Annotated in this window: 49 protein-coding genes (1 of these 49 cut by a window edge); 35 read left to right on the top strand and 14 right to left on the bottom strand. The window is 62.5% G+C overall.

The features are described from left to right. Positions 1 to 554, bottom strand: partial view of a serine O-acetyltransferase gene (locus AC07XM_RS01840; protein WP_023049356.1) — the 5' portion only. 160 nt of this gene lie to the left of the window's left edge; only the first 554 of its 714 coding nucleotides appear in the window; it begins with the start codon at positions 552 to 554; the stop codon falls past the left edge of the window. Between the two features lie 172 nt (positions 555 to 726). On the opposite strand from AC07XM_RS01840, the gene AC07XM_RS01835 reads away from it, so the two are divergent. The 7 genes from AC07XM_RS01835 to pdeM all read left to right on the top strand — a co-directional run bounded on the left by AC07XM_RS01835 (position 727) and on the right by pdeM (position 11,817). After that, entirely contained in the window at positions 727 to 2,067 is a 1,341-nt protein-coding gene (locus AC07XM_RS01835) for an aminotransferase-like domain-containing protein (protein ID WP_016488757.1), read from the top strand. Between the two features lie 103 nt (positions 2,068 to 2,170). Further along, complete coding sequence (locus tag AC07XM_RS01830; RefSeq protein ID WP_102688896.1) at positions 2,171 to 4,612, top strand: penicillin acylase family protein; 2,442 nt, start codon at positions 2,171 to 2,173, stop codon at positions 4,610 to 4,612. Between the two features lie 107 nt (positions 4,613 to 4,719). Beyond that, positions 4,720 to 5,736 (top strand): ligase-associated DNA damage response exonuclease, encoded by a 1,017-nt coding sequence (locus AC07XM_RS01825; protein WP_016488759.1) that lies wholly within the window; start codon positions 4,720 to 4,722, stop codon positions 5,734 to 5,736. Further along, on the top strand, positions 5,733 to 7,391 hold the full coding sequence (locus tag AC07XM_RS01820) for an ATP-dependent DNA ligase (protein ID WP_016488760.1): 1,659 nt from the start codon (positions 5,733 to 5,735) through the stop codon (positions 7,389 to 7,391). The genes AC07XM_RS01825 and AC07XM_RS01820 overlap by 4 nt, the downstream gene beginning before the upstream one ends. Positions 7,392 to 7,525: 134 nt before the next feature. Continuing rightward, positions 7,526 to 8,641, top strand: a complete 1,116-nt coding sequence (locus AC07XM_RS01815; RefSeq protein WP_024717445.1) for a succinylglutamate desuccinylase/aspartoacylase family protein — start codon at positions 7,526 to 7,528, stop codon at positions 8,639 to 8,641. 66 nt (positions 8,642 to 8,707) lie between these two features. Then, entirely contained in the window at positions 8,708 to 11,170 is a 2,463-nt protein-coding gene (locus tag AC07XM_RS01810; RefSeq protein WP_102688897.1) for a ligase-associated DNA damage response DEXH box helicase, read from the top strand. Further along, positions 11,167 to 11,817 carry a ligase-associated DNA damage response endonuclease PdeM gene (gene pdeM / locus AC07XM_RS01805; RefSeq protein ID WP_023048370.1) on the top strand — a complete coding sequence of 217 codons (651 nt, stop codon included), beginning with the start codon at positions 11,167 to 11,169 and terminating at the stop codon, positions 11,815 to 11,817. Before AC07XM_RS01810 ends, pdeM begins: the two co-directional genes overlap by 4 nt. Positions 11,818 to 11,823: 6 nt before the next feature. On the opposite strand, the gene AC07XM_RS01800 is transcribed toward pdeM, so the two are convergent. Next, complete coding sequence (locus tag AC07XM_RS01800) at positions 11,824 to 12,051, bottom strand: hypothetical protein (protein WP_102688898.1); 228 nt, start codon at positions 12,049 to 12,051, stop codon at positions 11,824 to 11,826. Positions 12,052 to 12,145: 94 nt separating this feature from the next. Next, on the bottom strand, positions 12,146 to 12,712 hold the full coding sequence (gene dcd, locus AC07XM_RS01795; protein ID WP_003258001.1) for a dCTP deaminase: 567 nt from the start codon (positions 12,710 to 12,712) through the stop codon (positions 12,146 to 12,148). A 328-nt stretch (positions 12,713 to 13,040) separates the two neighbouring features. On the opposite strand from dcd, the gene AC07XM_RS01790 reads away from it, so the two are divergent. Then, positions 13,041 to 13,250 (top strand): cold-shock protein, encoded by a 210-nt coding sequence (locus AC07XM_RS01790; RefSeq protein WP_016488765.1) that lies wholly within the window; start codon positions 13,041 to 13,043, stop codon positions 13,248 to 13,250. A 185-nt stretch (positions 13,251 to 13,435) separates the two neighbouring features. Here AC07XM_RS01790 and apbC read toward each other — a convergent pair whose 3' ends face one another. Next, on the bottom strand, positions 13,436 to 14,530 hold the full coding sequence (gene apbC / locus AC07XM_RS01785; RefSeq protein WP_016488766.1) for an iron-sulfur cluster carrier protein ApbC: 1,095 nt from the start codon (positions 14,528 to 14,530) through the stop codon (positions 13,436 to 13,438). Between the two features lie 158 nt (positions 14,531 to 14,688). Here apbC and metG point away from each other — a divergent pair, with 158 nt between their 5' ends. The 7 genes from metG (at position 14,689) to AC07XM_RS01750 (ending at position 20,375) form a co-directional block, all read left to right on the top strand. Beyond that, the gene (gene metG / locus AC07XM_RS01780; RefSeq protein ID WP_060520022.1) at positions 14,689 to 16,728 is read left to right on the top strand and encodes a methionine--tRNA ligase; all 2,040 of its coding nucleotides are present in this window, start codon (positions 14,689 to 14,691) and stop codon (positions 16,726 to 16,728) included. An 88-nt stretch (positions 16,729 to 16,816) separates the two neighbouring features. Further along, a complete protein-coding gene (locus AC07XM_RS01775; RefSeq protein ID WP_060520019.1) occupies positions 16,817 to 17,365 on the top strand; it encodes an Rnf-Nqr domain containing protein in 549 nt (182 codons plus the stop codon). Then, positions 17,362 to 18,336: an RnfABCDGE type electron transport complex subunit D gene (locus AC07XM_RS01770; RefSeq protein ID WP_023048366.1), complete on the top strand. Its 975-nt coding sequence runs from the start codon at positions 17,362 to 17,364 to the stop codon at positions 18,334 to 18,336. Before AC07XM_RS01775 ends, AC07XM_RS01770 begins: the two co-directional genes overlap by 4 nt. Continuing rightward, entirely contained in the window at positions 18,333 to 18,935 is a 603-nt protein-coding gene (locus AC07XM_RS01765; protein ID WP_016488770.1) for an RnfABCDGE type electron transport complex subunit G, read from the top strand. Before AC07XM_RS01770 ends, AC07XM_RS01765 begins: the two co-directional genes overlap by 4 nt. Then, positions 18,928 to 19,452 carry an Rnf-Nqr domain containing protein gene (locus AC07XM_RS01760; protein ID WP_016488771.1) on the top strand — a complete coding sequence of 175 codons (525 nt, stop codon included), beginning with the start codon at positions 18,928 to 18,930 and terminating at the stop codon, positions 19,450 to 19,452. Before AC07XM_RS01765 ends, AC07XM_RS01760 begins: the two co-directional genes overlap by 8 nt. A gap of 4 nt (positions 19,453 to 19,456) precedes the next feature. Continuing rightward, positions 19,457 to 20,095 carry an endonuclease III gene (gene nth, locus AC07XM_RS01755; RefSeq protein ID WP_016488772.1) on the top strand — a complete coding sequence of 213 codons (639 nt, stop codon included), beginning with the start codon at positions 19,457 to 19,459 and terminating at the stop codon, positions 20,093 to 20,095. A gap of 103 nt (positions 20,096 to 20,198) precedes the next feature. Beyond that, positions 20,199 to 20,375, top strand: a complete 177-nt coding sequence (locus AC07XM_RS01750; RefSeq protein ID WP_016488773.1) for a PA3496 family putative envelope integrity protein — start codon at positions 20,199 to 20,201, stop codon at positions 20,373 to 20,375. Positions 20,376 to 20,430: 55 nt separating this feature from the next. Here the strand turns inward: AC07XM_RS01750 and AC07XM_RS01745 are convergent, their stop codons facing one another. Beyond that, positions 20,431 to 21,054, bottom strand: coding sequence for a response regulator transcription factor (locus AC07XM_RS01745; protein ID WP_016488774.1), 624 nt, complete (start codon positions 21,052 to 21,054; stop codon positions 20,431 to 20,433). Between the two features lie 369 nt (positions 21,055 to 21,423). Here AC07XM_RS01745 and AC07XM_RS01740 point away from each other — a divergent pair, with 369 nt between their 5' ends. Then, positions 21,424 to 21,906 (top strand): hypothetical protein, encoded by a 483-nt coding sequence (locus AC07XM_RS01740; protein ID WP_016488775.1) that lies wholly within the window; start codon positions 21,424 to 21,426, stop codon positions 21,904 to 21,906. 70 nt (positions 21,907 to 21,976) lie between these two features. On the opposite strand, the gene AC07XM_RS01735 is transcribed toward AC07XM_RS01740, so the two are convergent. Continuing rightward, positions 21,977 to 23,194 carry an argininosuccinate synthase gene (locus AC07XM_RS01735; RefSeq protein ID WP_016488776.1) on the bottom strand — a complete coding sequence of 406 codons (1,218 nt, stop codon included), beginning with the start codon at positions 23,192 to 23,194 and terminating at the stop codon, positions 21,977 to 21,979. A gap of 187 nt (positions 23,195 to 23,381) precedes the next feature. Continuing rightward, the gene (locus AC07XM_RS01730; RefSeq protein ID WP_102688899.1) at positions 23,382 to 24,335 is read right to left on the bottom strand and encodes a flagellar protein MotY; all 954 of its coding nucleotides are present in this window, start codon (positions 24,333 to 24,335) and stop codon (positions 23,382 to 23,384) included. Positions 24,336 to 24,465: 130 nt separating this feature from the next. Here AC07XM_RS01730 and pyrC point away from each other — a divergent pair, with 130 nt between their 5' ends. Then, positions 24,466 to 25,512 (top strand): dihydroorotase, encoded by a 1,047-nt coding sequence (gene pyrC / locus AC07XM_RS01725; RefSeq protein ID WP_016488778.1) that lies wholly within the window; start codon positions 24,466 to 24,468, stop codon positions 25,510 to 25,512. A gap of 23 nt (positions 25,513 to 25,535) precedes the next feature. After that, complete coding sequence (gene rnt, locus AC07XM_RS01720) at positions 25,536 to 26,183, top strand: ribonuclease T (RefSeq protein WP_217435874.1); 648 nt, start codon at positions 25,536 to 25,538, stop codon at positions 26,181 to 26,183. A 159-nt stretch (positions 26,184 to 26,342) separates the two neighbouring features. Here rnt and AC07XM_RS01715 read toward each other — a convergent pair whose 3' ends face one another. Continuing rightward, positions 26,343 to 26,945 carry a peroxiredoxin gene (locus AC07XM_RS01715; protein WP_012273884.1) on the bottom strand — a complete coding sequence of 201 codons (603 nt, stop codon included), beginning with the start codon at positions 26,943 to 26,945 and terminating at the stop codon, positions 26,343 to 26,345. A gap of 224 nt (positions 26,946 to 27,169) precedes the next feature. On the opposite strand from AC07XM_RS01715, the gene AC07XM_RS01710 reads away from it, so the two are divergent. Continuing rightward, entirely contained in the window at positions 27,170 to 27,388 is a 219-nt protein-coding gene (locus tag AC07XM_RS01710; protein WP_016488781.1) for a bacterioferritin-associated ferredoxin, read from the top strand. Positions 27,389 to 27,589: 201 nt separating this feature from the next. Next, positions 27,590 to 28,063, top strand: coding sequence for a bacterioferritin (gene bfr / locus AC07XM_RS01705; RefSeq protein ID WP_016488782.1), 474 nt, complete (start codon positions 27,590 to 27,592; stop codon positions 28,061 to 28,063). A 57-nt stretch (positions 28,064 to 28,120) separates the two neighbouring features. Here the strand turns inward: bfr and grxD are convergent, their stop codons facing one another. Together grxD and AC07XM_RS01695 are read right to left on the bottom strand one after the other, a co-directional pair. Then, positions 28,121 to 28,456 (bottom strand): Grx4 family monothiol glutaredoxin, encoded by a 336-nt coding sequence (grxD, locus tag AC07XM_RS01700; RefSeq protein WP_016488783.1) that lies wholly within the window; start codon positions 28,454 to 28,456, stop codon positions 28,121 to 28,123. 91 nt (positions 28,457 to 28,547) lie between these two features. After that, complete coding sequence (locus AC07XM_RS01695; RefSeq protein WP_060520013.1) at positions 28,548 to 30,656, bottom strand: molybdopterin-dependent oxidoreductase; 2,109 nt, start codon at positions 30,654 to 30,656, stop codon at positions 28,548 to 28,550. Between the two features lie 374 nt (positions 30,657 to 31,030). Here AC07XM_RS01695 and argF point away from each other — a divergent pair, with 374 nt between their 5' ends. Together argF and AC07XM_RS01685 are read left to right on the top strand one after the other, a co-directional pair. After that, positions 31,031 to 31,951, top strand: a complete 921-nt coding sequence (argF, locus tag AC07XM_RS01690; RefSeq protein ID WP_016488785.1) for an ornithine carbamoyltransferase — start codon at positions 31,031 to 31,033, stop codon at positions 31,949 to 31,951. Continuing rightward, positions 31,948 to 33,057 (top strand): ABC transporter ATP-binding protein, encoded by a 1,110-nt coding sequence (locus AC07XM_RS01685; protein ID WP_016488786.1) that lies wholly within the window; start codon positions 31,948 to 31,950, stop codon positions 33,055 to 33,057. Before argF ends, AC07XM_RS01685 begins: the two co-directional genes overlap by 4 nt. Before the next feature lie 34 nt (positions 33,058 to 33,091). Here the strand turns inward: AC07XM_RS01685 and ybaK are convergent, their stop codons facing one another. Then, a complete protein-coding gene (gene ybaK, locus AC07XM_RS01680) occupies positions 33,092 to 33,562 on the bottom strand; it encodes a Cys-tRNA(Pro) deacylase (protein WP_016488787.1) in 471 nt (156 codons plus the stop codon). A 303-nt stretch (positions 33,563 to 33,865) separates the two neighbouring features. Between ybaK and AC07XM_RS01675 the strand changes: the two genes are divergently transcribed. From AC07XM_RS01675 to glpD, 4 genes are all read left to right on the top strand, one after another. Beyond that, positions 33,866 to 34,717, top strand: coding sequence for an MIP/aquaporin family protein (locus AC07XM_RS01675; protein ID WP_016488788.1), 852 nt, complete (start codon positions 33,866 to 33,868; stop codon positions 34,715 to 34,717). 51 nt (positions 34,718 to 34,768) lie between these two features. Beyond that, positions 34,769 to 36,268: a glycerol kinase GlpK gene (gene glpK / locus AC07XM_RS01670; protein ID WP_016488789.1), complete on the top strand. Its 1,500-nt coding sequence runs from the start codon at positions 34,769 to 34,771 to the stop codon at positions 36,266 to 36,268. 101 nt (positions 36,269 to 36,369) lie between these two features. Continuing rightward, positions 36,370 to 37,125, top strand: a complete 756-nt coding sequence (glpR, locus tag AC07XM_RS01665) for a DNA-binding transcriptional repressor GlpR (RefSeq protein ID WP_016488790.1) — start codon at positions 36,370 to 36,372, stop codon at positions 37,123 to 37,125. 273 nt (positions 37,126 to 37,398) lie between these two features. Next, positions 37,399 to 38,928, top strand: a complete 1,530-nt coding sequence (gene glpD, locus AC07XM_RS01660) for a glycerol-3-phosphate dehydrogenase (protein WP_016488791.1) — start codon at positions 37,399 to 37,401, stop codon at positions 38,926 to 38,928. Between the two features lie 37 nt (positions 38,929 to 38,965). Here glpD and AC07XM_RS01655 read toward each other — a convergent pair whose 3' ends face one another. Beyond that, positions 38,966 to 43,093, bottom strand: a complete 4,128-nt coding sequence (locus tag AC07XM_RS01655) for an NEL-type E3 ubiquitin ligase domain-containing protein (RefSeq protein ID WP_102688900.1) — start codon at positions 43,091 to 43,093, stop codon at positions 38,966 to 38,968. A 340-nt stretch (positions 43,094 to 43,433) separates the two neighbouring features. Here AC07XM_RS01655 and AC07XM_RS01650 point away from each other — a divergent pair, with 340 nt between their 5' ends. From AC07XM_RS01650 to AC07XM_RS01620, 7 genes are all read left to right on the top strand, one after another. Beyond that, the gene (locus AC07XM_RS01650) at positions 43,434 to 44,351 is read left to right on the top strand and encodes a glutamate/aspartate ABC transporter substrate-binding protein (RefSeq protein ID WP_060520009.1); all 918 of its coding nucleotides are present in this window, start codon (positions 43,434 to 43,436) and stop codon (positions 44,349 to 44,351) included. A gap of 142 nt (positions 44,352 to 44,493) precedes the next feature. Next, positions 44,494 to 45,240: an amino acid ABC transporter permease gene (locus tag AC07XM_RS01645; protein WP_016488794.1), complete on the top strand. Its 747-nt coding sequence runs from the start codon at positions 44,494 to 44,496 to the stop codon at positions 45,238 to 45,240. Next, positions 45,241 to 45,912 (top strand): amino acid ABC transporter permease, encoded by a 672-nt coding sequence (locus AC07XM_RS01640; protein WP_016488795.1) that lies wholly within the window; start codon positions 45,241 to 45,243, stop codon positions 45,910 to 45,912. Continuing rightward, entirely contained in the window at positions 45,909 to 46,643 is a 735-nt protein-coding gene (locus AC07XM_RS01635; RefSeq protein WP_016488796.1) for an amino acid ABC transporter ATP-binding protein, read from the top strand. The genes AC07XM_RS01640 and AC07XM_RS01635 overlap by 4 nt, the downstream gene beginning before the upstream one ends. Before the next feature lie 69 nt (positions 46,644 to 46,712). Then, positions 46,713 to 48,617 (top strand): two-component sensor histidine kinase AauS, encoded by a 1,905-nt coding sequence (gene aauS, locus AC07XM_RS01630; protein ID WP_016488797.1) that lies wholly within the window; start codon positions 46,713 to 46,715, stop codon positions 48,615 to 48,617. Continuing rightward, positions 48,614 to 49,942 (top strand): two-component response regulator AauR, encoded by a 1,329-nt coding sequence (gene aauR / locus AC07XM_RS01625; RefSeq protein ID WP_016488798.1) that lies wholly within the window; start codon positions 48,614 to 48,616, stop codon positions 49,940 to 49,942. The genes aauS and aauR overlap by 4 nt, the downstream gene beginning before the upstream one ends. Before the next feature lie 25 nt (positions 49,943 to 49,967). Then, the gene (locus AC07XM_RS01620) at positions 49,968 to 50,303 is read left to right on the top strand and encodes a GlpM family protein (RefSeq protein ID WP_102688901.1); all 336 of its coding nucleotides are present in this window, start codon (positions 49,968 to 49,970) and stop codon (positions 50,301 to 50,303) included. 29 nt (positions 50,304 to 50,332) lie between these two features. Here AC07XM_RS01620 and AC07XM_RS01615 read toward each other — a convergent pair whose 3' ends face one another. After that, entirely contained in the window at positions 50,333 to 51,328 is a 996-nt protein-coding gene (locus tag AC07XM_RS01615; protein ID WP_016488800.1) for an alpha/beta fold hydrolase, read from the bottom strand. Positions 51,329 to 51,524: 196 nt separating this feature from the next. Between AC07XM_RS01615 and metR the strand changes: the two genes are divergently transcribed. Continuing rightward, positions 51,525 to 52,442 (top strand): transcriptional regulator MetR, encoded by a 918-nt coding sequence (gene metR, locus AC07XM_RS01610; RefSeq protein ID WP_102688902.1) that lies wholly within the window; start codon positions 51,525 to 51,527, stop codon positions 52,440 to 52,442. Here metR and AC07XM_RS01605 read toward each other — a convergent pair. After that, positions 52,426 to 52,839: an NUDIX hydrolase gene (locus AC07XM_RS01605; protein ID WP_023047129.1), complete on the bottom strand. Its 414-nt coding sequence runs from the start codon at positions 52,837 to 52,839 to the stop codon at positions 52,426 to 52,428. The genes metR and AC07XM_RS01605 overlap by 17 nt on opposite strands. A gap of 130 nt (positions 52,840 to 52,969) precedes the next feature. Here AC07XM_RS01605 and AC07XM_RS01600 point away from each other — a divergent pair, with 130 nt between their 5' ends. Then, complete coding sequence (locus tag AC07XM_RS01600) at positions 52,970 to 57,250, top strand: DEAD/DEAH box helicase (RefSeq protein WP_102688903.1); 4,281 nt, start codon at positions 52,970 to 52,972, stop codon at positions 57,248 to 57,250. Positions 57,251 to 57,443: the final 193 nt, after the last annotated feature.

Raw genomic sequence — 57,443 nt, 5'->3', positions numbered from 1 at the left:
AGGGTTGGATGGCGAGGGCTCGAAGGGTTGTCGCTGATGCCGCGAGCGCCCAGCGTGACGCCGCCCAGCACGTAGCAATCGTCACCAATGGTCGAGGTTTCACCAATGACGGTGCCCATGCCGTGATCGATGATGAAACGCGCACCGATACGGCTGCGGAAATGGATTTCCGCACCCGAGAGCATTTTCCCGCGCCTGGAGATCATCGCGGCCAGGCATTGGCCACCAGCGCCGTAGGTAGAAGCAGTATTGTTATATATCCAATGGGCAAGCCGATAATGCAGAACTGCAGAATAAGAGGTATAGGTCCTTGCAATGAACACCAGGTCACGGCCAGCAGCCGGGTCTTTCTGGGCAAAGGCCTGTAAATCGGCATGCGCCTGTTCTGAAACACTTTCAATCACTGATGTTTGAACAAGTGCCTCGAACTCATCGATTGAGCAGCACTCCAATAACGCCGAGGTCACAAGGTTTTTCACAACTTTGAATGAGGCCAGTTCGTCAGGCACAGGAAGCCTGGCAATGACGGCTGATTGCATGTCCATAATCTGCATGGGCTTGATATCCAGTTATCTGGTCTGCACAGACGTTAAAAGTGCCGCCGTTGCTGGCAGCCGAAAGTTCCGACAAGGGGATAGTGGCATGTACTGGCCATTAGCAAACGAACAGTCGACAAGCATTTCCGTTAACTGTTAGGCTTTTTTTTCTAACGGTTTCGGACCTGCCATGAACCCCTGCAGCCTTCATCACCTGTTAAAACAACGCCTGGATGCAGGCGAATGGTTGCCCGGGCAACGCATGCCCTCCATTCGCAAGCTGACAGCAGCGGTCGACTTCAGTTACCACGACGTGGTATCGGCCTATGCCCAGCTGGTCAGCGAAGGTGTATTGACGGCCTCGCCCGGCCGCGGTTACTTCGTCGCAAACCGCACCCGGCAAACCAGCGTGATCCACGAGCCCGAGTGCATGGCCGGAGACCCGCTGTTCCGTCTGCTGCAAGGCGGCCAGCACTACACCAAACTGGGCAGCGGTTGGTTGCCCCCCGCATGGCGGGACACCGAACTGCTGGCCAAGGCGATTCGGCGCACGGCGCGGCTGGAGCAAAGTTCGCTGGCAGAATATGGCGATATCCAGGGTTACCTGCCCATGCGCAAACAGCTGTGTGTGCACATGAAACGGCTGACCCGTGTCGAAGCCCGCCCCAACCAGTTGCTGACGACGCTAGGCGCTACCCAAGGCCTGGACCTGGTCGCCCGCTTGCTGATCAAGCCAGGCGACCACGTTTTCGTCGATGAGCCGGGCAACGGCAACCTGATCAAGCTGATCCAGCTGGCGGGCGGGCACGTTGTCGGCATTCGGCGGACCCAGGACGGGCCGGACGTGGAGGAAATGAGAAGCCACCTGGCCAGGCACAAGGTCAAGGCGTTTTTCTGCAACAGCACCTTCCACAACCCCACCGGCAGCAACATCAGCCCGCACAACGCCTTCAGCGTGCTGCGCCTGGCAGTGGAGCACGAGTTCTACGTGGTCGAGGATGATGTATATGGCGACTTCAGCCCTGCCGTGCGCCAGACATTCGCCGAACTGGACAACCTTGACCGGGTCATCTACATCGGCAGTTTTTCCAAATGCCTGTCCGCCTCGTTACGCGTGGGCTTCATCGCCTGCTCGCAAGACCTGATAGAACCCCTCACCCGCCTGAAACTGCTGACCTGCGTAGCCGTGCCTGCGTTTTGCGAGCGATTCGTCAACACCATATTGTCGGATGGCACCTATGCCCGGCATATGAAGGATGTGCAGCAGCGCCTGATACGGCAACAAGTTCAGACCCAACGCTTGTTGCTTGAGCGCGGTTGGCAGTTCGAGATCGCGCCGCAAGGGGGCATGTTCCTCTGGGTCTATCACCCGGACCTGCCAGACCTGCAACCTCTGGTGCGCAAACTGGAGCAGAACAAGATCCTGCTGATGCCCGGCTCTGCGTTCGCGGTCACCCGTGACTATCGGCGCTATGCGCGCATCAACTGCACGCATTTTTCCGACACGCTGGCAGACCACTTCAACGTTTGAGCCTGCGCAGGTAAATAAACCGACATAGGACCTTGCATGGCGCCTGCGCGCTTACTACCTTAGCGCCTTTCGAAACCCGCCTCGCCTTGCAGGAGCCCTTGTCATGGCCGCCCCCGCCTTTCCTCCCTTACGCCTGCGGTTTGCAACCGCCGCAACGCTGCTCGGTATGCTCGGGCTGGCCGGCTGCCAGACGGGCGGCCACCAGGACAGCGTGCCACCGACCAGCGGCGTGCAGCCACTCAAGGGCCTGGCGCAAAACGTCTCGGTGCGCCGCAACGCCATGGGCACGCCGCTGATCGAAAGCAGCAGCTTCCATGATGCGCTGTTCAGTCTGGGCTATGTGCACGCCGGCGACCGCATCGAACAGATGGTTGCCATGCGCCTGCTCGCCCAGGGTCGCCTGGCCGAACTGGCCGGCAGCGACGCGCTGGACATCGACCGCCTGATGCGCGCTGCCAACCTCAAGCAGAGCGCCGCCCAGCAATACGCCGACGCATCGCCACGGCTCAAGCGCTTCTTCGAAGTGTATGCACGCGGGGTCAACGCCTACCTGTTCCGCTACCGCGACAAGTTGCCGGCCGGTCTGGCCAACAGTGGCTATCGCCCCGAATACTGGAAGCCTGAGGACTCGGCGCTGATCTTCTGCCTGTACGCGTTCAGCCAGTCGGTGAACCTGCAGGAAGAACTGAGCGCCCTGACCCTGGCAGAGAAGGCCGGCAGTGACAAACTGGCCTGGCTGCTGCCCGGCGCCCCGGATGAGCCACTGGCTCAAGGCGAAGTGGACAAGCTCAAGGGCCTGAACCTGGCCAGCCAGCTGCCGGGCCTTCACGCACTGGCGGCCGCCAGCCAGAAACTGGCCGACCTTGGCCTGCTCGGCAGCCCGGGCTCGGCCAACCTGGCGCTGGGGCCGCAGCGCAGCCGCAGTGGCAAGAGCCTGCTGGCCAGCGACAGCCGTGCCGCCTGGGCCCTGAGCCCGGTGCAAATCCACACTGGCAAGTACCAGGTCGCCGGCCTGTCGTTACCCGGCCTGCCAATCGTGCTGGCCGGCTACAACGGCAAGCTGGCCTGGAGCAGCAGCGCCGTGATGGCCGACAACCAGGACTTGTACCTGGAGCAACTGCGACGTCAGGGCAACCAGCTGAGTTACCTGGCCGATGGCAACTGGCTGCCGGCCCGCGCCCGTAGCGAAACCTTCTTTGTCCGTGGCCAGCGCCCGCTGCGCGAGGTGATGTACGACACCCGCCACGGCACCCTGCTGGCCCAACCCGACAACGCCGGCCTGGGCCTGGCGCTGAACCTGCCGCAGTTCAAGGGCGACCGCAGCCTGGATGCGCTGTTTGACCTGACCCGGGCCAAGAACGTGGAGCGCGCCTTCGACAGTACCCGTGAAGTGACTGCTGCTGCCCTCAATTTCGTCTTCGCCGAACCTGAACACATCGGCTGGCAGGTCAGCGGCCGCTACCCCAATCGCCGTGAAGGCCAGGGCCTGCTGCCCTCGCCCGGCTGGGACGGGCGCTATGACTGGGACGGCTATGCCGACCCGATGCTGCACCCCTACGACCAGGACCCACCTGCCGGCTGGATCGGCCACGCCAACCAGCGCAGCCTGCCGCGAGGCTATGGCATGCAGCTGTCCAGCACCTGGTATTACCCGGAACGCGCTGAGCGCCTGGCCCAGCTGGCCGGCAATGGCCGCCACGACAGCCGCAGCCTGATGGCAATGCAGAACGACCAGGTGACCCTGCTGGCCGGCAAGCTCAAGCAGATGTTCGATGCCCCCGGCATGGCCCAGCCACTGAAGCAGGCGATCGATGCGCTGCCCGCCGCCCAGCGCGACAAGGCCAAAGGTGCGCTGGCCCGGCTCAAGGCGTTCGACGGCCGTCTAAGCACGGTGTCGGCTGATGCAGCGCTGTATGAGCTGTTCCTTCAGGAAGTGGCACGACAGACGTTCCTCGACGACCTTGGCCCGGAGTCCGGCCCGGCCTGGCAGGCCTTCGTCAACAATGCACGGTTGTCCTTCTCGGCGCAGGCCGATCACTTGCTCGGTCGCGATGACAGCCCGTTCTGGGATGACCGCAGCACCCCGCAGAAAGAAGACAAGCCCACCATCCTCGCCCGCAGCCTGGCTGGCGCGGTGGATGCCGGCACCGCACAACTGGGCGCAGACCGCCGCGCCTGGCAGTGGGGCAAGCTGCACCAATACCGCTGGCCGGCACCGGCCTATCATGGTTTGGGCGATGCCACCAGCCGTTCGCCGCTGGCGGCAGGCGGCGACCTCACTACCCTGGCACTCACGCCGTACGCCTGGGGCAGCGACTTCGACACCCGCCTGCCGGCCTCGGCGCGGATGATCGTCGACTTCGGCCAGGCCGAACCTTTGCAGGTGCTGACCAGCAGCGGGCAGTCGGGCAACCCGGCCAGCGCACATTACAGTGACGGGCTGGATGCGTGGTTCAAAGGGCGCTTCATGAACCTGCCGCTACAGCCGCAGAATTTTGGCAGGGCATATGGCAACCCGCGGCTCACGTTGGTGCCCGGCAAATAAACGCCATCGCCTTTTTCGGGGCTGCTTGGCAGCCCCAACCATTCTCGGTCGAACTTCCTCTCTCCAGCATGGCTCCTAACTGGTAACTCCAAACCGGCGCCCATGCCATGGACCTCGTCATCGCCCGCCCCGAAGGCCTCTACTGCCCGCCCGGTGATTTCTACATAGACCCTTGGCGGCCCGTGGACCGCGCTGTGATCACCCATGGCCACGGTGACCATGCACGCACCGGCAATGGCCATTATCTGACCGCCAGCCCCGGCGCCGGCATCCTGCGTAGCCGCCTGGGCCAAGACATCAACTTGCAGACCCTGCCTTACGGCGAGCGCCTGGTACACCATGGCGTGACCCTGAGCCTGCACCCGGCCGGCCATGTGCTGGGCTCGGCGCAGGTGCGCCTGGAGCATCAGGGCCAAGTCTGGGTCGCCTCAGGTGACTATAAGGTTGAGCCCGATGCCACCTGTACACCCTTCGAACCGGTGCCGTGCCACACCTTCATCACCGAATCCACTTTTGGCCTGCCAATCTACCGCTGGCCCAGCCAGGCCGACATCTTCGCCGGCATCAATGCCTGGTGGCGGGCCAACAGCGAACAGGGCAAGGCCAGCGTGCTGTTTTGCTACGCCTTCGGCAAGGCCCAGCGGATTCTGCATGGGCTGGACCCCAGCCTCGGCCCGATCCTCGTTCATGGCGCCGTCGAACCCCTCAACCGGGTATACCGGGACGCCGGCGTACACCTGCCGGAAACGCGCTATGCCGGCGATATACCGCGCAACGACCCTTTGCTGCGCCAGGCGCTGGTCCTGGCGCCCCCCTCGGCCAGCGGCAGCAGCTGGATGCGCCGCTTCGGCGACTACAGCGATGCGTTCGCCAGTGGCTGGATGCTGCTGCGCGGCACCCGCCGGCGCCGCGGCGTAGACCGGGGCTTCGTGCTCTCGGACCATGCCGATTGGCCCGGCCTGCTGTGGGCCATCGGCCAGACGGGCGCCGAACGGGTGATGGTCACCCACGGCTCGGTCAACGTGCTGGTGCGCTACCTCAACGAGCAAGGCCTTGATGCCCGCGCCTTCGCCACCGAATACGGCGACGAGGACGACGTTATCACTACCGAACCCACACTATGAAAGCCTTCGCCACGTTGTACCTGCGCCTGGATGCGACCACTTCCAGCAACGCCAAGCTAGAGGCGCTGCGCGAGTATTTCGCCAGTGCTCCCGCCGCAGATGCGGCCTGGGCCGTGTACTTTCTGGCCGGCGGACGCCCACGCCAGCTGGTGCCCACTCGCCTGTTGCGCGAACAGGCAATGGCCAGGGCCGGGTTACCGGACTGGCTCTTCGAAGAAAGTTATCAGGCAGTGGGTGACCTGGCCGAAACCATTTCGCTGTTGTTGCCCATCCATGCCGAGGGCAGCGATGAAGGCCTTGCCACCTGGGTGGAGCAGTACTTGCTGCCCCTGCGCGGGCTACCACCAGAGCAGGCTCAACAGCGCCTGCAGCCGCTGTGGGCGCAGCTGGACCGCCCCAGCCTGATGCTGTGCCTGAAACTGATCACTGGCAGTTTTCGCGTAGGCGTGTCCAAGCTGCTGGTCACCCGTGCCCTGGCGCAACTGGCCGGGCTGGACGCCAAACGCGTCGCCCAGCGGATGGTCGGCTACACCGATATCAGTCACCGCCCCACGCCCGCCAGCTATGAAAAGCTGATTGCCGCCGAGTCGGCCGATGAACACAGCCAGCGCGGCGGCCTGCCCTACCCGTTCTTCCTGGCGCACCCGCTGCAAGCGCCAACCGAACAGTTCGACGCACTGCTCGGGCCACCTAGCGCCTGGCAAATCGAGTGGAAATGGGACGGTATCCGCGCCCAGGTGGTCAAACGAGAAGGCCAGCTGTGGGTCTGGTCGCGTGGTGAGGAGCTGGTCACCGATCGCTTCCCCGAGCTGCACAGCCTGGCGCAGACGTTACCCGATGGCGTCGTGCTGGATGGTGAAATCCTGGTATGGAAGCCAGGCGATACCCCCGCTGAACTGGCGGTACAGCCCTTTGCTTTGCTACAGCAGCGCATCGGCCGCAAGACACTGGGCAAGAAATTGCTGAGCGATGCACCGGTGGTACTGCAAGCCTACGACCTGCTGGAGTGGCAAGGCGAGGACTGGCGCAACCGGCCGCAGCACGAACGCCGCCGGCAGCTGGAACAGTTGGTACAAGACCACCCACTGGCCCCGGTGCTGCTTTCGCCCCTGCTCGAAGGCCCCGACTGGGCTGACCTCGCCCGCCAGCGCGAGCAATCACGCAGCCTGGGTGTCGAGGGCCTGATGCTCAAGCAGCGTGAAGCCCTGTACGGCGTGGGGCGCACCAAGGACATGGGCACCTGGTGGAAGTGGAAGATCGACCCGTTCAGCGTCGATGCCGTGCTGATCTACGCCCAGCGCGGCCACGGTCGGCGGGCCAGCCTGTACAGCGACTATACCTTTGCCGTATGGGATGCACCGGCCGGCACACCGGGCCGCGCACTGGTGCCCTTTGCCAAGGCCTACTCCGGCCTCAGTGACGAAGAAATGCGCAAGGTCGACGCCATTATTCGCAAGACCACGGTGGAAACCTTCGGCCCGGTGCGCAGCGTGACGCCGACGCTGGTGTTCGAACTGGGCTTTGAAGGCATCGCTTTATCGAAGCGCCACAAAAGCGGCATCGCCGTGCGCTTTCCACGCATGCTGCGTTGGCGGCTGGACAAGCCGGTGGAAGAGGCGGATGACCTGGCAACCTTGCAGGCATTGCTGGCCTGAGGCAATTCTGGCCCGCGAAGAAGCCAGCGCGATCAACGGAGCGAAAGCGATGCAGGCGCAAGGCCAAAAATTATGCTTCTATCTTTGAGCCGACCCGTGTCGCAGACCGTATTCGCCACGCATCCAGGACCGCCATGCACCATTCAACCCACGACCTGCTCTCACCCGTTCCGGGCATCACCCGCCAACTGCACAGCTTTCACTTCGGCCCCCGTGGTGGCGGCAAGGTCTATATCCAGGCCTCGCTGCACGCCGACGAGCTGCCAGGCATGCTGGTGGCCTGGCACCTCAAACACCGCTTGATGGCACTTGAACAACAGGGCCGCCTGCAGCGTGAAATCGTCCTGGTACCGGTGGCCAACCCGGTCGGCCTGGAACAAGTGCTGCTGGATGCGCCACTGGGGCGCTTCGAACTGCAAAGCGGCGAAAACTTCAACCGCAACTTCGTCGACCTGTCGGACACCATTGGCGACCAGATCGAAACACACCTGACTCAGGACCCGGTGCATAACGTTGCGCTGATTCGCGAATACCTGCGCCGAGGGCTGGAGGCACACCCGGCCCGCACGCCCCTGCAGGCCCAGCGCCTGATCCTGCAGCGCCTGGCCTGCGACGCCGACATGGTGCTGGACCTGCATTGCGATTTCGAGGCGGTCGAGCACCTGTACACCACGCCCGACGCCTGGCAGCAGATCGAGCCGCTGGCCCGCTACCTGGGCGCCCAGGCCAGCCTGCTGGCCACCGACTCAGGCGGGCAGTCGTTCGACGAATGCTTCAGCCTGGTCTGGTGGCAGTTGCAGCAACGCTTCGGCAAGCGCTTCCCTATCCCGCTGGGCTGCTGCTCGGTGACTGTCGAACTGCGTGGCCAGGCCGATGTCAGCCATGACCTGGCCAGCCAGGATTGCCAGGCGATAATCGACTTCCTGACCCACGCGGGTGTTATCGAGGGCACCAGCCCCGCCTTGCCGGCCTTGCTCAACCCCGCCACTGCGCTGGCTGCTGTCGAGCCGGTGTCGACGCCACTGGGCGGTTTGCTGGTGTATCACGCCAAACCAGGGCAGCACCTGGAAGCCGGTCAGTTGATCGCAGAAATCATCGACCCGCTCAGCGACCGGGTGACCGCCGTACGCAACAGCCAGCCAGGCCTGTTGTACGCCCGCAGCGTGCGGCGCATGGCAACCGCGGGCATGGTCATCGCCCATGTGGCCGGCGAGCAGGTATGCCGCAGCGGCTATCTGCTGGGCAACTGATTCGGTAAAACCATTGCCACTGGCGGCTGGTCTGTAGAAGCACAACCTTGGACGGACCACTGCCTCATGCCCACCGCCACTGACCTTGCCAATGCCTGGTTCGCCAAACGCGGCTGGAAGCCGTTCGCTTTCCAGCGACGTGTCTGGGCAGCCGTGGAACGTGGCGAGTCTGGCCTGTTACATGCCAGTACCGGCGCAGGCAAGACCTACGCGGTATGGCTCGCCGCGCTACGTGCGTTCAAGGCCCTGCCACAGGGCCGCCAACCTGTACCTCTGCAGGTGGTATGGGTGACACCCATGCGAGCCCTGGCCGCCGACACTGCCCGTGCCTTGCAAGCGCCCGTTGATGAGCTCGAGCTGCCCTGGAGCATAGGGGTGCGCAGCGGCGACACTGGCAGCGCCGAACGCGCCCGGCAAGCACGGCGCCTGCCCAGTGTACTGGTGACCACCCCCGAAAGCCTCACCTTGCTATTGACCCGGGCACAGGCCCGCGAAGACTTCGCCACGCTGCGCCTGGTGGTGGTGGATGAATGGCACGAACTGCTGGGCAACAAGCGCGGGGTACAACTGCAACTGGCCCTCGCCCGCCTGCGCCGGTGGCACCCCGGGCTGCCCACCTGGGGTCTCTCTGCCACGCTGGGCAACCTGCAACACGCGTTGGAGGTACTCCTGCCACAAGGTGGCCTGCTGGTGCAGGGCCGCCAGGACAAGGCGCTGCAGGTTGATACCCTGCTGCCGGCGGCGATTGACCGCTTCCCCTGGGCCGGGCACATGGGCCTCAAGATGCTCGAGCAGGTCAGCCATGAGATCGACGCCAGTGCCAGTTGCCTGGTATTTACCAACACCCGTGCCCAGGCCGAACTGTGGTACCAGGCCCTGCTTGACGCCCGCCCCGATTGGGCCGGGCTGATTGCCCTGCACCATGCCTCGCTCGCCCGGGACACCCGTGACTGGGTCGAGCGCAGCCTCAAGCAGGGCAGCCTGAAGGCAGTGGTCTGTACGTCCAGCCTGGACCTTGGCGTGGACTTTTTACCGGTGGAGCGGGTGCTGCAGATCGGCTCGGCCAAGGGTATTGCCCGCCTGATGCAGCGGGTCGGTCGCTCCGGTCATGCACCGGGGCGTCGCTCGCGAATAACCCTGGTGCCTACTCACAGCCTGGAACTGGTGGAAGCAGCAGCAGCCCGCCAGGCACTGGCAGCCGGGCACATTGAAGCGCGCTTCTCGCCACGCCTGTGCATGGACGTCCTGGTGCAGCACCTGGTCAGCATGGCCTTGGGCAGTGGTTTTCGCGCAGAACAATTGCTGTCCGAAGTGCGCAGCACCTGGGCGTTCGCCGAGTTGCGCGACAACCAGTGGCAATGGGCATTGGACTTCGTCTGCCACGGCGGAGGCTCACTCAGCGCCTACCCTGATTACCAGCGTGTTGAACGCCAGGAGGACGGCACCTATCGCGTGGCCAGTGAACGCCTGGCGCGCCGTCACCGCATGGGCATCGGCACCATTGTCAGTGATGCCCACCTGCAGTTGAAATACTGGAGCAAGGGCGGCGGGGGCAAAACGCTGGGCAGTGTCGAAGAAGCGTTCATCGCCCGCCTGCGCCCGGGCGATACGCTGGTATTTGGCGGGCGAGTGCTGGAACTGGTACGGGTGGAAAACATGACGGCCTATGTGCGTCGCAGTACTGCGCGCAAGGCTGCGGTGGCGCGCTGGAATGGCGGGCGCATGCCGCTCTCCAGCGAACTGGCCGACGCGCTGGTTGAACAACTCGATGCCGCAGCCCATGAGCGCTTCGAGGGCCCAGAGATGCGCGCGGTGCGCCCGCTGCTGGCGCTACAGGCTCAATGGTCGGCGTTGCCCACGACAGGCACGCTGCTGGCCGAGACGTTCAAATCCCGCCAGGGTTGGCACCTGTTCCTTTACCCGTTTGCCGGGCGCATGGCCAATCTGGGCCTGGCCAACCTGATTGCGTGGCGGGTCAGCCGCGTGCAGCCGCTGTCGGTATCGATTGCCGTCAACGATTATGGGTTCGAGCTGCTCAGCCCTGGCACCGTGGACTGGGCAGCGTACTTGCCGCAGGCGCTTGCTACCGAACACCTGCTGGAGGATGTATTGGCCAGCCTGAATGCGGGAGAAATGGCGTTGCGGCGTTTTCGTGAGATCGCCCAGATCGCCGGGCTGGTTTTTGGCGGGTACCCGGCAGCACAGAAAAGTACCCGGCAGATCCAGGCATCCAGTGGGCTGTTCTACGAGGTTTTCCGCAAGCATGACGCTGACAACCTGCTACTGGGCCAGGCGCGGGACGAGGTGCTGAGAGAGGAGCTGGAAATTGACCGGCTGCATCAGCAATTGCTGAAAATGGGCAGCCTGCGCTTGGACCTGCGTATGTTGAAGCGGCCGGGACCGTTGGCATTTGCGTTGCTCGTGGAAGGCATGCGCGAGACGCTGAGCACCGAAAAACTGGCGGACCGGATTGCGCGAATGGTGGCTGAGCTGGAAAGCGCTGCGTCAATGGGCCCGACTGAACCATGAATCATCAGCCCATCACCCACTGTGGCCAAACGCTCTGGCTGCTCCCCGACAAAGCCATCTACTGGCCTGCCCGCCGCGCTCTGCTGGTAGCAGACGTGCACATCGGCAAGGCCGCCAGCTACCGCGCCCTCCATCAGCCGGTACCACGCGGCACCACACAGGCCACACTCGCGCGGCTTGATAGCCTGCTGGGGGCTTATGACTGTGAGCTGCTGATCATTCTGGGCGATTTTCTGCATGCCCGAACGGCACGCGCCCCGGCGACACTGGCCAAGGTGCATGATTGGCGGGAACGGCATGCAAATCTGCAAATAGTCCTGATACGCGGCAACCATGATCGCAACGCAGGCGATCCCCCCGCTTCGCTGCGCATTGAAGTGCAAGATGAACCTTGGCTACTGGAACCGTTCGCGCTACAGCACGAACCTCAACCACACCCCACCCATCCGGTGCTGGCAGGCCATGTTCACCCGGTCTTCGTCCTGCGCGGCAAGGCTCGCCAACGACTGCGCCTGCCTTGCTTCCTGATCGATGCCCGCGTGAGCCTGCTGCCGGCATTTGGTGAATTCACCGGTGGCTGGGAAATTACGCCAGCCGACGCCAGCAAGATCTACCTGTCTGGCGCGGGGCGCGTCTGGCCGGTGTAAATGCGCTCAGGCGACAGGCGCCGGAGGCGGCTCGTCAGGCAAGGTGGGTTCACCTGGCTCCATAGGAGGTGTATCGCCTGGCTGCGGGGGCTGTGGCGTATCGGGACCAGGCTGGTGCGGCACGCCCCCCGCCTGCATCGGCAGCGGGTGCGCCAGCAGTGACCAGGGCAACAACCCGACGTGGTTGGGCTGCAGGCCTGCCAGCTTGGCACTGATTGCGGGATGGAGTTTCATTGGCTGCTCCTGACGTAAGCCGATGCGCATCATGCGCATCGGCATTACAGCGTTGGAGTGCCAAAGCCACGGGTAATTCCCCGCGTTTGTCGGTTCAGGTACGTGGCAGGGTAACGCCGCGCTGGCCTTGGTATTTGCCGCCACGGTCCTTGTAGGACACTTCACACTCTTCGTCCGACTGCAGGAACAGCATCTGTGCCACGCCTTCGTTGGCGTAGATTTTCGCCGGCAGCGTGGTGGTGTTGGAGAACTCCAGCGTCACGTGGCCCTCCCACTCGGGCTCGAGCGGGGTGACGTTGACGATGATGCCGCAACGGGCGTAGGTGCTCTTGCCCAGGCAGATGGTCAGCACGTCACGCGGAATGCGGAAATACTCGACAGTGCGGGCCAGGGCGAAGGAGTTCGGCGGGATGATGCACACGTCGCTCTTGATATCGACAAAGCTGCCGGCGTCGAAGTTTTTGGGGTCGACGGTGGCCGAGTTGATATTGGTGAAAACCTTGAATTCGTCGGCGCAGCGCACGTCGTAGCCGTAGCTGGAAACACCGAAGGAAATGACCCGGCTGTCCTGTTCGCCGCGCACCTGGCGCTCGACGAACGGTTCGATCATGCCGTGTTCCTGCGCCATGCGGCGAATCCACTTGTCCGATTTGATGCTCATGGCGGGGGTGTCCTGAAGAGTTGCGTGGTAAAAATCGTGAGGCGCATCTTACCGGTCCCGGCGCGCAGGTTAAAGTTCTATGCCGCATCCCGCGCCGGGCGGAGGCTGCAGCCGCCGTCGATCCGAATTTGCCTAAAGCTTCTCCAGACCATTGGCAGGTTGCGGAAAGTGGGGTAAGGTGACGCCACTGTGCTGCACGTGACACCGAGAATCTCTAGTTTGATGCACGATCCTGATCGGCCCATCGCTGAATTTTCTGCTCTCTTTGCGCTCAGTCCCGGGCAGGGTTTTTCCTGACCGTTATTAAATTGTCCAAGGAGACAGAAAAATGTCCAATCGCCAATCCGGTACCGTTAAGTGGTTCAACGATGAGAAAGGCTACGGCTTCATCACCCCTCAGTCGGGTGACGACCTGTTCGTGCACTTCAAAGCCATCCAAGCTGACGGCTTCAAAACCCTGAAAGAAGGCCAGGCTGTTACTTTCGTCGCTACCCGCGGCCAGAAAGGCATGCAGGCTGAAGAAGTTCAGATCGCCTAAGTCGATCTCGCTTCCTAGCTTTCAAAAAAACCCGCCTTCTGGCGGGTTTTTTTATGCCTGTGCAGGAGCGGCCTTGTGTCGCGAAAGGGGTGCGAAGCACCCCCAAGATAGGTGATCCAACCACATATTGCCGGGGCCGCTTTGCGGCCCTTTCGCGGCACAAGGCCGCTCCCACAGGAAATGCGTCAGTCTTCGCTGATGGTAATGCTCGGCATCGCCGGTGCGGCTGCTTCCTGCAGTACGATGCGTGCACCCACCTGGCGGGCCAGTTCCTGATAGACCATGGCAATCTGGCTTTCCGGCTCGGCAATCGCCGTGGGCTTACCGCTGTCGGCCTGCTCGCGGATCAGCATCGACAACGGCAGCGAGGCCAGCAGGTCGACGCCATACTGGCTCGCCAGCTTCTCACCACCGCCTTCGCCGAACAGATGCTCGGCATGACCACAGTTTGAACAGATATGCACGGCCATGTTCTCGACCACGCCGAGCACCGGGATGTTGACCTTGCGGAACATCTCCACGCCCTTCTTGGCATCCAGCAACGCCAGGTCCTGCGGAGTGGTGACGATCACAGAGCCGGCCACCGGCACTTTCTGCGCCAGCGTCAGCTGGATATCGCCGGTACCCGGCGGCATGTCGATCACCAGGTAATCCAGGTCGTCCCAGGCGGTTTGGGTCACCAGTTGCAGCAGCGCACCGGAGACCATCGGGCCTCGCCAGACCATCGGCGTGTTGTCGTCGGTGAGGAACGCCATGGACATGACTTCCACACCATGGGCCTTGATCGGCACAAACCACTTCTGGTCACGGATCTGTGGGCGGGTGCCTTCAGCAATACCGAACATCACGCCCTGGCTTGGGCCGTAGATGTCGGCATCGAGAATACCCACCCGCGCGCCTTCGCGGGCCAAGGCCAAGGCCAGGTTGGCCGCGGTGGTCGACTTGCCCACCCCACCCTTGCCCGAGGCCACGGCGACGATGTTCTTGACGTTGGCCATGGCCGGTACCTGGGCCTGGGCCTTGTGCGCGGCCACCTGGCAATCGATCGACACCTGGGCGCTGCTGACGCCCTCGAGGTTGCCGATGGCGGTCTGCAGCACCTGGGCCCAGCCGTTCTTGAACAGCCCGGCGGCATACCCCAACTGCAACTGCACGCTGACCTGACCGCCCTGGATATCGATGGCGCGCACGCAACCGGCGCTGACCGGGTCCTGGTTCAGATAGGGGTCGGTGTACTGGCGAAGCACGCCTTCAACGGCGGCACGGGTGACGGCACTCATGGAGACTCCCATTGGCAAACTTGATGTAGAACAGGCGCCTATCCTAACCCGTCAATCGTCAGCAGATGCGCATGCGGGGTGAAATATCTTCGCCAGCCCTTTATAGTGGCCGATCATCCTTATTTTTACCCCGTCGCCAGATAAGTAGCCGAGCCACCATGTCCGAGCCACGTCAGATTCTCGTCACCAGCGCCTTGCCCTATGCCAATGGATCCATCCATCTTGGCCATATGCTCGAGTACATCCAGACAGACATGTGGGTACGCTTCCAGAAAATGCGCGGCAACCAGTGCATCTACGTGTGCGCCGACGACGCCCATGGCTCGGCCATCATGCTGCGCGCCGAAAAAGAAGGCATCACCCCGGAACAGCTGATCGCCAACGTCCAGGCCGAGCACAGCGGCGACTTCGCCGACTTTTTGGTGGAGTTCGACAACTTCCACTCCACCCACAGCGAAGAAAACCGCGAACTGTCGAGCCTGATCTACACGCGCCTGCGTGAAGCCGGGCACATCGCCACCCGTTCGGTAACCCAGTACTTCGACCCGGAAAAGGGCATGTTCCTGGCCGACCGCTTCATCAAGGGCACCTGCCCCAAGTGCGCGGCCGAAGACCAGTACGGCGACAACTGTGAAAAATGCGGCGCGACCTACGCGCCCACCGAGCTGAAGAACCCCAAGTCGGCGATTTCCGGGGCCACCCCGGTACTGCGTGATTCACAGCACTTCTTCTTCAAGCTGCCAGACTTCCAGGCGATGCTGCAGCAGTGGACCCGCAGCGGCACCCTGCAGGACGCCGTGGCCAACAAACTCGCCGAATGGCTGGACTCCGGCCTGCAGGAGTGGGATATCTCCCGTGACGCGCCGTACTTCGGCTTCGAAATCCCGGGCGAACCAGGCAAGTACTTCTACGTATGGCTGGACGCGCCAATCGGCTACATGGCCAGCTTCAAGAACCTGTGCGCACGCCGCCCCGAGCTGGACTTCGACGCCTTCTGGAAAGAAGACTCCAAGGCCGAGCTGTACCATTTCATCGGCAAGGACATCGTCAACTTCCACGCCCTGTTCTGGCCTGCCATGCTCGAAGGCGCCGGTTTCCGCAAGCCGACTGCGGTCAACGTGCACGGCTACCTGACCGTAAACGGCGCCAAGATGTCCAAGTCCCGCGGCACCTTCATCAAGGCCCGCACCTACCTTGACCACCTGCAGCCGGAATACCTGCGTTACTACTACGCGGCCAAGCTGGGCCGTGGCGTCGACGACCTGGACCTGAACCTGGAAGACTTCGTGCAGAAGGTCAACTCCGACCTGGTGGGCAAGGTGGTCAACATCGCCAGCCGCTGCGCCGGGTTCATCCACAAAGGCAATGAAGGCGTGATGGTGGCCGGCGATGCCGCACCGGAGCTGACCGAGGCCTTCCTGGCCGCTGCCCCGTCGATTGCCGAAGCCTACGAAGGCCGCGATTTTGGCCGCGCCATGCGCGAGATCATGGCGCTGGCCGACCGCGCCAACGCCTGGATCGCCGACAAAGCACCGTGGTCGCTGGCCAAGCAGGAAGGCAAGCAGGATGAAGTACAGGCCATCTGCGCCCAGGGCATCAACCTGTTCCGTCAGTTGGTGATCTTCCTCAAGCCCGTGCTGCCCGTGCTGGCCGCCGACGCCGAGGCCTTCCTCAACGTTGCCCCGCTGGCCTGGAACGACCACCAGTCGCGCCTGGAAAACCACCAGCTGAACCCGTTCAAGGCACTGATGAGCCGCATCGAACCGGCCAAGGTCGAAGCCATGGTCGCAGCCAGCAAGGAGGACCTGCTGGCCGCCGAAGCCAAGGCCCCGGCGGGTAACGGCGAGCTGAGCAAGGACCCACTGTCGGCAGAAATCGAATTCGACACCTTCGCTGCCGTTGACCTGCGCGTGGCACTGATCGTCAAGGCCGAAGCGGTGGCAGGTGCCGACAAGCTGCTGCAACTGACCCTGGACATCGGTGACGAGCGCCGTAACGTGTTCTCCGGTATCAAGTCGGCTTACCCTGACCCGTCCAAGCTGGAAGGCCGCCTGACCATGATGGTAGCCAACCTCAAGCCACGGAAGATGCGCTTTGGCGTGTCCGAAGGCATGGTCATGGCGGCCGGCCCTGGCGGTGAAGAAATCTACCTGCTGAGCCCGGACAGCGGCGCCAAGCCAGGCCAGCGCATCAAGTAACAGCCCTGCCCCGGCCTTTGTGCCGGGGCAGTTCCCTCTGCGCCTTGATTGCCGGACAATCACCATGATTCCCGGCTATCGTCATCTCATGAGCGACTACATCCTGGTCCTGATCAGCGCCGCGCTGGTCAATCACCTGTGCCTGCTGCAACCATCAGTCTCCAGGCTGCACCTGCATGTGCATGGCCTGGCCTGCGCGCTATGCATTGCGCTGGGCGTGATCGGTGCTCAGTTGCTGGTGCGAGGGGTGCTTGCTCCATTGCACATCCACGACCTTGCCCTTTTCGTATTGTTGCCCTGGCTGGCGCTGCTCGCCTGGGGCGTGCCATGGCTGCTGGCCAAATGGCGCCCGAACTGGCCCGTAACGGGGTTGCCAGCACTGCTCTTGAGTAACAGCGCAGCGCTGGGGCTGGCGCTGCGGCTGGCCAGCGACGACAGCACCTGGCCAGCCACACTGCTGCTAGGCCTGCTGGGCGGTGGCGGCTTCTGGCTGGCGCTGGCCTTGCTCGCCGACCTGCGCCAGCGCAGTGCCCATGCCGATATCCCCGGCGTACTGCGCGGCCTGCCCATCGAATTGATCGGTGCCGGGGTAATGGCCATGGCGTTTTCCGGTTTCAATGGGTTGTTTGCGCAATGAATACCAGCCCTGACCCGCGACTACGCACCAGCATGGGCCTGGTCTTGCTGGCCTGCGTACCTGGCCTGCTGACGCTGCTGTGGCTCCATGGCTGGGGTTTTCTGGTGAACCTGTTGCTCTGCACCAGCGCCGCCTTGCTGTGCGAAACCCTGCTGCTGGCAATGCGCGGGCAAGCACTGAAGCCGGCGTTAGACGACTGCAGCGCTCTGGTGACCGCTGTGTTGCTGGCGTGCGCACTTCCTACCCTGGCGCCATGGTGGTTGCCGGTGGTCGCCACAAGCGTTGCCATCGGTATCGGCAAACAGGCCTTTGGCGGTGTCGGCCGCAACCTGTTCAACCCGGCCATGGTCGGTTATGCCTTTGTACTGCTGAGCTTCCCGTTGCACATGAACCATTGGCCGGGGCCTGCACCGGGCCTGATGGAAAGCCTGCAGCAGGCATTTGCGGGTAGCGAGCACATTGATGCCTGGGCCAGCCCTACGCTGCTCGATGGCCTGCGCCACAACCGCAGCCTCACCATTGATGAGCTATTCGCCAGTCACCCAGGTTTTGGCAGTATTGGCGGGAGGGAAAGCGAATGGGCCAACCTGGCGTTCCTGCTCGGCGGCCTGTTCCTGCTGCAGCGCAAGGTGATCAGCTGGCATGCGCCCGCGGGCTTGCTGGCAGGGCTGTTCGTGTTCAGTTTGTTGGGCTGGAACGGTTCGGGGTCGGATTCCAATGGCTCACCTTTGCTGCACCTGTTCTCCGGGTCGACCATGCTGGCGGCGTTCTTCATTGCCACCGAGCCCGTCTCCGGCCCAAAAAATGAGTGGGCCAAGCTGGGCTTCGGCTTAGGAGCAGGGCTGCTGATCTACCTGATTCGCACTTGGGGCAGCTACCCGGATGGCACAGCTTTCGCCATCCTGCTGATGAACCTCATGGCACCGAGCCTTGAGCGCCTGGCCCTGCTGCATCAGCAGGCCACCCGATGAGCCGCCTGGCGCGGGATGCAGGCCTGCTGCTGCTAACCGTGGCACTGGCTGTGTCTGTCACACTGGCATGGCGACAATGGACCAGTACTGCCGTCGCCAGCGCCGAGAAGCAACTGCAAAGCCGCCAGCGGCTGGCGGTGCTGCCTGAAGGCAGTTACGACAACCAGCCACTGGACACCCCCCTGGCCATGCCCGCCGCACAGCGGCCAAACAGTCGTATCCTGGCAGCTTACCGCGCAACGCGAGCAGGCGAGCCAACCGCCATCATCCTGATCACCCAAGCCCAAGGGTATGCCGGGCCGATCGTGCTGAGCATTGCCATCGGCACAGACGGCCGCCTGATCGGTAGCCAAGTGGTCGAGCAGCAGGAAACCCCAGGGTTGGGCGCACGCCTGGGAGACCCGCAGGTGCACTGGTTGGGGCAGTTTGCCAACCGTCAGCTGGGCGACCACTGGGCGCTGAAGCGGGACCACGGTGACTTTGACCAACTGGCCGGCGCAACCGTGACTTCACGGGCAGTGATCACAGCGTTGCAGGAAGGCCTGAGCTATTTCGATGAGCAGCGCAACTTGCTGCTGGAGGCCCCCACGCATGAATAGCGTCTACTGGCTGGCCGCAAGCCTTGTGCCCGTGCTTGGCGCCACCGGCACACTGCGAGAGGGCGCCGCCATTGGCGTGTGCGCGATACTGATGAGCACGCTGCACCAATTACTGCTGGCACCCTTGCGCCAGCGGCTGGCCACCTGGGCGTACATGCTGGCAAGCCTGCTGCTGTTGGCCGCCCTGGCCAGTTGCCTGCAACTGGCCCTGCGTGCGTGGCTACTGCCACTGGCCATTGCCCTGGGCCACTATCCTGCGCTGCTTTGCCTGCAATGCCTGGTTTACGACCACCTGCTACCCAGCCAGGGGCGCTGGCGCCTGCTGGTCAGGCACCTTGGTGCCATGCTTGCCATCTGCCTGCTGCTCGGTGCCAGCCGCCAAGGGTTGGCCCAGTTGGCCGGCCTGCACCTGGCCAGCCTGGCCCCCGGCGCACTGCTACTGCTCGGACTGCTGCTGGCCTTGTACAATCGCCTGCGTCCGGGCCCCGCCCACCCACGTCGTCAAGGAAAGCGCTGATTTCATGAATGCCGCCAAACGCCTGGAGATCTTTCGCAGGCTGCACGAAGACAACCCCGACCCGAAGACCGAACTGGCCTACACCACGCCGTTCGAACTGCTGGTCGCCGTGACGCTGTCCGCGCAATCCACCGACGTCGGCGTCAACAAGGCCACCGCCCGCCTGTTCCCTGTCGCCAACACCCCGGAGGCCATCTATGCCCTGGGCGTTGAGGGCCTGAGCGAATACATCAAGACCATCGGGCTTTACAACAGCAAGGCCAAGAACGTCATCGAAGCCTGCCGCATGCTGATAGAGCAGCACGGCAGCCAGGTGCCGCAGACCCGCGAAGCCCTGGAGGCACTGCCCGGCGTTGGCCGCAAGACCGCCAACGTGGTGCTCAATACTGCATTCCGCCAACCAACCATGGCCGTGGATACCCATATCTTCCGGGTCAGCAACCGCACAGGCATTGCGCCAGGCAAGACGGTGCTGGAGGTAGAGAAGAAACTGGTCAAGTTCGTGCCAAAGGATTACCTGCTCGATGCCCATCACTGGTTGATCCTGCACGGGCGCTATGTCTGCCAGGCACGCAAGCCAAGGTGTGGCAGTTGCCGGATCGAGGACTTGTGCGAATACAAGCATAAGACCAGCGACGATTGAGCCGATAGCTTGAAACCACTCGAGCGATTGAAAAAATCTTTTTTACCGGCGTCTGCTTTATGGTTATAAGGACGGCCAATGGCCCCTTGGCTTGGAGCGACTCATGAGCACCGATAAAGACGAACTGTCGATCGAAGATGATTTTGTTGCCACAGAAGATGAAGCGGAACCCCAGGTGGAGATCGCCAAGACCAACCTGAGCAAACGCCGCACCATCGACAACATGCTGGAAGAACGGCGCCTGCAAAAGCAGCTGGCCGATTTCGACTACGACCTGTAGTGCGGCTGCGGAGCACTGGCAAAGCCTCCTGAATGGAGGCTTTGCGGGCCGGCAGTCAGTTGAGCCCTTGCCGCTGCGCCAGCTCGATCAGGTCAACCAGTGACCGCGCATTGAGCTTTAGCAACAGGCGGGACTTGTAGGTGCTGACCGTCTTGTTGCTGAGGAACATGCTGTCGGCAATTTCCTTGTTCGAGCGCCCCCGCGCCAGCTGTTGCAACACCGTCATCTCGCGCGCCGAGAGACGGTTTACCATATCCGTCTCGCTCCCCCCTCCCCTGCCACGCGACGCATGGAGGGCCTGATTGGGGAAGTAGCTGTAACCCGACAACACGGCCTTGATAGCGCTCAGGAGCTCGGTGAGTTCCTGCTGCTTGCAGACGTAACCCGATGCCCCCGCCTGCATGCAGCGCATCGAGAAGTTGCCGGGAGCCTGCGACGTCAGCACCAGCACCTTGCTGCCTGGGCTGAAAGTGGCCATGCGCGCAATAACCTCCAGGCCATCCAGCCTGGGGATTCCAATGTCGAGCACCACGATATCCGGCAAGTGTTGCCGAGTGAGTTGCAGTGCAGCCACCCCATTGTCGGTCTCCGCCACGACGTCGTACCCATGCCGCTCCATCAGCATGCGCACGGCCAGGCGTATGACCGGATGATCATCCACGATAAGCACTTTATTCATGCGATATCCATTGATTCATTATTTTTGCTTTGGCACGCCACGATAACCGACAGGGCGCCCGATGGCGCGGCGAATTCTCGGCGAAACTCATGAGCAGATGAAACCTACATAAGTTAGAGAAATTTCCTACAAATAACGGCGATAGTTGTAACAACTAAAATCTTTATTCCCAAACTGACGGTAGCATTGGGCTGCAGGTGCGCACCAGTTGAAAACTGACGCTCAATTGAAGAAAGAGCCAATTCGAAAAAGGTGAAAAGTCGGAGCTATCAGGCTAATTGGCGATTATTCCTCGCCCGGAAATCAATCCGGTATTTAGTTGAGCGCAACGGTAGGTAAAGATGGCTAAAACTGCTGGAGACGGCCCAAATGACCCAAGCACAACCTGTCGCCCCGCTGACGATCATTGCCATCTTCGCGGGGATAATCGAAGCCTCTGCCCTTGCCACACTTCCGTTTCTTAGCGAGTCTAGCCAGAAGCTCTACACCTGGTTTCTGGTGGGTTTCCCATTCTTTCTGACTGCGCTGTTCTTCCTGACGCTCAATTTCAACTACAAGTCGTTCTACAGTCCATCATCCGACAGGGCGGCGAACGGCACCACGCTGGCTGAAAATAGCGTGGCCACGCCTGCAATGGCCGACGGTGCCCGCGAAGCAGTTCAAGGGGAGCCTGTCACATTCATGTTTTCCGGCCCCGACGCCAATCGCATGATGGAGCAGCAACTGCTTTCTGCACTTGCCCAACCTCCCCTACCGGCGCGAACCTGGCGCTTTTGCAACCTGGACAGACGTCAATGTGCGCAGCTGTCCATCAGTGCACTTGATGGCCACGTCGTGAACGACGAGCACTGAATGCCCAAACTTTTCTGAGGACATAAAAAAACCCGGCCTAAGCCGGGGTTTTCAAGACACGCGCCAGCAATCAGAGCAGCGAACGGCCCTTGTTGGCAGCAATGCGCATGCGCAAAGCGTTCAGCTTGATAAAGCCGGCAGCGTCCGCCTGGTTGTACGCGCCGCCATCTTCTTCGAAGGTGGCGATGTTGGCATCGAACAGCGAGTCGTCCGACTTGCGGCCGACCACGGTGACGTTGCCCTTGTACAGCTTCAGGCGCACTACGCCATTCACGTTGACCTGGGAGGCGTCGATCATCTGCTGCAGCATCAGACGCTCCGGGCTCCACCAGTAACCGGTGTAGATCAGGCTGGCGTACTTCGGCATCAGCTCATCTTTCAGGTGAGCGACTTCGCGGTCCAGGGTGATCGACTCGATGGCACGGTGGGCCTTGAGCATGATGGTACCGCCAGGGGTCTCGTAGCAGCCACGCGACTTCATGCCGACGTAACGGTTCTCGACGATGTCCAGGCGGCCGATGCCGTTGGCACCACCGATACGGTTCAGATCGGCCAGAACGGTGGCTGGGCTCTTGTCGACGCCGTCGATGGCAACGATGTCACCGTTACGGTAGGTCAGCTCGATGTAGGTGGCCTGGTCCGGGGCATTCTCAGGCGAGACGCTCCAGCGCCACATGTCTTCTTCGTGCTCGGTCCAGGTATCTTCCAGGACACCGCCTTCGTAGGAGATGTGCAGCAGGTTGGCGTCCATCGAGTACGGCGACTTCTTCTTGCCGTGGCGCTCGATCGGAATGCCATGCTTTTCGGCGTAGTCCATCAGTTTTTCGCGGGACAGCAGGTCCCACTCACGCCACGGGGCGATAACCTTGACGCCTGGTTTCAGGGCGTATGCACCCAGTTCGAAACGAACCTGGTCGTTGCCTTTGCCAGTAGCGCCATGGGAAATGGCGTCAGCGCCGGTTTCGTTGGCGATTTCGATCAGGCGCTTGGCGATCAGCGGGCGGGCAATGGAAGTACCCAGCAGGTACTCACCTTCGTAGACGGTGTTGGCGCGGAACATCGGGAACACGAAATCACGCACGAACTCTTCGCGCAGATCGTCGATGTAAATCTCTTTAACACCCATTGCCTGGGCCTTGGCACGGGCCGGCTCGACCTCTTCGCCCTGACCCAGGTCAGCGGTGAAGGTCACCACTTCGCAGTTATAGGTATCCTGCAGCCACTTGAGAATCACCGAAGTATCAAGGCCGCCGGAATACGCCAGTACGACCTTTTTTACGTCCGCCATGCCATCACTCCACGGGGTTGTACGGAAAGGGGTCGATTCTAACGGCCTTACGGAAAAATTTACAGTGGGGCGACAGCTTCTGACGACAAAGCGACAAGAACTGTCGGAAGGGCGACGGGGGTATGCATGACCATCTCACAGGCGCTGGAAATGTCGTGGCAAACACCTGAAGGCCCCCCCCCCGATCTCAGGGTGCCTTCGCCCCCGGCGCGGCAGCAGCCGGGTTGGCTGGTGCTGGGGCGGCAGGCGCCGCTGGCTCAGCCGGTTTTTCCACAGGTTTCTCAACCACCGAAATCCGATCCAGCTCGATGTTTACCCGGCGATTGCGTGCCCGGTTGGCCGCACTGTTGTTCTTCACCAACGGGTACTGCTCGCCATGGAAGCGCACCGTGATCTGTTCTTCAGTCAATCCATGGGCCTTGAAGTAATCAGCCACAGCCAGCGCACGACGGCGCGACAGGTCTCGGTTGGTCAGGCGGTTGCCACTGTTGTCGGAGTGGCCGTCGAGCTCGATGTGGTTCACCGTCGGGTCAGCTTTGATGTAATCCAGGATCACATCCAGCCGTGCACGCGCCGACGCGTCCAGCTCGGTGCCGCCCCCGGGGAAACCCACCTGGGTCTGGCGCACCTGATCATAATTCATAGGCAGCAGCTTGCCGGCACAGACCAGATAGTCGCTGTAGGCCTTGGCGAAGCTGACCGGCAGAACGCGTACCTCCATTGGCCTTCCGGCCTCACCGGTGTAGTTGCGCACCACTGTGCTACGCCCGTCGAGCAAGCCGTTGATCAGGCGGCTGGCCTGGCCTTGGGAAGAACTGAACAGCACACCGGTGCGGGCCATCCGCACGTTGCCCAGGTTGATATCACCCCGCCCAGGCTGCCACGGCGCCGCCGCCGCCAGCAGGCTGGCTGTACCTGCACCCAGTACATTGTTGTCCGAACGTAGCTGAAAAACGGGCTGTTCACCTGCCCGACGCACGAACTCACCGCTACCAAAACCTTCTATCGGCTGGATCAGACGGCACTCGAACGGGTCGCCCTCGACCTTCCAGGCAATATTTTCCATGCGCGTCTGAAAAGTCAGTGCGCCGGCCGGCAGGCTGGCGAACAGGGTCAACAGGGTGAGGTAACGCTGGCGCACGGGCGGCTCCACAAATTCTGACGGCTTACCTGCAGGCTATCGGACGCCGGCCGGAAAACTTGATAGCCGTGCTCGCCCCAGGCTTTTCCGGTAGCATTGGGGCTTGAGTTCGACCCGCCTGGAATCCCCAATGTCCGATCGCCTGACCCTCCTGCGCCCCGACGACTGGCACATCCATCTGCGCGATGGTGCCGTCCTGCCCCACACCGTTGGCGACGTGGCGCGCACTTTTGCCCGTGCCATCATCATGCCAAACCTGGTTCCTCCGGTGCGTAATGCCGACGAGGCCAGTGCCTACCGTGAGCGCATCCTGGCCGCCCGCCCTGCCGGCAGCCGCTTCGAGCCGCTGATGGTGCTGTACCTCACCGACCGCACCAGCCCCGAGGATGTCCGCGCGGCCAAGGCCAGCGGCATCGTGTACGCCGCCAAACTGTACCCGGCCGGCGCCACTACCAACTCCGACTCGGGCGTGACCAGCATCGACAACATCTTCCCGGCCATCGAGGCGCTGGCGGAAGTCGGCATGCCACTGTTGGTGCATGGCGAAGTAACCCGCAGCGAGATCGACGTGTTCGACCGCGAGAAGCGCTTCATTGACGAGCACATGCGTCGTCTGGTCGAGCGCTTCCCGACGCTGAAAGTGGTGTTCGAACACATCACCACCGGCGATGCCGCTCAGTTCGTCACCGAGGCCCCGGCCAACGTCGGCGCGACCATCACTGCACAGCACCTGCTGTACAACCGCAACCACATGCTGGTTGGCGGCATTCGCCCGCACTTCTACTGCCTGCCGATCCTCAAGCGCAACACCCATCAGGTGGCGCTGCTGGACGCGGCCACCAGCGGCAACCCGAAGTTCTTCCTGGGCACCGACTCGGCACCGCACGCCCGTCACGCCAAGGAAGCCGCCTGCGGGTGCGCCGGTTGCTACACCGCATACGCGGCCATCGAAATGTACGCCGAAGCGTTCGAACAGCGTAACGCGCTGGACAAGCTCGAAGGCTTTGCCAGCTTGCACGGTCCTGCCTTCTACGGCCTGCCAGCGAACACCGACACCATTACCCTGGTGCGTGAAGAATGGACCGCCCCGGACAGCCTGCCGTTTGGCGAGCAGACCGTGATCCCGCTGCGCGCCGGTGAAAAACTACGTTGGCGCCTGCTGGAGGAAAACGCGTGAGCGAAGACCTCTACGAAGACGACATGGACACCCAGGGCAGCAGCGGTTCGCGCCACCCGATGGCCGAGCGCTTCCGCGGCTACCTGCCGGTGGTGGTGGATGTGGAGACTGGTGGTTTCAACAGCGCCACCGATGCGCTGCTGGAAATTGCCGCCGTCACGATCGGCATGGACGAGAAAGGCTTCCTGTTCCCCGAGCACACCTACTTCCACCGAGTGGAACCGTTCGAGGGCGCCAATATCGAAGCCGCCGCGCTGGAGTTCACCGGCATCAAGCTGGACCACCCGCTGCGCATGGCTGTTAGCGAGGAAAGCGCGCTGACCGATATCTTCCGCGGTGTACGCAAGGCACTCAAGGCCAATGGCTGCAAGCGGGCGATCCTGGTCGGCCACAACAGCAGCTTCGACCTGGGCTTCCTCAATGCGGCGGTGGCGCGCAACGACCTGAAGCGCAATCCGTTCCACCCGTTTTCGAGCTTCGACACCGCTACCCTCGCGGGCTTGGCGTATGGCCAGACCGTGCTGGCGCGTGCCTGCCAGAGCGCGGACATCGACTTCGACGGGCGTGAGGCGCACTCGGCGCGTTATGACACCGAGAAGACGGCCGAGCTGTTCTGCGGCATCGTCAACCGCTGGAAAGAGATGGGCGGCTGGCGCGACTTCAACGATTGAGCTGCAAAAGCATTCGCGGGCATGCCCGCTCCCACAGGTTCACCTTTGCCGTCAGGCATGCAGAGAATCGGAGGGAGCGGGCGCGCCCGCGAAGAGGCCGGCACAGAACGGCATAAAAAAACCGGCCAACGAGGGCCGGTTTTTTTATGCGAGCGGCAATTACAGCTTGCCGGCGTTCTCGCTCAGGTAGGCAGCAACGCCTTCTGGCGAAGCGTTCATGCCTTTGTCGCCTTTTTTCCAGTTGGCAGGGCAGACTTCGCCGTGCTCTTCGTGGAACTGCAGGGCGTCGACCAAGCGCAGCAGCTCGTCCATGTTACGGCCCAGTGGCAGGTCGTTGATGATCTGCGAGCGTACAACACCGTTGGTGTCGATCAGGAAGGCGCCACGGAAGGCCACGCCGCCTTCGGACTCTACGTCGTAGGCTTTGCAGATTTCGTGGGTCATGTCGGCAGCCAGGGTGTACTTCACCTGACCGATGCCGCCGTTGTTGACCGGGGTGTTACGCCAGGCGTTGTGAGTGAAGTGCGAGTCGATCGACACGCCGATCACTTCGACATTGCGCGCCTGGAAGTCAGGGATGCGGTTGTCCAGGGCGATCAGCTCGGACGGGCAGACGAAGGTGAAGTCCAGCGGGTAGAAGAACACCAGGCCGTACTTGCCCTTGATGGCCGAAGCCAGGTTGAAGCTGTCGACGATCTCGCCATTGCCCAGCACGGCTGGAACGGTGAAATCGGGGGCTTTCTTACCAACGAGTACGCTCATTGTAATCTCCTGATGAGGGTGAAAAACCGTTTGCCGGGCCAGACGGGCTTGCCCGACATCCAACAAAGGCCGACCATCATACACGGCTTCTGATGACAGGCCGAATCCATCAGGCAGACAACCACCGGTCGCTCAAGCACGGCCTTTTTAGAAAGCACTTTGACAAGCATTCTCATTCACATTAAGCTCCCATCCATCGACTCAACCCGCGATGGTCAGCCCTTATGTATGTGTGTCTTTGTGTCGGCGTCACCGACGGACAGATCCGCGATGCGATCTATGAAGGATGCTGCAGTTACAAGGAAGTGCGAGCCGCGACCAATGTCGCAAGCCAGTGTGGCAAATGCGCCTGCCTGGCCAAGGAAGTGGTCCGCGAGACCCTGACCGAGCTGCAGGTCAGCCAGGCAGCCCTGCCCTACCCCGTGGAATTTACCGCAGCCTGAAAGCCCCTGATTCCAAGAACCGGACCCTGTGTCCGGTTTTTTTATGCCTTAAATTCAATAAGTTAGCGCTCCAACGCGGTTCACAAACATTCTTATTCCTATTAATTTTCACTTATTATTCAATAACTTAGGTTTGACACTCTTAAGTATCGGGCTCAAACTTCACTGTATTGGCACACTTCTACAGGGCAGGAACCCGAAATGAAAGGCGACGTAAGCGTCATCCAGCATCTCAACAAGATCCTCGGAAACGAGCTGGTCGCGATCAACCAGTACTTCCTGCACGCACGCATGTATGAAGATTGGGGCCTGAACAAACTCGGCAAGCACGAGTACAAGGAGTCCATCGATGAGATGAAGCACGCTGACAAATTGATCAAGCGTATTCTCTTCCTCGAAGGCATCCCCAACGTTCAGGACCTGGGCAAGCTGCTGATCGGCGAGCACACCAAGGAAATGCTCGAGTGCGACCTGAAGCTCGAAAAGAAAGGCCTGGCCGACCTGAAGGCAGCCATTGCCCATTGCGAAACCGCTGGCGACTTCGGCTCGCGTGACATGCTCGAAGATATCCTCGAATCCGAGGAAGAGCATATCGACTGGCTGGAAACCCAACTGGGTCTGATCGACAAGATCGGCATCGAAAATTATCTGCAGTCGCAGATGGGCGAAGAGTAAATATTCGCCCCATAAAAAAACCCGCGATCAGCGGGTTTTTTTATGCTTGCCGGAAAATCAGGCTTCGGAAGCCTTGGCTTTGGCAGCAGCGTCCTTGATCAGGGTCTGCAGCTCGCCGTTCTGGAACATTTCCAGCATGATATCGCTACCGCCAACCAGCTCGCCGGCTACCCACAGCTGCGGGAAGGTCGGCCAGTTGGCATATTTGGGCAGGTTGGCACGGATTTCCGGGTTCTGCAGGATGTCGACGTAGGCGAACTTCTCGCCACAACCCATCACAGCTTGCGATGCCTTGGCCGAGAACCCGCACTGCGGGGCATTCGGCGAGCCTTTCATGTAAAGCAGAATGGTGTTGTTGGCAATCTGCTCTTTGATCGTTTCGATGATATCCATGTAGCACCTCGGCTTAACTTTGCGACGCTGTTGTCGGCACGGTGGCGCATTGTAACGGAAAGCCGAGCAGCGTGCTCGGCCTTACTGTTCCTTACGCGGCCTCCACCTGCACAGGTACGCCATTGAGCGCAGCGTTGCCGGACACCGGGTCGCGAAAGCGCTCGTCGGTCAGGTCGTTGGCACTCACGCCGGCTTGCGCCTGGGCGATCTGCAGGTGCACACCCTGACGAGCATGACCGTAGCCATGGGGCAGGCTGACCACACCGGGCATCATGTCCTCGCAGGCTTGCACCTCGACTTCGAGATCACCCGTACGCGAGCGGATACGCACCCGCTGGCCGTCCTGTAGTTGCCGTTGCTGCAAGTCTTGCGGGTGCATCAACAGCTGATGCCGTGGTTTGCCTTTCACCAGACGGTGGAAATTGTGCATCCACGAGTTGTTGCTACGCACATGGCGGCGGCCGATCAACAGCAGTTCACCCGGTACAGGAGGTGCCAGTTGCGTCAGCCGGCGCAGGTCGTCCAGCAACACCTGGGGTGCGGCTTCGACAGCCTGACTGGCAGTCGCCAGGCGTGCAGCAAGGTTGCTGCGTAAAGGGCCCAGGTCCAGGCCGTGCGGATGATCGTCCAGTGTTGCGAGGGAAAGGCGCCAAGGTGTTGCTTGGCCATAGCGCCCCTTGCGCAAGGCCAGATCGATCATCTGCGCAGGCGCCAAGGTCGGCTTCAATTCAAGCCCGGCACGCCTGGCAAACGCCTGGGCCAGGCCGACGAAGATCTCCCAGTCGTGCAACGCCCCGTCCGGCTTGGCCAGAATCGCCCGGTTGAAGCGGGTGACGTTGCGCACGGCCAGCAAATTGAAGGTGCTGTCATAGTGGTCGTTTTCCAGCGACGACGTGGACGGCAGGATCAGGTCGGCATGGCGCGTGGTTTCGTTGATGTAGAGGTCGATGCTGAGCATGAACTCCAGGCCTTGCAGTGCCGCATCCAGCTGACGGCCGTTAGGCGTGGACAGCACCGGGTTGCCAGCCACTGTCACCAAGGCGCGAACCTGCCCTTCGCCCGGTGTAAGCAGCTCTTCGGCCAGGGCCGCCACAGGCAGCTCGCCGCCGTACTCGGGCAAGCCCGACACCCGGCTCTGCCAGGCGTTGAAATGGCCGCCGGAGGTGGCAGCTACCAGGTCGACAGCGGGCTCGGTGCACAAAGCGCCGCCTTCACGGTCGAGGTTGCCGGTTACCAGGTTGATCAGTTGCACCAGCCAGTGGCAGAGGGTGCCGAAGGCTTGGGTCGAAACGCCCATGCGGCCATAGCAAACGGCTTTTTCTGCCGCGGCGAAGTCCCGTGCCAGCTGGCGAATCTGCGTGGCGGCAATACCGCAGTGCGTGCTCATGGCTTCGGCGCTGAACGGTGCAAGCGCTTCGCGCACCTGCTGCAGGCCGTTGATCGGCAAGTGCGAACCTTGCGCCAGGCCTTCCTCGAACAGGGTGTTGAGCAGGCCGCACAACAAGGCCGCATCTCCGCCCGGGCGGATAAACAGGTGGGTATCGGCCATGGCCGCCGTTTCGCTGCGCCGAGGGTCCACCACCACCAGGCGCCCGCCCCGGCCAAGCAGGGCCTTGAGGCGCTTTTCCACATCGGGCACGGTCATGATGCTGCCGTTGGAGGCCAGCGGGTTGCCGCCAAGAATCAGCATGAAGTCGGCGTGGTCGATATCCGGAATCGGCAGCAGCAGGCCATGGCCATACATCAGGTGGCTGACCAGGTGTTGTGGCAGCTGGTCCACCGAGGTGGCCGAGAAACGGTTGCGTGTCTTGAGCAGGCCGAGGAAGTAGTTGCTGTGGGTCATCAAACCGTAGTTGTGCACGCTTGGGTTGCCCTGGTAGACCGCCACGGCATTGCGCCCGTGAGCCTGCTGGACCGCCCACAACTTTTCGGCGGCCAGGGCAAAGGCCTCGTCCCAGCCGATGGCCTGCCAACGCTCCCCTACCCGCTTGTGGGGCTGGCGCAGGCGGTCAGGGTCGTTCTGGATGTCCTGCAAGGCGACGGCCTTGGGGCAGACGTGGCCACGGCTGAACGGGTCCTGGGGGTCGCCCTTGATCGAGCTGATTAGCGCCTGCCCGTCAGCTTCATGGCTGACTTCGATGTTCAACCCGCAGATTGCTTCGCACAGGTGACAGGCACGGTGATGCAGGGTCTTGGTCATGGCCGCCTCTGCCTTGTTGTTGTCGAACAGTGACTATGCGCCCGGTCCCAGCCCCCCGCCAGCGCCCTTCGCCGCGTGAATCCACCGACATCAGGCACACGATTTGCGACAGCCATTTGCCAAATTGCCAGCAAGCCCTGTACAACCTCGTGTAGCAAATAAAAAACAGCACAGGCCGCCGGGTGAAGACACCCTTTGCAACACCCTTTGCAATCAGGCCGCTGTTCCCCCTTGGCCTCAGGCGACATTTACTTATAGTATTGCGCCTTTCCCTATTTTCGTCCGCCCCGTGCGGCTTACGCCGCAGGTCAATCCCGTTGTCAAAAAAAACCATACGGTCGACCTGCATACCGTTGCAGATAAGGTAGTCAATCATGAGCGCTAGGCACTTTCTCTCCCTGCTGGACTTCACCACCGACGAATTGCTCGGGGTGATCCGCCGCGGCATCGAGCTGAAGGACCTGCGCAAACGAGGCGTGCTGTTCGAGCCCCTGAAGAACCGCGTGCTGGGCATGATCTTCGAGAAATCCTCGACCCGTACCCGCGTGTCGTTCGAGGCTGGCATGATCCAGCTGGGCGGCCAGGCCATCTTCCTGTCGCCACGCGACACCCAGCTGGGCCGTGGCGAGCCGATCGGTGACAGCGCCATCGTGCTGTCGAGCATGGTCGATGTGGTGATGATTCGTACCCACGCCCACAGCACCCTGACCGAGTTCGCCGCCAAATCGCGCGTACCGGTGATCAACGGCCTGTCCGACGAGTCGCACCCGTGCCAACTGCTGGCCGACATGCAGACCTTCCTCGAGCACCGCGGCTCGATCCAGGGCAAGACCGTGACCTGGATCGGCGATGGCTTCAACATGTGCAACTCCTACATCGAGGCCGCCAGGCAGTTCGATTTCCAGCTGCGCATCGCCTGCCCAGAAGGCTACGAGCCGGATCAGCGCTTCATGGCGCTGGGCGGTGACCGCGTACAGATCATCCGTGATGCCAAGGAAGCCGTGCGTGGCGCACACCTTGTGGTTACCGATGTCTGGACTTCCATGGGGCAGGAGGAGGAAACTGCACGGCGCCTGGCGCATTTCGCGCCTTACCAGGTCACCCGCGAACTGCTCGACCTGGCGGCACCCGATGTCCTCTTCATGCACTGCCTGCCCGCCCACCGTGGCGAGGAAATCAGCCAGGACCTGCTCGACGACCCACGTTCGGTCGCCTGGGACGAGGCTGAAAACCGCCTGCATGCACAGAAGGCGCTTCTCGAATTTCTTGTAGAACCGGCTTACCACCACGCATGAGTCAACCCCTACTGCTCAACCTGCGCAACCTCGCCTGCGGCTACGGCGACCAGCGCATCGTCCAGAACCTCAACCTGCACCTGAACGCAGGCGACATCGGTTGCCTGCTGGGTTCATCCGGTTGCGGGAAAACCACCACGCTACGTGCCATTGCAGGTTTCGAACCGGTGCATGAAGGCGAGATCCAGTTGGCCGGCGAGGTCATTTCCCGCGCTGGCTTCACACTGGCCCCGGAAAAGCGCCGCATCGGCATGGTGTTCCAGGACTACGCGCTGTTCCCGCACCTGACCGTGGCGCAGAACATTGCCTTTGGCATCGCCAAGCACCCACGCCAGGCCGCCGTCATCGAAGAGATGCTCGAACTGGTCAAGCTGGGGGGCCTGGGCGGGCGTTACCCGCATGAGCTGTCTGGTGGCCAGCAGCAACGGGTCGCCCTGGCCCGCGCGCTGGCGCCTGAACCGCAGTTGCTGCTGCTCGACGAGCCGTTCTCCAACCTTGACGTGGAGTTGCGTCGGCGCCTGAGCCATGAGGTTCGCGATATCCTCAAAAGCCGTGGCACCAGCGCCATCCTGGTTACCCATGACCAGGAAGAAGCCTTTGCCGTCAGCGATCAGGTCGGTGTGTTCAAGGAGGGGCGCCTGGAGCAGTGGGACACGCCCTACAACCTTTACCACGAACCACAGACGCCGTTCGTGGCCAGCTTCATTGGCCAGGGCTACTTCATCCGTGGCCAGATGAGCAGCCACGAGGCCGTCAATACCGAGCTGGGTGAACTGCGCGGCAACCGTGCCTACATCATGGCGCCCGGCAGTTCGGTGGACGTGCTGCTGCGCCCCGACGATATCGTGCATGCACCCGGCAGCGCGCTGCAGGCGAACATCATCGGCAAGAGCTTCCTGGGGGCATCGACCCTGTACCGCCTGCAATTGCCGACCGGCAGCCAGCTGGAAGCAATCTTCCCTAGCCATAACGACCATGAGGTCGGTGAGGATGTGGGGATTGAGGTGCAAGCTGATCACCTGGTGCTGTTCCCGGTGCCTGGCAGCGTTGCGGCGCAGTTGCCGCAGCAGGAGAATGGCGTGCGTCGGTACAGTTCCGCGACCTGATTGCAGATTCCTGGGCCGCTTTGCGGCCCAGATCTCAGCCTCTGCCGATCCCGGCAAACTTGCCCTGGGTATGCTCGGCCAGCACCGCCGCCGCCAACTCCACTTCCAACCCGCGCCTACCGGCGCTGACATGGATAGTTGCAAAATTTTGCGCCGAGTCATCAATAAAGGTGCGCAGGCGCTTCTTCTGCCCCAACGGGCTGATCCCACCTACCAGATAACCCGTAGCCCGCTGCGCCGCCGCCGGGTCTGCCATCTCGCATTTCTTTACCCCGGCAGCGTGGGCCAGGGCTTTGAGGTCCAGGGTACCCACCACAGGCACCACCGCTACCAGTAACTCCCCCTTCTCGCTGCTCGCCAACAAGGTCTTGAACACTTGCTGCGGGTCCAGGCCAAGCTTTTCCGCTGCCTCCAGACCGTAAGAAGCCGACTTGGGGTCATGCTCGTAACTGTGCACACGGTGTTCGGCGCGATGCTTCTTCAACAGGTCTAGGGCGGGGGTCATGCAAAGGCTCCGGTCTGGGACGGCTCGGCGGCTACTTTAGGACAAATCCCACATCCCAGCCAGCGCACCACAATCGCGCGCCTCTAGTACGGGCATCCGCGACTGATTTTACGGGCCATTTCGTGACTGGTCGTTCACTTTCGACCTTTGACATCAGCGTTTCTTGTCTATATTTTTTCGCATCTGAACAAATGGCGCACTTTTAAGGTGCGTTTCCTGTATCTGCCCGGGGTCAATGGGGATCGACACCGGGCTTTGCTGTCGAGCGCCACGCGCCTCACAACAAAAAAAACGAGGTCATACATGACGACTGCTCTACGCCAACCCACGCTGTCCAGCCAGTGCCTGGCCGAGTTTCTCGGCACTGCCCTGCTCATCTTCTTCGGCACCGGCTGTGTTGCCGCGCTCAAGGTCGCCGGCGCCAGTTTCGGCCTTTGGGAGATCAGCATCATCTGGGGCGTCGGCGTAAGCATGGCGATCTATCTCACGGCCGGCATTTCCGGCGCGCACCTGAACCCGGCGGTGAGCATCGCCCTCACCCTGTTCGCCGGTTTCGACAAGCGCAAGCTGCCCTTCTACATGCTGGCCCAGGTATGCGGCGCGTTCTGTGGCGCGGCGCTGGTCTACACCCTGTACAGCAATCTGTTCTTCGATTTCGAACAGGCCCATGCGATGTTGCGCGGTAGCGAAGCCAGCCTGGAGCTGGCCTCGGTGTTCTCCACCTACCCGCACCCGTCGCTGTCCACCGGCCAGGCGTTCCTGGTTGAAGTAGTCATCACTGCTATCCTGATGGCCGTCATCATGGCCCTGACTGACGACAACAACGGCCTGCCACGTGGCGCCATGGCTCCGCTGCTGATCGGCCTGCTGATCGCGGTGATCGGCAGCGCCATGGGCCCGCTGACCGGTTTTGCCATGAACCCTGCCCGCGATTTCGGGCCAAAACTCATGACTTTCCTGGCCGGTTGGGGTGAAATCGCCTTCACTGGCGGTCGGGACATACCGTATTTCCTGGTTCCGGTGTTCGCACCGATCCTTGGCGCCTGCCTGGGTGCCGCGACCTATCGCGGCCTGATTGCCCGCAACTTGCCAATGGCACCTGCCGCGAACCCTGAGACAAATGACAATCGCCAGGGCGATACTCAAGCCAATTGATGCCGGCAACACGCACAGCCCTGACCTCCTATTCTTGCAAGGCCTACGACCATGACAGACACCCAGGACAAGAACTACATCATCGCCCTGGACCAGGGCACCACCAGTTCGCGTGCCATCATTTTCGACCGCGACGCCAATGTGGTGGGCACCTCCCAGCGCGAGTTCGCCCAGCACTATCCGCAGGCGGGCTGGGTCGAGCACGACCCGATGGAAATCTTCGCCACGCAGAGCGCGACCATGGTCGAGGCCTTGGCACAGGCAGGCATCAGTCATGCCCAGGTCGCCGCAATCGGCATCACCAACCAACGCGAAACCACCGTGGTATGGGACAAGGAAACCGGCCGCCCGGTTTACAACGCCATCGTCTGGCAGTGCCGCCGCAGCACCGAGATCTGCGCCCAGCTCAAGCGTGACGGCCATGAAGACTACATTCGCGAAACCACCGGCCTGGTCACCGACCCATACTTCTCCGGCACCAAGCTGAAGTGGATCCTTGACAATGTCGAGGGCGCCCGCGAACGCGCCGAGCGTGGCGAACTGTTGTTCGGCACCATCGATACCTGGCTTATCTGGAAGTTCTCGGGCGGCAAGGTGCACGTCACCGACTACACCAATGCCTCGCGCACCTTGATGTTCAACATCCATAGCCTGCAGTGGGACGACAAGCTGCTGGAAATCCTCGGCATCCCGCGGCAGATGCTGCCCGAGGTTCGTTCTTCTTCCGAAGTGTATGGCCATACCAAAAGCGGGATTGCCATTGCCGGCATTGCGGGTGACCAGCAGTCGGCACTGTTCGGCCAGATGTGCGTGGAGCCGGGCCAGGCCAAGAACACCTACGGCACTGGCTGCTTCCTGCTGATGAACACCGGCGAACAGGCGGTCAAATCGTCCCACGGCCTGCTCACCACCATCGCCTGCGGCCCGCGCGGCGAGGTGGCCTATGCGCTGGAAGGCGCGGTGTTCAACGGTGGTTCCACCGTGCAGTGGCTGCGTGATGAGCTGAAGATCGTCAACGACGCCCTGGATACCGAGTACTTCGCCAGCAAGGTCAAGGACAGCAACGGCGTCTACCTGGTGCCGGCCTTCACTGGCCTGGGTGCACCGTACTGGGACCCCTATGCCCGTGGTGCGCTGTTCGGCCTGACCCGCGGCGTGAAGGTGGACCACATCATCCGCGCTGCACTGGAGTCGATCGCCTACCAGACCCGCGATGTGCTCGATGCCATGCAACAGGACTGCGGCCAGCGCCTGTCCGAGCTGCGTGTGGACGGTGGCGCGGTGGCCAACAACTTCCTCATGCAGTTCCAGGCCGATATTCTCGGAACGTGCGTAGAACGCCCGCAAATGCGCGAAACCACGGCCTTGGGCGCTGCCTACCTGGCCGGCCTGGCCTGCGGCTTCTGGAGCGGCCTGGACGAACTGCGCGACAAGGCGATCATCGAGCGCGAGTTCAGCCCGCAGCTGGATGAAACGCAGAAAGAGAAGCTGTACGCCGGCTGGAAGAAGGCCGTCGAACGCACCCGTGACTGGGAAGATCACGAGGCGTAAAGCACATGGGGGCCGCCATGCGGCCCCCATCGTCTACTGGCCGTCATCCCCTTCCTACGGCATCATTGCAGAATTTGTCCGGCTGCCCCAAAGGACCGCCCATGAATCTGCCACCCCGCCAACAACAAATCCTCGAACTGGTGCGCGAGCGCGGTTACGTCAGTATCGAAGAAATGGCGCAGCTGTTCGTCGTGACACCCCAGACCATCCGTCGTGATATCAACCAGCTTGCCGAACTCAACCTGCTTCGCCGTTACCACGGTGGCGCGGCGTATGACTCCAGTATCGAGAACACGGCCTACGCCATGCGTGCCGACCAGATGCGCGATGAAAAGCAGCGTATTGCCGACGCCGTGGCCCGGCAGATTCCTGACCATGCCTCGGTGTTCATCAACATCGGCACCACCACCGAATCCATCGCCCGCGCACTGCTCAACCACAATCACCTGAAGGTCATCACCAACAACTTGCACGTGGCGGCGATCCTGGCTGCCAAAGACGATTTCGAAGTGCTGGTGGCGGGTGGCACGGTGCGCCGCGACGGCGGTGTGGTCGGCCAGGCCAGTGTCGACTTCATCAACCAGTTCAAGGTGGATTTCGCCCTGGTGGGTATCAGCGGCATCGACGAGGACGGCAGCCTGCTCGACTTCGACTACCAGGAAGTGCGGGTATCCCAGGCGATCATCGCCAATGCCCGGCAAGTGATCCTTGCCGCAGACTCCAGCAAATTCGGACGCAACGCCATGGTGCGTCTGGGCTCGATCAGCTTGGTCGACTGCCTGGTGACTGACCAGGCGCCTACCCCTACCCTCACTCAGTTGCTGAACCAGTACAAGATCCGCCTCGAGGTGGTTTGAGGGCTGACGGGTGCTTGTCGCAACATTTTTGGTGCCTGCGAGATCGTGCGCCGCGCGGCCGGCGCTCGATCTCACAGGCGTCACAACTATTCCGGCATGCACCCGCCAACCTCAAACCATACAGCCGAAATTTTCGAAAATGTTCACTTTATTGTCATCCAATCAGTTTTTTCTATAAAGACTGACTGGCGACGGGCTTTCTGTTGCGCTAGTATTTTCGGAAACGAACATCAATGTTCATATTCGATGTGAACAGCCTCAGGAGGCTTGCCCGTGTCCCAGCCCGTTTCGTCCCAGCCACCACTCGCTGACTGCTATGACCTCGCCGTGATCGGCGGTGGCATCAATGGCGTGGGCATCGCTGCCGACGCCGCCGGGCGCGGCTTGAAGGTGTTCCTTTGCGAAAAGGACGATCTGGCGCAGCACACCTCGTCGGCCAGCAGCAAGCTGATTCACGGTGGCTTGCGCTACTTGGAGCACTACGAGTTCCGCCTTGTGCGCGAAGCCTTGGCTGAACGCGAAGTGCTGCTGGCCAAGGCACCGCACATCGTCAAACCGATGCGTTTCGTTCTGCCACATCGCCCACACCTGCGCCCGGCCTGGATGATTCGCGCCGGCCTGTTCCTGTATGACCACCTGGGCAAACGCAAGCGCCTGGGGGCCTCGCGCAGCCTGCGCTTTGGCCCGGGTTACCCGCTCAAGCCGGCGATCACCCGCGGCTTCGAATACGCCGACTGTGCAGTGGACGACGCGCGGCTGGTGGTGCTCAATGCCATGGCCGCCCGTGAGCATGGCGCGCACATCCATACCCGCACCCGCTGCCTGCGCGCAGAGCGCGTAGACGGCGTATGGCAGGTCGAATTGCAGCATGCCGATGGCACCCTGCAGAGCATTCGTGCTCGCGCCCTGGTCAACGCCGCCGGCCCATGGGTCGCCAGTTTCATCAAGGACGACCTCAAGCTCGATGCGCCGTACGGCATCCGCCTGATTCAGGGCAGCCACATCATCGTGCCGCGCCTGTACGAAGGGGAACATGCCTTCATCCTGCAGAACGAAGACCAGCGCATTGTCTTCTGTATCCCTTACCTGGACCGGTTCACCCTGATAGGCACCACGGACCGCGAGTACAGCGGCGACCCTGCCAAGGTGGCGATCACCGAACAGGAAACCGACTACCTGTTGAAAGTGGTCAACGCGCACTTCAATCATCAACTCAGCCACGGTGATATCCTGCACACCTACTCCGGCGTGCGCCCGCTGTGCAACGATGAATCCGACAACCCGTCTGCCGTCACACGTGACTACACCCTCGCGCTTAGCGCAGCGTCTGGCGAGGCGCCATTGCTGTCGGTGTTTGGCGGCAAGCTGACCACCTATCGCAAGCTGGCGGAATCGGCCATGAGCGAACTCAAGCCGTTCTTCAGCCAGATGGGCAAAAGCTGGACTGCCGACGCACCATTGCCCGGCGGTGAAGACATGAGCACGCCCCAGGCATTGGTCGAAGCGCTGCTGGCACGGCATCAATGGCTGGCAGTGGACATCGCCAAACGCTGGGCGGTGACTTATGGCAGCCGCACCTGGCAACTGCTGGACGGCGCACAGGGCCCGGAAGACCTGGGCCAGGCCATGGGGGGTGGCTTGTTCACCCGCGAAGTCGACTACCTGCGTGCGACCGAGTGGGCCGTCACCGCCCAGGACATCCTGTGGCGGCGCAGCAAACTTGGCCTGTTCACCAGCCCCAGCGAGCAGCGGGCACTGGCCGATTACCTGGCTCAAGGCGACGCCCGCAGCAACGCCGCCTGAACCGCCCGGGCGACCGCCAGCCGGTCGCCCCCTCCCCTTAGGCTTCCCGCTGGTACGCCTCACGGGCCAATTCCAGGTACAGTTCGCGCTCTTGGGCATTGAGCGACTCCATCAACGCAGCGGCGCGCTCCAGATAGCGCTGCTCGCCCGCTTCTGCGACCTCGCGCTCGGCCTGCTCCAACTGTTCATGAAAGGGAGCAGCCAGCGCTTCGAAGCGCTCCAGGTAACGGGTACGCACATGCTCTTGCCAGAAATCGCGCTCCGCCAGTGCGCGGCTGAGCACCTCGATGTTCTCTCCCGCCAGCACTTCAGCGCCCGCACGCCGTACCTGGGTTGCCGTCACACGGCTGTGTTCGGGGTAATTCATGTGCCCAGGTTGCGCTGGCAGCCCAAGCCGCTCAGCCAGGTTGACGCGGTAGGCGAGGTAAACCTCGATATCATCCACGGCAGCGTAAGGGTCACGGCGCAGCTCCTGAATATGCCGGGCGGCGATGCTGTCCACCTGATCCAGGCGATACAGGGAACGCCCCAGGGGCAGCAATGCCTGTTCGGCCTGGATGGCAGAACCGTTACCGGGCGAACTTAGGGCAATGTGGGCCCTGACTTCCAGCTGACTGAGAATCAGCAGCAGCCGGTCCTCACAGGTCCGGCGCCCTTGGGTCTGCCAGAACACGGCTTCGCGTACGTCGGTGTTGTCGGTACACAGCTCCAGAATCCGCCATACCCTTGCTCGGTAATAGCGCGGGTGTTCGATGAAGTCGTCAGAGCCGGCGAAATCTGCCAGAAAACGAAACAGGTCTGCCGACTGCGGCTCCTCGGCCAGCTGGGTCCAGATCTGCATGCGCCGGGTGCGTACCGCCTCGCTTGCACTTCCCAGCCATTCCTCAAACGTGCCGACATCGGCAATGGCATGATGATAGGAGCTGCTGCGGTTGACCGGCGAATCGCTGAGGCTACTGGCAATCGACGCCTCGCTCGCTTCGTCCAGAGGGTTGTCATGCAGCGACAGGCGTTGCAGACGGGCGCCCAGTGTACGCAGATGCCCGGTGACCTGGCGGATCTGGTTTTCCCGCATGTCCACCAGGCCACGCCACGGCATCGCAGCTTCATCGGGCAAGGTTTGCAGCCCGGTTGCGCGCAGCGATACCTCACGCAAGTGGCGCAAGCTTGAAAGGTCAGGCACCTGACCCAACGGGTTGTAGTTCAGGTCGAGCACCTGGAGTGACGTGAGGCTGGCCAGCCTTTGGCTGCCTGGGGTATCGACGATGATCTGGTTACCCGCCAGATGCAGGCTGCGCAGGCCGGTAAACTGCTCCAGGCCAACCGGCAAACGGGTCAACTGGTTGTTGCGCAAGTCGAGTTCGCGAAGGTGAGTGAACCTGCGCAGAAAATCCTCTTCGATCTGCTCAAGGGCCATATTGCGCAACGTCAGGCGCCGAACATGGCCAAAGTCGATGTCCGCCGGCAAGCTCGGCAGGCTGCCCACTTCTTCGCCGTCGATATGCAGTGAAAAATCGTCACCGGCGAGGCCAGCGGTCTTGCGCCGCCAGGTCCGCCGTATCTGGTTGGCCACACGTTGCCTGCGCAGCCCGTCCATGAAGCTCACGCGCTGGCGTTGCCAGGTGTCCAGCGCCTCGCGCAAACTGTGCAGCTGCCGCTGAAGCTGGCTGAGGTGGTCCCACAGGCCAACCCCGCGGTCCGCAAGATTGCGCAGATAAGCGTCCAGCTGTGCGTCAGTCAAGGTCGGGAAAATGTCATGGATGCCGCTACGGATTGCCCGCCGGCTGCTTTCGCCCCCTCCACTGAGTGCATAACCGACGCGGCTGTCGATTCGCAGCGGCGGACGATAGCGTTCTGCAATAGGCGTCAGCCCCATCAACTTCGCCGTTCTTTCCCGATCCGCACTGGCCAGACGCGCAATCCGGTCGCCGAGTTCATGCGCCGTGAGCTGGCTTGCGCCAAGCATGGCCTGCTGCCCCGCGTCCAGCGTGTGGATCAGGCATGGCAGAAAGCCCTGGCCCAGTACCGGGGCGCGGGCATCGGCCAATTGATAACCCTGTTCGGTGTGGATGATGGTTCTGATATCAGTTGCGTTGACGTCCCCGCTGGCGGTTACCAGACGCCCCCCCGCCTCACCCAGGCGCAACTCGATACGCATCGAAGCCGGCCAAGGGGCCCGATGAGCAATCCATCCCAGTATCACACGCTGGGTATCGGCATTTACCGCTCCTTCGTGCTCGAATCCCATCAACGCACGGTCCACCCGGCTCTCGCGCAAGAACCAGCGGGCACGCTCGGCCAAGACCAGCGGCACCCGGCCACTGTCCAGCAATGCCTTGATCTGTGCCCCACTGGCCAAGGCAAGGATCTCTTCGGCGCCACGCACCGACAAGCCGGGGAAGACCTTGATCAGCGAAGCCCCCGCAACCGATGCCTTATCTTGCCCGGCGGCCAGCTCTCGTTCGAATGCGCGCCCCTGCAGATGAGGCTCCGACGCATGGAGCTCGTAGCGTTCATGGGCATCGCGCAGGCGCGCAGGGCCGGGCTCACCTTGCAGGTGCAAATGGCGCAACTGCTCGTGATCCAGGCCGGTGATACGCAGGAGCGTTTCAGCCTGTTGGTCAGGGATTTGCGCCAGGGCGCCGTCAAACCTGCGCATCAGCGCACCACCACCCTCCAGGTAATGAGCAGAAGGCGGCCAGTGCGCCAGCCTGGCCCGGCCCTCGCCCTCGTGTAGGGGCCTCAACGCATCGACAAAGGGCACACGTTCGAGCACACGGCTTACGCCCACATGCACAGCGCCCACCACGGCGCCGGCCGCCAGGTTCTGCGCCACGCCCATGAGGTGATCGAGCGCCCCCTGACGGTCGCCGAGGCGCCAGTCCTCATAGCCTTTGTACACCTCGCTGACCACATCCACCGCTGCCACGGCGAACATCACCTCGCCCAGTACCGGAATGAACAGTGCCGCCAGATTCAGTGTATCGAGCCCTGCACTCTTGAGGACCTCCAGGCGCTCATGGCGCTCGATAGCGGCCTCGTCAGCGGTCGGCACCGCCAGGATTCTTGCATCATCGAGCATCTTGTCTACCTGCAAGCCACGCAGGTAGGCAAAAAGCGGTGTCTCGATGGCGAAATGCCGTCCATCCAGAACCGCGGGTGCCTGCGCACTGCTCGCCGCGATCAAGCGCTCAAGGGTTGCCGTGAAGGTCGGCCTGTCCCGTTCGCTGATGAAGCGACTGAAAAACCAGCGGTAGTGGGGCGCGCGCATGCGCTTGGCCAGCCACAGGTAAAAAGCCTCCCAGGAAGCGTGCTTGGCCACCGCTCGCTGCGGGTCCAGGGGGATCCAGCTGACGATGCCTTCCAGCGGCCCGTCGGCGTGTTCGCGCAACTCCAGCGTGACCACCCCATGGATACGCTTGCCCAGCAGGTACAACTGACGCGGTGTGACAACGCCAGTGACCGCAGGCACGACAGGTTTGGCGGCGAACACAGGCAACAAGCGCAGGTAGTCGACCTCGTCCAGCTCGGACTTGATGCGGGCCATGCGCACCGCAACATCCATCTTCGCCCGCAAGCTCTCTTCAAGCATGCGCTGCACCGCTTCCCGGGCCAGGTTTTCAGGCGCTGGCGGCCGGCTTTTCGGGAACAGCTGGGCGCGCAACTTTTGCTGGTACTGCCCACCGATATCGAGTTTCCGGCAGCAGCGGGCAAACGCCTCATAGGTCAGCGCCAGCTTGCTCCCCTGCGCGTCCTGCAGGTGGGCACGCCGCATGAATGACGGCACGGTATCGGCTTCGTGGAAGTTGTGCAGCGCGGCCGTGAGTAAAGGTTGCACGCTGTAGAGCGTGCGCCAAGGCGTATGCAGGCGTGGCGCAGCGCTGGGCATCGGCACATCATCCTCGATGTACACCCGCATGCTGCGCACATCGACGTCGGCCAGCCCCTCGGCGCGCAATGCCGGCTCGAGCACCTGTGTGGCAAAGGCCTCCAGGCTGGGTATGCTGGCCAGCGTTTCCTTTACACGTTCGGCTGCTGCCTGCTGAGTGCGCAGCGCCCGGTGCAAGGTCAACAGAAGGTCGGCATCGGCCGTTTTCAACCAATCCGCCATCTGGCGGGCAATGAAGGCGTCGACGGAATCAGAAGGTATCGGGATCACGGACACGGCAGGAGCTCCACAAGATGAAGCTGCAAGCTCAACAGCTCGCCTTAAGTGGCGGGTGTTACTTAATGCTGGCGCACCGCGGTCAGAGCGCCGGCATTCGTTCGGATAGCCGAACGCGATACCGCCCCTCGTTCGGTAATCCGACAACAGAAGAATGCTCAAAAACCTTCATACAGGGTTCATGCCCAGGCTTTGCGCGGGGCTATGATCATTGGCAGGGCTTGGCACGACTCATGCTCTACACTTGGTAGCCGAATGCACTCGCTTCTTGCTGTATTCGTTGAACGAAAGAGTCCGCCAACGGCTCCATAAAAAAAACAAACACGTCGAGGAAAATTTGATGCGTATCGTTCGTCAATTGCTGGGCGCCGCCATCGCGGCCGCTGTGATCGCTTCGCCGGCCATGGCCGAAGAACTGACTGGCACCCTGAAGAAGATCAAGGAATCGGGCACCATCACCCTGGGCCACCGCGACTCCTCCATCCCGTTTTCCTACCTGGCCGGCAAACCCGAGCCCGTGGGCTACTCGCATGACATCCAGCTGGCTGTCGTCGACGCCCTGAAGAAGCAACTGGGTACGGACATCAAGGTCCGTTACAACCTGGTCACCTCCCAGACCCGCATCCCGCTGGTGCAGAACGGCACCGTCGACCTTGAGTGCGGCTCCACCACCAACAACGTCGAGCGCCAGCAACAAGTCGGCTTCTCGGTCGGCATCTTCGAAGTCGGTACCCGCCTGTTGACCAAGGTCAAGGACGGTCAACCTGCATACAAAGACTTCCCGGACCTGGCCGGCAAGAACGTGGTGACCACCGCCGGTACCACCTCCGAGCGCATCCTCAAGGCGATGAACGCCGACAAGCAAATGAAGATGAACGTGATTTCCGCCAAGGACCACGGTGAAGCCTTCAACATGCTCGAAAGCGGCCGCGCCGTGGCCTTCATGATGGACGATGCGCTGCTGGCCGGTGAAATGGCCAAGGCACGCAAGCCATCCGACTGGGTCATCACCGGTACCCCGCAGTCGTACGAAATTTACGGCTGCATGGTGCGCAAGGAAGATGCTGCGTTCAAGAAAGCGGTCGACGACGCCATCGTGGGCTACTTCAAATCGGGCGAAGTCAACAAGAGCTACGACAAGTGGTTCAATCAGCCGATCCCGCCTAAAGGCCTGAACCTGCAGTTCCCGATGAGCGACGAGCTGAAAAAGCTGATCGCCGAGCCGACCGACAAGGCTGCGGACGAGAAGAAGTCCTGATCCTCAGATAGTGGCCTGGTGCTCAACAGCACGAATCAATTCTGCAGGCCACTCATTAGTGTCTAACCTTTCATCCGAGGGCGCCAAGCGCCCCCGGATGCTCGAAGGTGCCCGTGAAACAACCGTCTGAGGGGAAATCCCGATGAATTACAACTGGGACTGGGGCGTGTTCTTCAAGTCCACCGGCGTGGGCAGCGAAACCTATCTGGACTGGTACATCACCGGCCTGGGCTGGACCATCGCCATCGCCATCACCGCCTGGATCATTGCGCTGCTGCTGGGGTCACTCCTCGGTGTCATGCGTACCGTGCCGAACCGTCTGGTATCGGGCATCGCTACCGCCTATGTGGAACTGTTCCGCAACGTGCCACTGCTGGTGCAGCTGTTCATCTGGTACTTCCTGGTGCCGGACCTGCTGCCGGAAGGCTTGCAGGAATGGTTCAAGCAGGACCTCAACCCGACTACCTCGGCGCTGATCAGCGTGGTCGTCTGCCTGGGCCTCTTCACCGCCGCCCGCGTCTGTGAACAGGTACGTACCGGTATCCAGGCGCTGCCCAAAGGCCAGGAAGCCGCCGCACGCGCCATGGGCTTCAGCCTCCCGCAGATCTACAACAATGTGCTGCTGCCGCAGGCTTACCGGATCATCATTCCGCCGCTCACCTCCGAGTTCCTCAACGTCTTCAAGAACTCCTCGGTGGCATCGCTGATCGGCCTGATGGAACTGCTGGCGCAAACCAAGCAGACCGCCGAGTTCTCCGCCAACCTGTTCGAGGCGTTCACCCTGGCCACGCTGATCTACTTCACCCTGAACATGGGCCTGATGCTGCTGATGCGCATGGTCGAGAAGAAAGTCGCCGTGCCTGGCCTGATTTCCGTGGGAGGCAAGTAAATGGACATGGATTTCAGCGAAATCATCCCGGCCCTGCCAGCCCTCTGGGAAGGTATGGTCATGACCCTGCAGCTGATGGTCATGGGCGTTGTCGGCGGTATCGCACTGGGCACCATCCTGGCGCTGATGCGCCTGTCGTCGAGCAAGCTGCTGTCACGTGTGGCAGGTGCCTACGTCAACTACTTCCGCTCGATCCCGCTGCTGCTGGTGATCACCTGGTTCTACCTGGCGGTGCCGTTCGTGCTGCGGTGGATTACCGGCGAAGACACGCCAGTGGGTGCGTTCACCTCTTGCGTGGTAGCCTTCATGATGTTCGAGGCGGCGTACTTCTGCGAGATCGTGCGTGCCGGCGTGCAGTCGATTTCCAAAGGCCAGATGGGCGCCGCGCAAGCGCTGGGCATGAACTACGCGCAGACCATGCGCCTGATCATCCTGCCCCAGGCCTTCCGCAAGATGACCCCGTTGCTGCTGCAACAGAGCATCATCCTCTTCCAGGACACCTCGCTGGTATACACCGTGGGCCTGGTGGACTTCCTCAACTCGGCACGTTCCAACGGCGATATCATCGGGCGCTCCCATGAGTTCCTGATCTTCGCCGGCGTCGTCTACTTCATCATCAGCTTCTCCGCTTCGTGGCTGGTCAAGCGCCTGCAAAAAAGGATCACCGTATGATTTCCATCAAGAACGTCAACAAGTGGTACGGCGACTTCCAGGTACTGACCGATTGCAGCACCGAGGTCAAGAAAGGTGAGGTGGTGGTAGTCTGCGGCCCGTCGGGCTCGGGCAAGTCCACCCTGATCAAGTGCGTCAACGCGCTGGAGCCGTTCCAGAAGGGCGACATCGTGGTCGACGGCACGTCGATCTCCGACCCGAAGACCAACCTGCCGAAGCTGCGTTCGCGGGTGGGCATGGTGTTCCAGCACTTCGAACTGTTCCCGCACCTGACCATCACCGAGAACCTGACCATTGCGCAGCGCAAGGTGCTGGGCCGCAGCGAGGCAGAAGCCACCCAAAAGGGCCTGGCCCTGCTCGACCGTGTAGGGCTCAGCGCCCACGCCAAGAAGCACCCCGGCCAACTCTCCGGCGGGCAGCAGCAACGCGTGGCCATCGCCCGCGCCTTGGCAATGGACCCGGTCGTCATGCTGTTCGACGAACCCACCTCGGCACTGGACCCGGAAATGGTCAGCGAGGTGCTGGACGTGATGGTGCAACTGGCCCACGAAGGCATGACCATGATGTGCGTGACCCACGAGATGGGCTTTGCCCGCAAGGTCGCCAACCGGGTCATCTTCATGGACAAGGGCAGCATCATCGAAGACTGCACCAAGGAAGAGTTCTTCGGCGATCAGAGTGCCCGCGACCAGCGCACCCAGCACTTCCTCAGCAAGATCCTGCAGCACTAATCCGGCCACTCCATCCGCTGCCACGGGACCCACCGGGCAGCGGATGCTGGTCGTGACAAGGCCACTGTGATGAAATGCGACCCCTCGCTACTGCTCCCTGCCAAGCCTGCCGTGAATTCCCGCCTGATCCGACAATTGCTGTTACCGCCACTGATCATTCTGCTGATGGTCGGCCTGGGAATGGCTGGCTACCTGATCAGCGAGAGCAACGGCATCCGCACCCTCAGCGAAAACGGCGAGCGCCAGCTGGAGCTGCACGCGCGTACGGTCGAAAGCGAAATCAGCAAATATACCTACCTGCCCAGCCTGCTCGAGCTGGAAGACAGCGTTTCACACCTGCTCACCGAGCCGGACGGCGGCTCGCGCCAAACGGTCAATGAATACCTTGAGGGGCTAAATCGGCGCAGCCGCAGCCGCGCCATCTTCGTCCTCGACACCAATGGCCGGGTACAGGCCACCAGCAACTGGCGCGACGCCGACTCGTTTCTCGGTGAAGACCTGTCGTTCCGCGCCTACTTTCAGACGGCTGTGCGCGGCGAACCCGGGCGTTTCTACGGCATCGGCAGTACCACGGGCGAAGCCGGCTATTACCTGGCCCATGGGCTTGAAGAACACGGCAAGATCATTGGCGTGGCGGTGATCAAGGTGCGTCTGGATACGCTCGAGGAGCGCTGGCAGCGTGCCCGCCTGGAGGCATTCGTCAGCGACGAGAACGGCATCATCATCCTCTCCAGTGACCCGGCCCGACGCCTGAAGTCGGTGCGCCCGCTGACCCCGCAAATCAAGGAGCGCCTGGCGCGCAGCCTGCAATACTACTGGTGGCCGCTCAACGAACTGCAGCCACTGGCCCGGGAAACCCTGGCCGATGGCGTGGAAAAGCTGACCTTTCCGGCCAACAGTGAAACCGCGCACGGCAAGCAGCACGAAGTGGCCTACCTGGCCCAGACCCGGCGCCTGGCCGATACACCCTGGCACTTCACCCTGCTGACCCCGCTGCAGGACCTGCGCCGCGAATCCATGGTGCAGGGCGTCCTGGTGGGCGTAGCCTTTGCCTTGCTGGCCATACTCGGCATCGCCTGGAACGAGCGGCGCAAGGTCATTGCCACCCGCCTGGCGGCCCGCGAAGCACTTGAGGCAGCCAACAACCAGCTGGAGCGACGCATTGCCGAACGCACGGCAGACCTGCGCGCCAGCAACGAACGCCTGAAAGGCCAGATTCGCGAGCGCAGGCATGCCGAGCAGACCCTGCGCCACGCCCAGGATGAGCTGGTGCAGGCTGGCAAGCTGGCCGCCATCGGGCAGATGTCCACCAGCATTGCCCATGAACTGAACCAGCCGCTGGCCGCGCTGCGCACGTTGTCTGGCAACACCGTGCGCTTCCTCGAACGCGGGGCGCTGGAAACGGCCAGTACCAACCTGCGTACCATGAACGACCTGATCGACCGCATGGGGCGCATCACCGCCAGCCTGCGCTCGTTCGCCCGGCGCAGTGACGACAGCGGCCAGGCCTCACTGGCCAAGGCGGTAGAGGCCACCTTGCAGGTGTTGGCCAACCGCATCAGCGCCTGCCATTTGCAGTTGCACCACCAGTTCGAGGACCAGCAACTGGCCATCGACCAGACCCGCCTGGAGCAGATTCTGGTCAACCTGATCGGCAACGCCCTCGATGCCATGGCCGCACAACCGTTGCCCGAGCTGTGGCTGGAAGGCGAGCTGCAGGGTGACAAGTACCGCTTGCAGGTGCGCGACAATGGCCACGGCATCGACGCTGAGGCGCGCAAGCACCTGTTCGAACCTTTCTTCACCACCAAACCGGGCGAACATGGCCTGGGCCTGGGTCTGACCCTGTCGGCGAGCCTTGCCGCCGCCGCCAAGGGCAGCCTCAATGTCGAGCACCCCGCCACTGGCGGCACGGCCTTCGTCCTGGCCCTGCCCCTGGTCACCCCTCCTAGCGAACCGGCAGAGCAACCATGAACCAAGCGCCACTTACCGTCCTGATCGTTGAAGACGACCCGCATGTGCTGCTCGGCTGCCAGCAGGCACTGGCCCTGGAGGACATCGCCTGCGAGGGCGTGGGCAGCGCCGAGCAAGCGCTGGAACGCATCGGCGACGATTTCGCCGGCATCGTCGTCAGCGATATCCGCCTGCCGGGCATCGATGGCCTGGAACTGCTCAACCGCCTGAAGGCCCGTGACCGCAGCCTGCCGGTGGTGTTGATTACCGGTCACGGTGACATCGACATGGCGGTCGGTGCCATGCGCAATGGCGCCTACGACTTCATGGAAAAACCGTTCTCCCCCGAACGCCTGGTCGACGTGGTGCGCCGCGCCCTCGAACATCGCGGGCTGTCACGCGAGGTGGTGGCCCTGCGCCGTCAACTGGCCGAGCAGAGCAGCCTGGAGGGACGCATCATTGGTCGTTCGCCGGCCATGGAACACTTGCGCGAACTGATCGCCAACGTCGCCGATACCTCGGCCAACGTGCTGATCGAAGGCGAGACCGGTACCGGCAAGGAGCTGGTCGCCCGCTGCCTGCACGATTTCAGCCGGCGCCAGGGCCAGCCCTTTGTAGCGCTGAACTGTGGCGGCCTGCCGGAAAACCTGTTCGAGAGCGAGATTTTCGGCCACGAGGCCAACGCCTTCACTGGCGCCGGCAAACGCCGTATCGGCAAGATCGAACACGCCAACGGAGGCACGCTGTTCCTCGATGAAGTGGAAAGCATGCCGATCAACCTGCAGATCAAGCTGCTGCGCGTACTGCAGGAACGCACGCTGGAGCGGCTGGGCTCGAACCAGAGCATCCCGGTGGACTGCCGGGTGATTGCAGCGACCAAGGCCGACCTCGATAGCATGGGCCAGAGCGGCCAGTTCCGCAGCGACCTGTACTACCGGCTGAACGTGGTAACCCTGGAGCTGCCTCCCCTGCGCGAGCGCCGTGAAGACATCACGCAGTTGTTCGAACACTTCCTCCAGCAGTCAGCCCTGCGCTTCGACCGTGAAGCACCGATGCTGGACAGCCAGATCCTGTCACGCCTGATGGCCCACGACTGGCCGGGCAACGTGCGCGAGTTGCGCAACGTGGCCGAACGCTATGCCCTGGGCCTGCCGGCGTTCAAAAAGGGCCCCAGCGGCGGCGCCAGCCAGGGCCTGGGCTTTGCCGAGGCAGTGGAAGCGTTCGAGCGCAACCTGCTCAGCGATGCACTGCAACGCACGGGCGGCAACCTGAGCCAGGCCAGCCAGGAGCTGGGCATGGCCAAGACCACGCTGTTCGACAAAGTGAAAAAGTACGGCCTCGGCTGACCTCAACCCAACCTGGAAAGAAAACGTGGACCTGGTATTCAAAGCTGCGCTCGGTGCTGGCGTGGTGCTGCTGCTGGCGGTGCTGTCGAAAACGCGCAACTACTACATCGCAGGGCTGGTGCCGCTGTTTCCCACCTTTGCCCTGATTGCCCACTACATCGTTGGCAAGGGGCGCGGCATTGCCGACTTGAAGGCCACCATCCTGTTCGGCATGTGGTCGATCATTCCCTATTTCGTGTACCTGGCAACCCTGTATGTGCTGGTCGACCGCCTGCGCCTGGAGACGTCGATGGCCCTGGCCACGGTAGCGTGGCTGATGGCCGCGACCGTGCTGGTGACCTTGTGGGTGCGGATGCACTGATCAAAATGCGCGCTGACTGCTTCGCGGAGTCAGAGCCCGGCGATGTGCGTGACCTCTTGCCTGTGCGCCTGCAAATAAGGCAATACCGCCCCCAGCAGCGGCGCCTTGAACGGCTCCTGAAAGCGGTGCGCCAACCCAGGTATCAGGCGCAACTGGCTGCCCTGGATATGCGCCGCCAGGTGCACGCCGTGCATCACCGGCAACAACGGGTCGGCCGTGCCATGCACCACCAGCGTCGGCACACGAAGCTGGTTCAAAAGCTCGACGCGGCTGGGCTCGGCCAGTATCGCCATGATCTGGCGCTTGGCCCCGTCCGGATTGAACGCCCGGTCATAGGCGACCGCCGCCTGGCGCAGCAATACCGCGCGGTCGTCCCGCACCTCGGGGCTGCCTAAAGCCGCCAGCAGGTCGGCCTGCTGCTCGATGGCCACTTCGCGGTTCGGCGCGCTACGCCGGGCCAGCAGTTGCACCAGCGCCGGGGCCGGCGCAGGCAGCCCCGCTGCCCCTGAACTGGACATGACCAATGTCAGGCTGCGCACGCGCTCGGGGGCCATGGCTGCCAGATGCTGGGCGATCATGCCGCCCATGCTCACGCCCAAGACATGAAACTGGCGTACACCCAATGCGTCCATCAGGCGCAAGCCGTCATCGGCCATATCCGTCAGCGTATAGGGCGCCGCCACCGGCAGGCCCAGCTTGTAACGCAACAGCTCGACCGTCAGGTTGGCCGACGGTGGCACCTGGTTCCAGCGTGACAGGCCGACATCGCGGTTGTCATAGCGGATCACCCGAAAGCCTTGGCGGCACAGGGCCTCGACCACATCGTCCGGCCAATGAATCAGCTGCCCGCCCAGGCCCATCACCAGCAGCAAGGCCGGGTCACGCTGCGCCCCGACGCTCTGGTACACCAGGCTGACGGCGCCCAGCTCGGCACGCTGCACCGGCACATGGGCGTCACAATGCTGTTCGGCGAAACTCGCCGGTACGCTGAACATGAAGAAAAGAAAAAGCCAAAAAGCCCGCATGAAAGAAACACCAGAATGCAGATCCCCAGTAGAGCGCGAGTCTGATGAATTCTGTTCGATCGCGCTGCCACAGTTCGGTGACAGTTTCATGACTCCCGCCAGGCGGTGCATCCAAATGCCCAGTCGACAGCCGTGCCAACATGAGGGAAACTCAACTCACCCCCTGTTTCTTTAAATTTCAACCCCGGAGTCAGCAGTGCTGGAGATCCGCCACCTGAAAACCCTTCATGCCCTGCGCGAAGCCGACAGCCTGGTGGAGGCCGCCGAGCGCCTGCACCTGACCCAGTCGGCGCTGTCGCACCAGTTCAAGGAACTGGAAGAACGCCTGGGCCTGCCCCTGTTCGTGCGCAAGACCAAGCCGATCCGCTTCACCAGTGCCGGGCTTCGCCTGCTGCAACTGGCCGATGCCACCCTGCCGCTGCTGCGCAGCGCCGAGCGCGACATCGCGCGCCTGGCCGGCGGCACTGCCGGGCGCCTGCACATGGCCATCGAATGCCATAGCTGCTTCCAGTGGCTGATGCCAACCATCGACCAGTTCCGCGACGCCTGGCCGGAGGTGGAGCTGGACCTGGCCTCCGGCTTTGCCTTCGCCCCATTGCCGGCCCTGGCCCGCGGCGACCTGGACCTGGTGGTGACCTCCGACCCGGTGGACCTGGCAGGCATCACGTATGTGCCACTGTTCACCTATGAGGCAATGCTGGCGGTGGCCAACCAGCACCCGCTGGCCAGCAAGCCTTACATGGTGCCGCAAGATCTGCTCGACCAGACGCTGATCACCTACCCGGTGGAGCGCGACCGCCTGGACATCTTCACCCGCTTCCTGGAGCCGGCCGACATCGAGCCGGCCGCCGTACGCACCTCGGAGCTGACGGTAATGATGATGCAGCTGGTAGCCAGCGGCCGCGGGGTATGCGGCATGCCGCACTGGGCACTGCACGAGTACAGCTCGCGCGGCTATGTGAAGGGCAAACGCCTGGGTGAGAAAGGCCTGTTCGCCACCCTTTATGCGGCCGTGCGCACCGACATGCTCGATGCGCCTTACATGCGCGACTTTTTGCTGACCGCCAAAGACACCTCGTTCGCCACCCTCGATGGGGTCAGCGCGGTGCGTTGAGCGCCTGGCGGTACAGCGGCAGGATCAGGTCGCGGGTCAGCGGCGCCAGTGGCATGACGGGCGCCTGGTCAGCGGCCAGCCAGACAACCTCTTCGATCTCCGCAGCCGGGACCACGGCTGCGGCGCTGTCGACACGAAACAACTCGGCCTGCACTTCGAAGCCAGGCTCGTTGGCGGCTGGGGCACTGAACTGGCCCAGGTGCACGGCCTGGGCCGGGTCGATGTGCAAGCCCAGCTCCTCGTTCAACTCGCGCACCAGTGCCTGCACCGGCGTTTCACCGGCATCGATCTTGCCGCCTGGCTGCATGAAAGCCCCGGTGCCGCGCTTGCGCACCAGCAGGGTTCGGCCCTGAGGGTCGATCAGCAGGGCGGCGGCGATGCGGATTATGTTCGGCATGGATCAGCTCACTCAAGAAATCAAAGAAGGTATCGCCTGCGCTGGCCGGCGATAGGGCCAGCGCAGGCAACATAGCATCCGCGACGAACGGCCCCTTGCCAACCCGCCGCGTACACTCCATAACCAACACATGAACCTGCCCGCCAAACACCACCCGGTGCTCGCGCTGTTCCACCCTGCCGTGCGCACCTGGTTCCGTCGCCATTTCGCCACGGTCACTGAAGCCCAGGCACAGGCCTGGCCGCTGATCCATGCGGGCCAGTCGATGTTACTGGCCGCGCCGACCGGTTCGGGCAAAACCCTCAGTGCTTTCCTGGCGGTGCTCGACGAGCTGTTCCGTGAAGGCCTGGAGCACCAAGGTGAGCTGCCCGCGCAAACCCAGGTGATCTACGTTTCACCGCTGAAGGCCCTGTCGAATGATATTCGCCTGAACCTCCAGGCCCCGCTCGAAGGCATCAGCCTGGCCCTCACAGACCAGGGCCTGAACGCCCCACACATCACCACAGCCGTGCGCACGGGCGACACGCCACAAAAGGAACGTGCTGCCATGCGCAAGCTGGCCCCGCACATTCTGGTGACAACCCCCGAATCGCTGTACGTGTTGATGGGCTCGGCTTCGGGCCGTGAAGGCCTGGCCAACGTGCACACGGTAATCGTCGACGAAATTCACGCATTGGCCGGCAACAAGCGTGGCGCCCACCTGGCGCTGACCCTCGAACGCCTGCAAGCCTTGTGCAAACGGCCACTGCGGCGTATCGGCCTGTCCGCCACGCAACGCCCGGTCGAGCGGGTGGCACAGTTTCTGGTCGGTAGCGGGCGCCCCTGCGCCATCGTCGATGTAGGCCATGCGCGCGAACGCGATCTGGCCATCGAAGTGCCGCCGGTGCCACTTGGCGCGGTAATGGCCAACGATGTCTGGGGCCTGGTCTACGACCGCTTGGCCACCCTCGCCCGCGAACACCGCACCACGCTCGTATTCGTCAACACCCGGCGCCTTGCCGAGCGCATCACCCGTCACCTCAGCGACCGGCTGGGCAAGGAGGCGGTCGCCGCGCACCATGGCAGCCTGTCCAAGGAGCTGCGCCTGGGTGCAGAGCAGCGGCTCAAGCGCGGCCATTTGCAGGTGCTGGTCGCCACCGCTTCGCTGGAGCTGGGCATTGATATCGGCGATATCGACCTGGTGTGCCAGATCGCCTCGCCAGGTTCGATTGCCGCCTTCCTGCAACGGGTTGGCCGCGCCGGCCACCAAGTGGACGGCGTGCCCAAGGGGCGCCTGTTCGCCACCTCACGCGATGACCTGATCGAATGCGTGGCCCTGCTGGACTGCGTGCGCCAAGGCGAACTGGACGAGCTGCACATACCCCGGGCACCGCTGGACGTGCTGGCCCAGCAGATCGTGGCCGAAGCCAGTAACAAGGACTGGCACGAACAAGCCCTGTTCGACTGCTTGCGCCAGGCCACGCCCTACACCGAGCTCGACCAGCGCCACTACCAGGCGCTGCTCAGCATGCTCGCCGAGGGCTACAACGGCCGCCAGGGTATCCGCAGCGCCTATTTGCACCGCGATGCGGTCAGCGGCACCTTGCGCGGCCGTCGCGGCAGCCAACTGACGGCGTTGACCAGCGGCGGCACCATCCCTGACAACGCCGACTACACCGTACTGCTGGAACCACAGGCGCTGAACATTGGCAGCGTCAATGAAGACTTTGCCGTGGAGAGCATTGCCGGCGATATCTTCCAGCTGGGCAACGCCTCCTATCGCATTCTGCGCGTCGAGGCGGGCCGCGTACGGGTGGAAGATGCCCATGGCCTGCCGCCGACCATTCCGTTCTGGCTGGGTGAAGCGCCCGGGCGCAGCAACGAGCTGTCTGCCGCCGTGGCGCGGCTGCAGGCACGGGTCGACCAGCAACTGGCCCAGGCTGACGGCGACATGGTCGAGGTACTGGCATGGTTGCAGGCTACCTTCGAACTGGACGAAGACAGCGCCAGCCAGTTGCTCGACTACCTGGCCCGCACCCGCGAGGTGCTTGGCGCCCTGCCCTCGCAGGACACGCTGGTGATGGAGCGCTTTTTCGATGAGTCCGGCGGGACCCAGCTGATCATCCATTCGCCCTACGGCAGCCGCATCAACCGCGCGTGGGGCCTGGCCCTGCGCAAACGCTTCTGCCGCACCTTCAATTTCGAGCTGCAGGCTGCCGCCAGCGAAGATGCCATCGTGCTGTCGCTGTCGACCAGCCACAGTTTCGCGCTGGACGAGGTGTGGCGTTACCTCAATAGCCGCAGTGCCGAGCAGATCCTCGTCCAGGCGGTGCTGGATGCGCCGCTGTTTGGCGTACGCTGGCGCTGGAACGCCGGCGTTGCAATGGCCCTCCCGCGCTTCGTGGGCGGGCGCAAGGTCGCGCCACAGATCCAGCGCATGAAGAGCGAAGACTTGGTGGCCGCCGTGTTCCCAGACCAGATCGCCTGCCTGGAAAACATTGCCGGCGAGCGGCAGATACCCGATCACCCGCTGGTCGAACAAACCCTGGACGACTGCCTGCATGAGGCGATGGACAGCGAAGGTTGGCTGGCCCTGTTGCGACGCATGGAAAGCGGGGCGGTACGTCTGTTGTGCCGCGACCTGCCCGCGCCTTCGCCACTGGCCTCTGCCATTCTCAATGCCAGGCCGTACGCTTTTCTGGACGATGCCCCGCTGGAAGAACGGCGCACCCAGGCAGTACTCAACCGACGCTGGAGCGAAGTGCACAGTGGCGACGACCTGGGCGCGCTGGACGCTGATGCCATCGCCGCCGTCGCGGCAGAAGCCTGGCCACAGCCAGGCAATGCAGACGAAATGCACGAAGCGCTGATGGGCCTGGGCGCCATCAGCCAAGCTGAAGTGCAGGGCAATGCCAGCTGGGACCTGTTGCTCAGGCAACTGGCCAAAAATGGTCGGGCCTTGCGCCTGGCGGACGAAAAGCTGTGGTTGGCGCGTGAGCGACTGGGCCTGCTGCAGAGCGTGTATCCGGACGCTGTGCTGGAACCTGCCTTGCAGATGCTGCCTGGGTTCGATCAGCCCCCCGAGCCGGACCTTGCCCTGACTGAACTGTTACGTGCCCGTCTGAGTGGCCATGGCCCCAGCACCGCGCCACAGATAGCCGCACCGCTTGGCAAGCCGTTGCCAGCCGTCGAGCAGGCACTGGCCCGCCTGGAAGCTGAAGGCTATGTGCTGCGCGGGCATTTCAGCCCTGGTGCAACCGACCTGCAGTGGTGCGAACGCCATTTGCTGGCGCGCATTCATCGCTACACCGTGAAACGCCTGCGCCGGGAGATCGAACCGGTCAGCCTCCAGGACTTCATGCGCTTTCTGTTCGACTGGCAGCACTTGGCACCTGACGAGCGCTTGCGTGGTCCGCAGGCGCTGGCCGAAGTGCTGGGCCAGTTGCAGGGGTTTCCCAGCGCCGCCGGGGCGTGGGAGGCGGAACTGCTGCCTTCGCGCATCAAGGACTACAGCCCCCACTGGCTCGACGATGCCTGCCGCAGCGGCCAGTTTGCCTGGAGCCGGCTGGCGGCAACTTTGGCGAGCAGCACCCTATCAAGTACCCCACTGGTGCTGCTGCCGCGCGACCAGCTGAACACATGGCGCAGCCTGGCGCCCGCCCCAACGGTGGATGCCCTTGGCCTGCGTGCGCAACGTGTGCACGAAGCGCTTAAAACCGAGGGAGCGCTGTTCTTCGATGAACTGGCGCATGAGGCACGTCTGCTGCCCAGCGAACTGGAAACTGCGCTGCAGGAGCTGGTGGGTTCGGGCCTGGTCGGTGCGGACAGTTTCACCGGCTTACGCAGCCTGATCACCCCTGCAGCCAAGCGCAGCTCGCGTAACAGCCGCCGTGGCCACCCGCCGCTTTCCAGCAGCATGGCGCATGCCGGGCGCTGGGCACTGCTGCGCCGCAGCGCTACGCCACCGGATCAAGACCAGCGCCTGGAGTACATCGCCCGCACCCTGCTGCGCCGCTATGGCGTGATCTGCTGGCGGCTGCTGGAGCGCGAGAGTGATGTACTGCCGCCCTGGCGTGAACTGCTGCGCTGCTATCACCGGCTGGAGGCGCGTGGCGAGATCCGTGGTGGGCGCTTCATTGCCGGGCTGGCGGGTGAACAGTTCGCCTTGCCGGAGGCGGTGGGGTTGCTGCGGCAGGTGCGCCGCCGCGACCCGGACGGGACGTTGCTGGTAGTGAGTGGCAATGACCCGCTGAACCTGACCGGCTCGTTGCTGCCCGGGGCGAAAGTGCCAGCGGTGAGTGGTAACCGCTTGTTGTATCGCGACGGGGTACCGGTGGCGGTACGGGTGGCCGGGCGTTACTCGTATCTGGTCGAGGCGCCCGCACAAGAGCAGGAAATCTGGCGGCAGAAACTGCTGCGTGACAAGCACTGAGCGTTAGCGGCTGTACCGGCCCTATCGCCGGCAAGCCAGCTCCCACAAAGATGTCACTTCGCTCGAAGCTGGTGATGACCTGTAGGAGCTGGCTTGCCGGCGATAGGGCCGGTACAGCCAGTACATAACTTGGCGAGAATGATTTTCGCTACCCCGATTTTAATTTGCAGGGCCCTGCAACTTGGCTATGGTC

It is taken from the genome of Pseudomonas sp. GW460-LB5, from assembly GCF_059423245.1.
This window is presented reverse-complemented; position numbering and strand designations above follow the sequence as displayed.

Excerpts from the sequence above, each read along its gene's own strand:
- AC07XM_RS01835 (WP_016488757.1), top strand. The coding sequence starts at position 727 with ATGAACCCCTGCAGCCTTCATCACCTGTTAAAACAACGCCTGGATGCA.
- AC07XM_RS01830 (WP_102688896.1), top strand. The coding sequence starts at position 2,171 with ATGGCCGCCCCCGCCTTTCCTCCCTTACGCCTGCGGTTTGCAACCGCC.
- AC07XM_RS01825 (WP_016488759.1), top strand. The coding sequence starts at position 4,720 with ATGGACCTCGTCATCGCCCGCCCCGAAGGCCTCTACTGCCCGCCCGGT.
- AC07XM_RS01820 (WP_016488760.1), top strand. The coding sequence starts at position 5,733 with ATGAAAGCCTTCGCCACGTTGTACCTGCGCCTGGATGCGACCACTTCC.
- AC07XM_RS01815 (WP_024717445.1), top strand. The coding sequence starts at position 7,526 with ATGCACCATTCAACCCACGACCTGCTCTCACCCGTTCCGGGCATCACC.
- AC07XM_RS01810 (WP_102688897.1), top strand. The coding sequence starts at position 8,708 with ATGCCCACCGCCACTGACCTTGCCAATGCCTGGTTCGCCAAACGCGGC.
- pdeM (WP_023048370.1), top strand. The coding sequence starts at position 11,167 with ATGAATCATCAGCCCATCACCCACTGTGGCCAAACGCTCTGGCTGCTC.
- AC07XM_RS01800 (WP_102688898.1), bottom strand. The coding sequence starts at position 12,051 with ATGAAACTCCATCCCGCAATCAGTGCCAAGCTGGCAGGCCTGCAGCCC.
- dcd (WP_003258001.1), bottom strand. The coding sequence starts at position 12,712 with ATGAGCATCAAATCGGACAAGTGGATTCGCCGCATGGCGCAGGAACAC.
- AC07XM_RS01790 (WP_016488765.1), top strand. The coding sequence starts at position 13,041 with ATGTCCAATCGCCAATCCGGTACCGTTAAGTGGTTCAACGATGAGAAA.
- apbC (WP_016488766.1), bottom strand. The coding sequence starts at position 14,530 with ATGAGTGCCGTCACCCGTGCCGCCGTTGAAGGCGTGCTTCGCCAGTAC.
- metG (WP_060520022.1), top strand. The coding sequence starts at position 14,689 with ATGTCCGAGCCACGTCAGATTCTCGTCACCAGCGCCTTGCCCTATGCC.
- AC07XM_RS01775 (WP_060520019.1), top strand. The coding sequence starts at position 16,817 with ATGAGCGACTACATCCTGGTCCTGATCAGCGCCGCGCTGGTCAATCAC.
- AC07XM_RS01770 (WP_023048366.1), top strand. The coding sequence starts at position 17,362 with ATGAATACCAGCCCTGACCCGCGACTACGCACCAGCATGGGCCTGGTC.
- AC07XM_RS01765 (WP_016488770.1), top strand. The coding sequence starts at position 18,333 with ATGAGCCGCCTGGCGCGGGATGCAGGCCTGCTGCTGCTAACCGTGGCA.
- AC07XM_RS01760 (WP_016488771.1), top strand. The coding sequence starts at position 18,928 with ATGAATAGCGTCTACTGGCTGGCCGCAAGCCTTGTGCCCGTGCTTGGC.
- nth (WP_016488772.1), top strand. The coding sequence starts at position 19,457 with ATGAATGCCGCCAAACGCCTGGAGATCTTTCGCAGGCTGCACGAAGAC.
- AC07XM_RS01750 (WP_016488773.1), top strand. The coding sequence starts at position 20,199 with ATGAGCACCGATAAAGACGAACTGTCGATCGAAGATGATTTTGTTGCC.
- AC07XM_RS01745 (WP_016488774.1), bottom strand. The coding sequence starts at position 21,054 with ATGAATAAAGTGCTTATCGTGGATGATCATCCGGTCATACGCCTGGCC.
- AC07XM_RS01740 (WP_016488775.1), top strand. The coding sequence starts at position 21,424 with ATGACCCAAGCACAACCTGTCGCCCCGCTGACGATCATTGCCATCTTC.
- AC07XM_RS01735 (WP_016488776.1), bottom strand. The coding sequence starts at position 23,194 with ATGGCGGACGTAAAAAAGGTCGTACTGGCGTATTCCGGCGGCCTTGAT.
- pyrC (WP_016488778.1), top strand. The coding sequence starts at position 24,466 with ATGTCCGATCGCCTGACCCTCCTGCGCCCCGACGACTGGCACATCCAT.
- rnt (WP_217435874.1), top strand. The coding sequence starts at position 25,536 with ATGGACACCCAGGGCAGCAGCGGTTCGCGCCACCCGATGGCCGAGCGC.
- AC07XM_RS01715 (WP_012273884.1), bottom strand. The coding sequence starts at position 26,945 with ATGAGCGTACTCGTTGGTAAGAAAGCCCCCGATTTCACCGTTCCAGCC.
- AC07XM_RS01710 (WP_016488781.1), top strand. The coding sequence starts at position 27,170 with ATGTATGTGTGTCTTTGTGTCGGCGTCACCGACGGACAGATCCGCGAT.
- bfr (WP_016488782.1), top strand. The coding sequence starts at position 27,590 with ATGAAAGGCGACGTAAGCGTCATCCAGCATCTCAACAAGATCCTCGGA.
- grxD (WP_016488783.1), bottom strand. The coding sequence starts at position 28,456 with ATGGATATCATCGAAACGATCAAAGAGCAGATTGCCAACAACACCATT.
- AC07XM_RS01695 (WP_060520013.1), bottom strand. The coding sequence starts at position 30,656 with ATGACCAAGACCCTGCATCACCGTGCCTGTCACCTGTGCGAAGCAATC.
- argF (WP_016488785.1), top strand. The coding sequence starts at position 31,031 with ATGAGCGCTAGGCACTTTCTCTCCCTGCTGGACTTCACCACCGACGAA.
- AC07XM_RS01685 (WP_016488786.1), top strand. The coding sequence starts at position 31,948 with ATGAGTCAACCCCTACTGCTCAACCTGCGCAACCTCGCCTGCGGCTAC.
- ybaK (WP_016488787.1), bottom strand. The coding sequence starts at position 33,562 with ATGACCCCCGCCCTAGACCTGTTGAAGAAGCATCGCGCCGAACACCGT.
- AC07XM_RS01675 (WP_016488788.1), top strand. The coding sequence starts at position 33,866 with ATGACGACTGCTCTACGCCAACCCACGCTGTCCAGCCAGTGCCTGGCC.
- glpK (WP_016488789.1), top strand. The coding sequence starts at position 34,769 with ATGACAGACACCCAGGACAAGAACTACATCATCGCCCTGGACCAGGGC.
- glpR (WP_016488790.1), top strand. The coding sequence starts at position 36,370 with ATGAATCTGCCACCCCGCCAACAACAAATCCTCGAACTGGTGCGCGAG.
- AC07XM_RS01650 (WP_060520009.1), top strand. The coding sequence starts at position 43,434 with ATGCGTATCGTTCGTCAATTGCTGGGCGCCGCCATCGCGGCCGCTGTG.
- AC07XM_RS01645 (WP_016488794.1), top strand. The coding sequence starts at position 44,494 with ATGAATTACAACTGGGACTGGGGCGTGTTCTTCAAGTCCACCGGCGTG.
- AC07XM_RS01640 (WP_016488795.1), top strand. The coding sequence starts at position 45,241 with ATGGACATGGATTTCAGCGAAATCATCCCGGCCCTGCCAGCCCTCTGG.
- AC07XM_RS01635 (WP_016488796.1), top strand. The coding sequence starts at position 45,909 with ATGATTTCCATCAAGAACGTCAACAAGTGGTACGGCGACTTCCAGGTA.
- aauS (WP_016488797.1), top strand. The coding sequence starts at position 46,713 with ATGAAATGCGACCCCTCGCTACTGCTCCCTGCCAAGCCTGCCGTGAAT.
- aauR (WP_016488798.1), top strand. The coding sequence starts at position 48,614 with ATGAACCAAGCGCCACTTACCGTCCTGATCGTTGAAGACGACCCGCAT.
- AC07XM_RS01615 (WP_016488800.1), bottom strand. The coding sequence starts at position 51,328 with ATGCGGGCTTTTTGGCTTTTTCTTTTCTTCATGTTCAGCGTACCGGCG.
- AC07XM_RS01605 (WP_023047129.1), bottom strand. The coding sequence starts at position 52,839 with ATGCCGAACATAATCCGCATCGCCGCCGCCCTGCTGATCGACCCTCAG.
- AC07XM_RS01600 (WP_102688903.1), top strand. The coding sequence starts at position 52,970 with ATGAACCTGCCCGCCAAACACCACCCGGTGCTCGCGCTGTTCCACCCT.